This is a genomic window from Streptomyces sp. NPDC013457 (assembly GCF_043089925.1).
In the GTDB taxonomy this organism is placed as follows: domain Bacteria; phylum Actinomycetota; class Actinomycetes; order Streptomycetales; family Streptomycetaceae; genus Streptomyces.
On the sequence record NZ_JBICBL010000014.1, the window covers coordinates 56,522 to 112,196 of the forward strand.

General features: G+C 72.0%; 54 protein-coding genes and 1 tRNA gene (2 of these 55 cut by a window edge). 21 read left to right on the top strand and 34 right to left on the bottom strand.

The features are described 5' to 3' along the window. From ACF1G2_RS31045 to ACF1G2_RS31060, 4 genes are all read right to left on the bottom strand, one after another. A protein-coding gene (locus ACF1G2_RS31045; protein WP_391801487.1) for a hypothetical protein crosses the window boundary here: on the bottom strand, positions 1-784 show its 5' portion. The gene continues 218 nt to the left of window position 1, outside the view; the window shows 784 of its 1,002 coding nt (coding positions 1-784); the start codon lies at positions 782-784; its stop codon lies off the left edge, out of view. 120 nt (positions 785-904) lie between these two features. Further along, positions 905-1,882, bottom strand: a complete 978-nt coding sequence (locus ACF1G2_RS31050; RefSeq protein ID WP_391801488.1) for an ABC transporter substrate-binding protein — start codon at positions 1,880-1,882, stop codon at positions 905-907. 59 nt (positions 1,883-1,941) lie between these two features. Beyond that, entirely contained in the window at positions 1,942-2,601 is a 660-nt protein-coding gene (locus ACF1G2_RS31055; protein ID WP_391801489.1) for an ABC transporter permease, read from the bottom strand. 4 nt (positions 2,602-2,605) lie between these two features. Then, entirely contained in the window at positions 2,606-3,292 is a 687-nt protein-coding gene (locus tag ACF1G2_RS31060; protein ID WP_391801490.1) for an ABC transporter permease, read from the bottom strand. A gap of 141 nt (positions 3,293-3,433) precedes the next feature. Between ACF1G2_RS31060 and ACF1G2_RS31065 the strand changes: the two genes are divergently transcribed. Beyond that, a complete protein-coding gene (locus ACF1G2_RS31065; RefSeq protein WP_391801491.1) occupies positions 3,434-4,540 on the top strand; it encodes an ABC transporter ATP-binding protein in 1,107 nt (368 codons plus the stop codon). Here ACF1G2_RS31065 and ACF1G2_RS31070 read toward each other — a convergent pair. Next, entirely contained in the window at positions 4,527-5,639 is a 1,113-nt protein-coding gene (locus ACF1G2_RS31070; protein ID WP_391801492.1) for an alpha/beta hydrolase, read from the bottom strand. The genes ACF1G2_RS31065 and ACF1G2_RS31070 overlap by 14 nt on opposite strands. Before the next feature lie 165 nt (positions 5,640-5,804). Here ACF1G2_RS31070 and ACF1G2_RS31075 point away from each other — a divergent pair, with 165 nt between their 5' ends. From ACF1G2_RS31075 to ACF1G2_RS31100, 6 genes are all read left to right on the top strand, one after another. Beyond that, positions 5,805-7,646 carry a phosphatidylglycerol lysyltransferase domain-containing protein gene (locus tag ACF1G2_RS31075; RefSeq protein WP_391801493.1) on the top strand — a complete coding sequence of 614 codons (1,842 nt, stop codon included), beginning with the start codon at positions 5,805-5,807 and terminating at the stop codon, positions 7,644-7,646. A 152-nt stretch (positions 7,647-7,798) separates the two neighbouring features. Continuing rightward, positions 7,799-8,596, top strand: coding sequence for a dihydropteroate synthase (gene folP / locus ACF1G2_RS31080; RefSeq protein ID WP_391801617.1), 798 nt, complete (start codon positions 7,799-7,801; stop codon positions 8,594-8,596). Next, the gene (locus tag ACF1G2_RS31085) at positions 8,593-9,051 is read left to right on the top strand and encodes a nuclear transport factor 2 family protein (protein ID WP_391801494.1); all 459 of its coding nucleotides are present in this window, start codon (positions 8,593-8,595) and stop codon (positions 9,049-9,051) included. The genes folP and ACF1G2_RS31085 overlap by 4 nt, the downstream gene beginning before the upstream one ends. Positions 9,052-9,253: 202 nt before the next feature. Continuing rightward, entirely contained in the window at positions 9,254-9,613 is a 360-nt protein-coding gene (folB, locus tag ACF1G2_RS31090) for a dihydroneopterin aldolase (RefSeq protein ID WP_361855822.1), read from the top strand. Continuing rightward, positions 9,610-10,209 carry a 2-amino-4-hydroxy-6-hydroxymethyldihydropteridine diphosphokinase gene (gene folK, locus ACF1G2_RS31095; RefSeq protein WP_391801495.1) on the top strand — a complete coding sequence of 200 codons (600 nt, stop codon included), beginning with the start codon at positions 9,610-9,612 and terminating at the stop codon, positions 10,207-10,209. Before folB ends, folK begins: the two co-directional genes overlap by 4 nt. Before the next feature lie 49 nt (positions 10,210-10,258). Beyond that, entirely contained in the window at positions 10,259-10,747 is a 489-nt protein-coding gene (locus ACF1G2_RS31100) for a DUF3180 domain-containing protein (protein ID WP_391801496.1), read from the top strand. Positions 10,748-10,756: 9 nt separating this feature from the next. Here ACF1G2_RS31100 and ACF1G2_RS31105 read toward each other — a convergent pair whose 3' ends face one another. The 7 genes from ACF1G2_RS31105 to dacB form a co-directional block, all read right to left on the bottom strand. Next, entirely contained in the window at positions 10,757-11,746 is a 990-nt protein-coding gene (locus ACF1G2_RS31105) for a hypothetical protein (protein ID WP_391801497.1), read from the bottom strand. Positions 11,747-11,817: 71 nt separating this feature from the next. Continuing rightward, positions 11,818-12,423 carry a GTP cyclohydrolase I FolE gene (folE, locus tag ACF1G2_RS31110; protein WP_391801498.1) on the bottom strand — a complete coding sequence of 202 codons (606 nt, stop codon included), beginning with the start codon at positions 12,421-12,423 and terminating at the stop codon, positions 11,818-11,820. Between the two features lie 98 nt (positions 12,424-12,521). Further along, positions 12,522-14,555, bottom strand: coding sequence for an ATP-dependent zinc metalloprotease FtsH (gene ftsH, locus ACF1G2_RS31115; protein WP_352187759.1), 2,034 nt, complete (start codon positions 14,553-14,555; stop codon positions 12,522-12,524). Between the two features lie 161 nt (positions 14,556-14,716). Further along, positions 14,717-15,256 (bottom strand): hypoxanthine phosphoribosyltransferase, encoded by a 540-nt coding sequence (gene hpt, locus ACF1G2_RS31120; RefSeq protein ID WP_391801618.1) that lies wholly within the window; start codon positions 15,254-15,256, stop codon positions 14,717-14,719. Positions 15,257-15,297: 41 nt separating this feature from the next. Then, on the bottom strand, positions 15,298-16,368 hold the full coding sequence (tilS, locus tag ACF1G2_RS31125) for a tRNA lysidine(34) synthetase TilS (protein WP_391801499.1): 1,071 nt from the start codon (positions 16,366-16,368) through the stop codon (positions 15,298-15,300). Positions 16,369-16,564: 196 nt separating this feature from the next. Beyond that, positions 16,565-17,695: a zinc-dependent metalloprotease gene (locus ACF1G2_RS31130; protein WP_391801500.1), complete on the bottom strand. Its 1,131-nt coding sequence runs from the start codon at positions 17,693-17,695 to the stop codon at positions 16,565-16,567. Between the two features lie 49 nt (positions 17,696-17,744). Continuing rightward, positions 17,745-19,259 (bottom strand): D-alanyl-D-alanine carboxypeptidase/D-alanyl-D-alanine-endopeptidase, encoded by a 1,515-nt coding sequence (dacB, locus tag ACF1G2_RS31135; RefSeq protein WP_391801501.1) that lies wholly within the window; start codon positions 19,257-19,259, stop codon positions 17,745-17,747. A 102-nt stretch (positions 19,260-19,361) separates the two neighbouring features. Between dacB and ACF1G2_RS31140 the strand changes: the two genes are divergently transcribed. Continuing rightward, a complete protein-coding gene (locus tag ACF1G2_RS31140; RefSeq protein ID WP_019888410.1) occupies positions 19,362-19,856 on the top strand; it encodes an inorganic diphosphatase in 495 nt (164 codons plus the stop codon). Between the two features lie 126 nt (positions 19,857-19,982). Then, positions 19,983-21,623: a threonine/serine exporter family protein gene (locus ACF1G2_RS31145; RefSeq protein ID WP_391801619.1), complete on the top strand. Its 1,641-nt coding sequence runs from the start codon at positions 19,983-19,985 to the stop codon at positions 21,621-21,623. Positions 21,624-21,762: 139 nt separating this feature from the next. Here the strand turns inward: ACF1G2_RS31145 and ACF1G2_RS31150 are convergent, their stop codons facing one another. Beyond that, a complete protein-coding gene (locus tag ACF1G2_RS31150; protein WP_391801502.1) occupies positions 21,763-22,470 on the bottom strand; it encodes a DedA family protein in 708 nt (235 codons plus the stop codon). Positions 22,471-22,628: 158 nt separating this feature from the next. On the opposite strand from ACF1G2_RS31150, the gene ACF1G2_RS31155 reads away from it, so the two are divergent. From ACF1G2_RS31155 to ACF1G2_RS31165, 3 genes are all read left to right on the top strand, one after another. Further along, the gene (locus tag ACF1G2_RS31155; RefSeq protein WP_391801620.1) at positions 22,629-22,997 is read left to right on the top strand and encodes a YbjQ family protein; all 369 of its coding nucleotides are present in this window, start codon (positions 22,629-22,631) and stop codon (positions 22,995-22,997) included. Positions 22,998-23,060: 63 nt separating this feature from the next. Then, positions 23,061-24,353, top strand: coding sequence for an ion channel protein (locus tag ACF1G2_RS31160; RefSeq protein WP_391801503.1), 1,293 nt, complete (start codon positions 23,061-23,063; stop codon positions 24,351-24,353). A gap of 21 nt (positions 24,354-24,374) precedes the next feature. Continuing rightward, positions 24,375-25,787 (top strand): glutamate decarboxylase, encoded by a 1,413-nt coding sequence (locus tag ACF1G2_RS31165; RefSeq protein ID WP_391801504.1) that lies wholly within the window; start codon positions 24,375-24,377, stop codon positions 25,785-25,787. Between the two features lie 13 nt (positions 25,788-25,800). On the opposite strand, the gene ACF1G2_RS31170 is transcribed toward ACF1G2_RS31165, so the two are convergent. From ACF1G2_RS31170 to ACF1G2_RS31200, 7 genes are all read right to left on the bottom strand, one after another. After that, the gene (locus tag ACF1G2_RS31170) at positions 25,801-26,880 is read right to left on the bottom strand and encodes a WD40/YVTN/BNR-like repeat-containing protein (RefSeq protein WP_391801505.1); all 1,080 of its coding nucleotides are present in this window, start codon (positions 26,878-26,880) and stop codon (positions 25,801-25,803) included. 226 nt (positions 26,881-27,106) lie between these two features. Beyond that, complete coding sequence (locus ACF1G2_RS31175) at positions 27,107-27,871, bottom strand: ABC transporter permease (protein WP_391801506.1); 765 nt, start codon at positions 27,869-27,871, stop codon at positions 27,107-27,109. Then, positions 27,868-28,878: an ATP-binding cassette domain-containing protein gene (locus tag ACF1G2_RS31180; protein ID WP_391801507.1), complete on the bottom strand. Its 1,011-nt coding sequence runs from the start codon at positions 28,876-28,878 to the stop codon at positions 27,868-27,870. The genes ACF1G2_RS31175 and ACF1G2_RS31180 overlap by 4 nt, the downstream gene beginning before the upstream one ends. A 77-nt stretch (positions 28,879-28,955) precedes the next feature. Beyond that, positions 28,956-29,597: a PadR family transcriptional regulator gene (locus tag ACF1G2_RS31185; RefSeq protein WP_391801508.1), complete on the bottom strand. Its 642-nt coding sequence runs from the start codon at positions 29,595-29,597 to the stop codon at positions 28,956-28,958. Positions 29,598-29,637: 40 nt separating this feature from the next. Then, positions 29,638-30,180, bottom strand: coding sequence for a DinB family protein (locus ACF1G2_RS31190; RefSeq protein WP_391801509.1), 543 nt, complete (start codon positions 30,178-30,180; stop codon positions 29,638-29,640). A 93-nt stretch (positions 30,181-30,273) separates the two neighbouring features. Continuing rightward, positions 30,274-31,731, bottom strand: a complete 1,458-nt coding sequence (locus ACF1G2_RS31195; protein WP_391801510.1) for an aldehyde dehydrogenase family protein — start codon at positions 31,729-31,731, stop codon at positions 30,274-30,276. A gap of 82 nt (positions 31,732-31,813) precedes the next feature. Continuing rightward, entirely contained in the window at positions 31,814-32,686 is an 873-nt protein-coding gene (locus ACF1G2_RS31200) for a helix-turn-helix transcriptional regulator (protein WP_352187746.1), read from the bottom strand. A 279-nt stretch (positions 32,687-32,965) separates the two neighbouring features. Here ACF1G2_RS31200 and ACF1G2_RS31205 point away from each other — a divergent pair, with 279 nt between their 5' ends. Further along, on the top strand, positions 32,966-33,493 hold the full coding sequence (locus tag ACF1G2_RS31205; RefSeq protein ID WP_391801511.1) for an ATP-binding protein: 528 nt from the start codon (positions 32,966-32,968) through the stop codon (positions 33,491-33,493). A 68-nt stretch (positions 33,494-33,561) separates the two neighbouring features. Here ACF1G2_RS31205 and ACF1G2_RS31210 read toward each other — a convergent pair whose 3' ends face one another. Beyond that, positions 33,562-33,774, bottom strand: a complete 213-nt coding sequence (locus ACF1G2_RS31210; protein ID WP_030219358.1) for a DUF397 domain-containing protein — start codon at positions 33,772-33,774, stop codon at positions 33,562-33,564. 190 nt (positions 33,775-33,964) lie between these two features. Next, on the bottom strand, positions 33,965-34,351 hold the full coding sequence (locus ACF1G2_RS31215; protein ID WP_391801512.1) for a hypothetical protein: 387 nt from the start codon (positions 34,349-34,351) through the stop codon (positions 33,965-33,967). Between the two features lie 69 nt (positions 34,352-34,420). Between ACF1G2_RS31215 and ACF1G2_RS31220 the strand changes: the two genes are divergently transcribed. Further along, entirely contained in the window at positions 34,421-35,335 is a 915-nt protein-coding gene (locus ACF1G2_RS31220) for an NAD-dependent epimerase/dehydratase family protein (protein WP_391801513.1), read from the top strand. A gap of 97 nt (positions 35,336-35,432) precedes the next feature. On the opposite strand, the gene ACF1G2_RS31225 is transcribed toward ACF1G2_RS31220, so the two are convergent. After that, the gene (locus ACF1G2_RS31225; protein ID WP_391801514.1) at positions 35,433-36,584 is read right to left on the bottom strand and encodes a DUF2786 domain-containing protein; all 1,152 of its coding nucleotides are present in this window, start codon (positions 36,582-36,584) and stop codon (positions 35,433-35,435) included. Next, positions 36,563-36,952, bottom strand: a complete 390-nt coding sequence (locus ACF1G2_RS31230; RefSeq protein ID WP_391801515.1) for a winged helix-turn-helix transcriptional regulator — start codon at positions 36,950-36,952, stop codon at positions 36,563-36,565. Before ACF1G2_RS31230 ends, ACF1G2_RS31225 begins: the two co-directional genes overlap by 22 nt. Positions 36,953-37,031: 79 nt before the next feature. Here ACF1G2_RS31230 and ACF1G2_RS31235 point away from each other — a divergent pair, with 79 nt between their 5' ends. The 3 genes from ACF1G2_RS31235 to ACF1G2_RS31245 all read left to right on the top strand — a co-directional run bounded on the left by ACF1G2_RS31235 (position 37,032) and on the right by ACF1G2_RS31245 (position 40,894). Then, positions 37,032-37,847 (top strand): NAD(P)H-binding protein, encoded by an 816-nt coding sequence (locus ACF1G2_RS31235; RefSeq protein ID WP_391801516.1) that lies wholly within the window; start codon positions 37,032-37,034, stop codon positions 37,845-37,847. Between the two features lie 109 nt (positions 37,848-37,956). After that, entirely contained in the window at positions 37,957-38,715 is a 759-nt protein-coding gene (locus ACF1G2_RS31240; RefSeq protein WP_391801517.1) for an ABC transporter ATP-binding protein, read from the top strand. Positions 38,716-38,803: 88 nt separating this feature from the next. Continuing rightward, entirely contained in the window at positions 38,804-40,894 is a 2,091-nt protein-coding gene (locus ACF1G2_RS31245) for an FtsX-like permease family protein (protein ID WP_391801518.1), read from the top strand. A gap of 264 nt (positions 40,895-41,158) precedes the next feature. On the opposite strand, the gene ACF1G2_RS31250 is transcribed toward ACF1G2_RS31245, so the two are convergent. Continuing rightward, positions 41,159-42,076: an NADP-dependent oxidoreductase gene (locus tag ACF1G2_RS31250; RefSeq protein ID WP_391801519.1), complete on the bottom strand. Its 918-nt coding sequence runs from the start codon at positions 42,074-42,076 to the stop codon at positions 41,159-41,161. A 151-nt stretch (positions 42,077-42,227) separates the two neighbouring features. On the opposite strand from ACF1G2_RS31250, the gene ACF1G2_RS31255 reads away from it, so the two are divergent. Both ACF1G2_RS31255 and ACF1G2_RS31260 read left to right on the top strand, forming a co-directional pair. Then, entirely contained in the window at positions 42,228-43,472 is a 1,245-nt protein-coding gene (locus tag ACF1G2_RS31255) for a LuxR C-terminal-related transcriptional regulator (RefSeq protein WP_391801520.1), read from the top strand. 136 nt (positions 43,473-43,608) lie between these two features. Continuing rightward, complete coding sequence (locus tag ACF1G2_RS31260; protein WP_391801521.1) at positions 43,609-45,306, top strand: bifunctional 3'-5' exonuclease/DNA polymerase; 1,698 nt, start codon at positions 43,609-43,611, stop codon at positions 45,304-45,306. Between the two features lie 144 nt (positions 45,307-45,450). On the opposite strand, the gene ACF1G2_RS31265 is transcribed toward ACF1G2_RS31260, so the two are convergent. Continuing rightward, positions 45,451-46,800, bottom strand: coding sequence for a hypothetical protein (locus ACF1G2_RS31265; protein WP_391801522.1), 1,350 nt, complete (start codon positions 46,798-46,800; stop codon positions 45,451-45,453). 55 nt (positions 46,801-46,855) lie between these two features. After that, entirely contained in the window at positions 46,856-47,365 is a 510-nt protein-coding gene (locus ACF1G2_RS31270; RefSeq protein ID WP_391801523.1) for a SigE family RNA polymerase sigma factor, read from the bottom strand. Positions 47,366-47,508: 143 nt separating this feature from the next. Between ACF1G2_RS31270 and ACF1G2_RS31275 the strand changes: the two genes are divergently transcribed. Together ACF1G2_RS31275 and ACF1G2_RS31280 are read left to right on the top strand one after the other, a co-directional pair. Then, complete coding sequence (locus ACF1G2_RS31275) at positions 47,509-47,895, top strand: DUF6479 family protein (protein ID WP_391801524.1); 387 nt, start codon at positions 47,509-47,511, stop codon at positions 47,893-47,895. Positions 47,896-47,913: 18 nt separating this feature from the next. After that, on the top strand, positions 47,914-48,783 hold the full coding sequence (locus ACF1G2_RS31280) for a sigma factor-like helix-turn-helix DNA-binding protein (protein WP_391801525.1): 870 nt from the start codon (positions 47,914-47,916) through the stop codon (positions 48,781-48,783). Positions 48,784-48,822: 39 nt separating this feature from the next. On the opposite strand, the gene ACF1G2_RS31285 is transcribed toward ACF1G2_RS31280, so the two are convergent. From ACF1G2_RS31285 to tmk, 7 genes are all read right to left on the bottom strand, one after another. After that, positions 48,823-50,112: an MFS transporter gene (locus ACF1G2_RS31285; protein ID WP_391801526.1), complete on the bottom strand. Its 1,290-nt coding sequence runs from the start codon at positions 50,110-50,112 to the stop codon at positions 48,823-48,825. Positions 50,113-50,181: 69 nt separating this feature from the next. Then, positions 50,182-50,889, bottom strand: a complete 708-nt coding sequence (locus ACF1G2_RS31290; protein ID WP_391801527.1) for a pyridoxamine 5'-phosphate oxidase family protein — start codon at positions 50,887-50,889, stop codon at positions 50,182-50,184. A gap of 98 nt (positions 50,890-50,987) precedes the next feature. Continuing rightward, a complete protein-coding gene (locus ACF1G2_RS31295; RefSeq protein WP_391801528.1) occupies positions 50,988-51,929 on the bottom strand; it encodes a MerR family transcriptional regulator in 942 nt (313 codons plus the stop codon). A 160-nt stretch (positions 51,930-52,089) separates the two neighbouring features. After that, a tRNA-Thr gene (locus ACF1G2_RS31300) sits at positions 52,090-52,166 on the bottom strand. A 97-nt stretch (positions 52,167-52,263) separates the two neighbouring features. Next, positions 52,264-53,817: an alpha/beta hydrolase gene (locus tag ACF1G2_RS31305; RefSeq protein ID WP_391801529.1), complete on the bottom strand. Its 1,554-nt coding sequence runs from the start codon at positions 53,815-53,817 to the stop codon at positions 52,264-52,266. Positions 53,818-53,855: 38 nt separating this feature from the next. After that, positions 53,856-55,058 (bottom strand): DNA polymerase III subunit delta', encoded by a 1,203-nt coding sequence (locus ACF1G2_RS31310; RefSeq protein ID WP_391801530.1) that lies wholly within the window; start codon positions 55,056-55,058, stop codon positions 53,856-53,858. Between the two features lie 133 nt (positions 55,059-55,191). After that, positions 55,192-55,675, bottom strand: the final stretch of a protein-coding gene (gene tmk, locus ACF1G2_RS31315; protein WP_391801531.1) for a dTMP kinase. The gene runs 2,828 nt beyond the window's last position; the window shows 484 of its 3,312 coding nt (coding positions 2,829-3,312); its start codon lies beyond the right edge, outside the window — the gene reads right to left on this strand; its stop codon occupies positions 55,192-55,194.

Consider the following 55,675-nt stretch of genomic DNA (forward strand, 5'->3'; position numbering starts at 1 on the left):
CGGGGCGCGCGGCGCGCCGGCCCGCGTACGGGACGATGGCGCTGGCGACCGGGACGGCGCGGACCGCGGGCAGGGCGGAGGATGCGGGAACCACGGCGGTCGACGGTCGAGCGTGCGGCTCGCTCCCGGCGGCCGCCGCGTGCTTCCCCTGCGGCTCCTCCGTCTCCCGGGCGCGCTCGGCCAGATCGCGGCTGCGGGCGGCCTCCGTCGTCCGGCGGGCCTCCTGAGCGGCGGCGTTGCGGGCCAGGTTGCGCAGGGCGTCGGCGGCCTGGCGGTACAGGGCCGGGGTCGGCGTGGACCCGGCGGCCGGCAGCTCCCTGGCCGGGGTGGTCGCCTCCAGGGCGAGCTGCCTGCGGCCTTCGAGGGCGCTGGCCCGCTCGGTCTCGGCGTTGGCGTACCGGCGCAGCAGCGCCGCGTGCTCGCCGCGCAGACCGGCGAGTTCGACCCGCTTGGCGCGCAGCTTGGCGTCGAGCTTGGCCCGCAGCTCGCGGGACTCGTCGAGGTCGGCCTCGAGCTCGGCTATGCGCTCCTCGGTCTTCCACTGGTCCGCGGCGCGGGCCCTGGTCAGCTCGGCGACCTGGCGTCCGGCACTCCGGTCCCAACTGCGCATGATGACGCCACCGGTGACGGCGGCCGCCGCAGCGGCGGCCACGAGCAGCCGCAGCGCCACGGGATCGGCGAGCAGCCAGGCGCCCGCGGCACAGACGGCCGACGCTCCGGCCACCGCGGAGGGCGGCAGAAGCTTGTGCAGGGGAGGTGAATGGCGGTGGCGTCCACGTGGCATGGCCTGAAATTTACCGTGCGTAGGCGCCGTGTGGGGTGTCGGCCCGGCAATCTCTTGGCCACTTCTCGTCGTCGTGGCCGAGCCCCGGTATCGACCGGGCCGACTCCCCTTACCGGACCCTTACTTGCTGACCAGGCCCTTCGACTCCAGATAAGCCTTCGCCACGTCCTCGGGCTTCGCCCGCTCGGCGTCCACCTTGCGGTTCAGTTCGGCGAGATCGGCCGTGGTGAGGACCTTTGTGATCTTGTCGAGAGCGGCCGCGATCTCGGGCGATCCGGCGTCCTTGGCATTGACCACCGGCAGCACATTGTCGGCGTTCTGCAGCTTCTTGTCGTCGTCGAGGAAGACCAGCCCGAAGCTCTCGATCGTGGCGTCCGTCGTGGTGGTCAGCACCAGCTGGTCCACGCCGTCCTTGACCGCCTGCTTGGACTGCGGGGTACCGACGCCCTTGGGGTCGATCCCCGTCACGTCGATCCCGTAGGTCTTCTTCAGACCCGGAGCGCAGAACGGCCGTATCTCGCACTCGTCGCCGGCCGCGATCTTCACCTTCAGCTTGGCTGCGCCGAGATCCGAAAGCGTCTTCAGCTTGTTCTTCTCGGCGAATTCCTTCGACACCGCGAACGCGTTCTGGTCGACGGCCTCGCCGACCGCGAGGACCTTCAGTCCACGGGGCTCCGCGAGCTTCTTCAACGCCTCCACCGTCGCGGCCGCGTCACCGGAGGCGACCGGCTTCTCCTCGGGCGCCTTCGGGCCGTTCACCTTCGCGTTGAGGAATTCCGCGATCGTCGCCGCGTATTCCGGTACGACGTCGATCTCGCCCTTCTCCAGGGACGGTTCGTACAGCTCGCGGTTCTTCACCGTGGTGACCGTCGCGGAGTATCCGGCGTCGTTCAGCACCTGCGCGTACAGCTCCGCGAGCACCTTGGACTCGGTGAACGCCGCCGCGCCCACGACGAGCGAGCCCTTCTTCCCACCGGACGCGCCGCCGCTGCCGCCCGCCTTGCCCTCCTCCAGGCTGTCGCCGCCGCACGCGACGAGCGAGACGGCCAGCGCCGCCGTACCCAGTACCGCACCCGCGATACGCGAGGTCCTGCTCACGAGATCACTCCCAGTAGGTCTAGTCGTCGTTCCGTCGTCACAAGCGGTTCCGTCGGTTCTCAGGCGCGCCGTCCGAGCAGTCGGTCCGCCCCCACGAGCACCAGTTCCACCACGAGGGCGAGCAGGGCCACGAGCAGGGCGCCCGCGACGACCTGCGGGGTGTCGTACGTGTTGAACCCGGCGGTGATGATCCGGCCCAGGCCCCCCTGGCCGACCATCGCCGCGATGGTCGCCGTGGCGACCACCTGCACGGCGGCCGAACGCAACCCCGTCATGATCAGCGGCCGGGCGAGCGGGAGTTCGACCTTCCGGAAGACCTGTCCGCCCGACATCCCCATCCCCCGTGCGGCCTCGACCACCGCCCGGTCGACCTCGCGCATGCCCACGTACGCGTTGGTGAGCAGCGGCGGCACGGCGAACAGCACCAGCGCGATCACCGTGGGGACGTAGCCGGCGTTGCGCAGCGGCGACACCATGAAGAGGGCCAGGACCGCGAAGACCGGTATCGCCCGGCCCACGTTGGAGACGTTGACGGCGAGCGCGCCGCCCCGGCCGGCATGTCCGAGGCCGAGCCCCAGCGGCAGTGCGACGGCGCAGGCCAGCAGCAGCGCGACCCCGCTGACGTACACGTGCTCGCCCAGACGGTGCCACACCCCGCCGTCGCCCGCCCAGTTGGCGCCGGTGCCCAGCCAGCTCCAGGCGTCCGCCATGATCCCCATGCCTCTACCCGCCCCCCGGCGCCGTGCGTATGCGGGTCCACGGCGTGAGCAGCCGCTGCACACCGAGGAGCAGCAGATCCGCGGCCACCGCGAGCAGGACGCACAGCACCGAGGCGGCGAGCACCTGCGCCTTGAAGAACGTCGGCAGCGCGTCCTCGATGAGGTTGCCCAGACCGCCCCGCCCCACGATCGAACCGACCGTCGTGAGCGCGATCGTGGAGACCGTCGCCATCCGTATTCCGGCCATCAGCGCGGGCAGTGCGAGCGGCAGCTCGACCTCCCACAGCATCCGCGCCGAGCCGTACCCCATCCCGCGCGCGGCCTCCCGCGCCTCGGCGGGGACCGCGTCCAGACCGGCCACCGTGTTCCGTACGAGAATCGTCAGCGAATAGAGCACGAGACCCGTCACGACCAGCGCCGCGGAGAGCCCGAAGAGCGGCAGGAGCAGGGAGAACATCGCCAGCGACGGGATCGTGTAGAGCAGCGTCGTCAGTCCGAGCACCGGTCCGGCGAACCGGGGCCGCGCCCGCACGAGCAGCGCCAGCGGGAAGGCGACCACGATGCCGACGAGCACCGACACGACCGTGATCCCCACGTGCTGGAGCAGCGCGTCGGTCAACTCCTGGCTGCGGGTGCGCAGATACTCGCCGCAGATCCAGTCGTTCGTCACCAGGCAGTTCGCCGCGCTCATGTACCCTCCCCCGGTCACCAGCCGTGCCGAACACGTGTCTGGTCGACCCTAACCCCCGGCACCGACAATCGCCGAGGACCGCCACATTGCGGCAACACGCCCTTCACACGCGCCCGTCGATCAGGCGTCAGAATGAGGAACATGATCCGGTTCGAGCAGGTGACCAAGCGGTACGCGGACGGCACCACCGCCGTCGACGGCCTCTCCTTCGAAGTCGCCGAGGGTGAACTGGTCACGCTCGTCGGCCCGTCCGGCTGCGGCAAGACCACCACGATGAAGATGGTGAACCGGCTCATCGAGCCGACCGAGGGCCGGATCCTCCTCGACGGCCAGGACATATCCGGGATCGACCCCGTCCAGCTGCGCCGCCGGATCGGCTACGTCATCCAGCAGGTCGGCCTCTTCCCGCACCGCACGGTCCTCGACAACACCGCGACCGTCCCGCACCTCCTCGGCGCCCCGCGCGCCCGGGCCCGCGCCCGCGCCGCCGAACTCCTCGACCTGGTCGGCCTCGACCCGAAGGTCTACGGCGGCCGCTACCCCGAGCAGCTCTCCGGCGGCCAGCGCCAGCGCGTCGGCGTCGCCCGCGCGCTCGCCGCGGACCCGCCGGTGCTGCTGATGGACGAGCCGTTCGGCGCCGTGGACCCGGTGGTGCGCGAGCACCTCCAGAACGAGTTCCTCCGCCTCCAGTCCCAGGTCCGCAAGACCGTCCTGCTCGTCACCCACGACCTGGAGGAGGCCGTCCGGCTCGGGGACCGTATCGCCGTCTACGGACAGGGCACGATCGAGCAGTTCGACACCCCGGCGACCGTCCTCGGCGCCCCCTCGACCCCCTACGTGGCCGACTTCGTCGGCTCGGACCGCGGCCTGAAGCGGCTCTCGGTCACCGCGGTGGACGCCGCCGCCCTGGAGGAGGTGCCGGTGGTCCGCGCGGGAGAGCAGCCGTCCCCCGGAGCCCCCTGGTCCCTCGTCCTGGACGCCGAGGGCCGCGTCACGGGCTGGGTCGCCGCGGACGAGCCCGGCCGCACCCGCCCCGCCCCGGAGCCGGTCGCGCTCGGCGCCACCCTCCGGGAGGCGCTCGCCGCGCTCCTGCAGAACGACACCGGCTGGCTGCCCGTCACCGACCCCGCCGAAGGCGGCCGGTACGCGGGCGTCCTCACCCCGGACGCCGTCCACCGGGCCCTGCGCGCTGCCTCCCCGGCCCCACAGGACTCACCGGACTCACCCAAGCAGCTCAGTTCGCGCTGAGCCGGCCGCTCATCCACACGAGGCCCGGCGGGATCTCCCGGTTCCAGGTGTTGAAGTTGTGCCCGCCGCTCTCCAGCGTGATCGACGAGACCCGCGCCGGGGCCTTCACCTTCCTGATGAAGTCGCGCGTCCCGCGCAGATTCCCCTCGCCCTGCTTCGACGTCGTCACCAGGAACGACGACGCGCCCTGCGGCAGGTGGTCCAGGCTCCACAGCAGGTTCGCCCGCTTGCGCGCCCTGTCGTCACCGCGGAACAGATCACCCGTCGTGACGTCCTCGGCCGCCTTGTAGTACGCCGAGAAACCCGCGCCCGCCGCGAACCGGTCCGGGTGGTGCAGCGCGATCTTCAACGCGCAGTAGCCGCCCGTCGAGTTCCCCATGAACCCCCAGTTCCGCGCCTTCGTCCCCACCCGGTACGTCTCCGAGACCGCCTTCGGCAGGTCCTCGGCGAAGAAGGTCTCGGTCTGCGGCCCGCCCGGGACGTCCACGCACTCCGTGTCCCGCGGCGGTGCCACGGTCGGCCGCAGCATCACCAGGATCATCGGCCGCATCTTCTTCTCCTTGGCCTGCGTGAACGCCGTCTTCGGGTACTTCAGCCCCTTGAGCAGGTTCTCCGCGGTACCCGGGTAGCCGGTCAGCACCACGGCGGCCGGGAACGTGCTCGACGCGTACTCCTTCTGGAAGTACTCCGGCGGCAGATACACGTACGCCGGAGAGTCGATGCCGGACTTCCGGCCGGTGACGACGACCTTCTGGATCTGGCCCCCGACCGAGGGCCGGGACGCGCCGGGCACGTCCGGCGCCTGCTTCCCGACCACCCTGATGTCCTTCGAGCCGGCCGAGTGGTCCACGACCGCCCCCATGTCCTGCTCCTGCCCCAGGAGGTCCGCCCACGACCCGTAGAAGAGGAAGGAATTGTTCGCGGCGAGCCCCACCGAGGCGAACAGCGCCAGCTGGGTGGCGAGCAGCAGCCCGATCCTGCCGAGCACGGGCCGCACCCCGCCGCGGGCAAGGCGCGGCCACAGCCAGACCGTGGCCGCGAACAGCACCACCGCCAGCACGACGGCCAGCGCCAGAACCTTGTTGCTGGTGAGACCCATGAGACGCCCGAGCTCTCTTCCTGAGAATTTCCTGTGGCCGAATGAACCCGCTCCCCCGCCCGGCCGTCCTAGAAAGCGCAAAACCTCCGGAACGGCCCGCCCCTGACCACCGCGCGGCCGACGGAGAACGAATCTTTCGCGGAGCCACGGGAAGCACGGGAAGCGATGTCTGTCACGGTAGATGGGGACAAATCAGGATTGGTTCCGGTTCGGGTACGCCGGATTCTGCGCGGACCACGCCCCGAGAAGGTCCCCTCACTCGTCGGAACGGCCTGCACGCTCATCGGCCTGATCGACATCGCCGCGGGCGTCTTCCCGCGCTTCCGGGCCAGCCGGATGCACGCCCTCGCCGAAGTCCTGCCCGGCACCCTCGGGCCGCTCTCCGCGGCCCTCTCCCTCAGCGCCGGCGTCCTGCTCCTGCTCCTCGCCCACGGCCTCAAGCGCCACAAGCGCCGCGCCTGGCGCGCCGCCGTCGTCCTGCTGCCGCTCGGCGCCGTGGCCCAGTTCGTCTGGCGCCACTCCGTCGTCGGCGTCCTGCTCTCCCTCGCACTGCTCGCCCTGCTGCTGCGCCACCGGGGCCAGTTCGCCGCCCTCCCCGACCCCCGCAGCCGCTGGAAGGCGCTCGCCAACTTCGTCCTCATGGGCGCCGGGTCGATCCTCCTCGGGCTCGTCATCGTCAGCGCCCACCCGCGCCGCGTCATCGGCAGCCCCAGCCTCACCGACCGCCTCGAACACGTCCTCTACGGACTCTTCGGCTTCGAAGGCCCCGTCGGCTACACCGGCGGCGCCGACTGGACCGTCGGCTACTCCCTCGGCGCCCTCGGCATGCTCACCGCCCTCACCACCATCTACTTCGCCTTCCGCCCCGAGCACCCCGCCGCCCGCCTCACCGAGGACGACGAGACCCGGCTCCGCGCCCTCCTCGACAAGCACGGCGGCCGCGACTCCCTCGGCCACTTCGCCCTCCGCCGCGACAAGGGCGTCGTCTTCTCCCCCAGCGGCAAGGCGGCCGTCTGCTACCGCGTCGTCTCCGGCGTCATGCTCGCCAGCGGCGACCCCATCGGCGACGTCGAAGCCTGGCCCGGCGCCATCGACCGCTTCATGGACGAGGCCCAGGCCCACTCCTGGACCCCCGCCGTCATGGGCTGCTCCGAGACCGGCGGCGAGGTCTGGACCCGCGAGACCGGCCTCGACGCCCTCGAACTCGGCGACGAGGCGGTGGTGGACGTCGCGGATTTCTCCCTCTCCGGGCGCGCCATGCGCAACGTGCGCCAGATGGTGAAGCGGATCGAACGGGGCGGCTACACCACCAAGGTCCGCCGCGTCCGTGACCTCAGCGACGGCGAACTGACCCGCGTCCGCCGCGCCGCCGCCGACTGGCGCGGCACCGACACCGAGCGCGGCTTCTCCATGGCGCTGGGCCGCATCGGCGACCCCGGCGACGGGGACGCCGTCATAGCGACCGCCCACAAGACCGACGAGAACGGCACGGCCTCCCCCTACGGAGACCTCAAGGCGATCATCCACTTCGTGCCCTGGGGCCCGGACGGCATGTCCCTCGAACTCATGCGCCGCGACCGCTCCGCCGACCCCGGCATGAACGAGCTGCTCATCGTCGCCGCCCTCCAGGACTCCCCCCGCCTCGGCATCGAGCGCGTCTCCCTCAACTTCGCCATGTTCCGCTCCGCCCTCGCCCGCGGCGAGAAGATCGGCGCCGGCCCCGTCCTCCGCCTCTGGCGCGGACTGCTCGTCTTCCTCTCCCGCTGGTTCCAGATCGAGTCCCTGTACAAGTTCAACGCCAAGTTCCGGCCCCGCTGGGAACCCCGCTTCGTCGTCTACCGCAAGAGCCGCGACCTGCCCCGCATCGGCTTCGCCGCCATGCAGGCCGAAGGCTTCGTCGACCTCCGGCTGCCCCGCCCCTTCGCCCGCCGCATGGCCTCCGCGGAGCCCCGCCCCTGCACCCACATCGTCGCCCCGCAGCCCGACCGGGAGGTCCGCGCCGCATGACCCGGCGCGGCCCCTCCCCGGGGTCCCCGCCCGGCCATCCCGGAAGGTCCGCGGGGCCCGACCCCCGCCCCGGGCCCTACGCTGGGCATATGAGTACGTCGATCGGCCGGGGCACGGCCTTGGGCCTGCCGGAGTGGGACCGCTGCGCGGTCATGGGCGTCGTCAACGTGACACCTGACTCCTTCTCCGACGGCGGCCGCTGGTTCGACACCACGGCCGCCGTCAAGCACGGGCTCCACCTCGTCGCCGAAGGCGCCGACCTCGTCGACGTCGGCGGCGAATCCACCCGCCCCGGCGCCAGCCGCGTCGACGAGGAGGAAGAGCTCCGCCGGGTCGTCCCCGTCGTCCGCGGCCTCGCCTCCGAAGGCGTCACCGTCTCCGTCGACACCATGCGCGCCTCCGTCGCCCGGGCCGCCGTCGAAGCGGGCGCCGCACTCGTCAACGACGTCAGCGGCGGCCTCGCCGACCCCGGCATGGTCCCCGCCGTCGCCGCCGCCGAGGTCCCCTTCGTCGTCATGCACTGGCGCGGCTTCAGCCAGGACATGAACAGCCTCGCCGTCTACGACGACGTCGTCGGCGAAGTCCTCACCGAGCTGCGCCGGCGCATGGAGGCCGTCGTCGAAGGCGGCATCCCGCCCGAGCGGATCGTCATCGACCCCGGCCTCGGCTTCGCCAAGCTCGCCCCCCACGACCTCGCCCTCGTCGCCCACCTCCCCGAACTGCGCGCACTCGGCCGCCCCCTGCTCGTCGCCGCCTCGCGCAAGCGGTTCCTCGGCCACGTCCTCACCCGCGAGGGCGCCAACCCGCCGCCCGCCCGCGAACGCGACGCCGCCACCGCCGCCGTCTCCGCCATCGCCGCCCACGAAGGCGCCTGGGCCGTCCGCGTCCACGAGGTCAGAGCCACCGCGGACGCCGTCCGAGTCGCCAGAGCCGTCGAAGGAGCCAGGTGACCCACCAGACCGACACCGCAGCGGTCGAAGCCGCCAACACCGCCTTCTACGAGGCCATGGAGCGCGGCGACTTCGAGGAGATCTCCACCCTCTGGCTCGACGACGGCGGCACCCCCATCAGCTGCGTCCACCCCGGCTGGCCCGTCCTCTCCGGACGCGGCGAGGTCCTCCGCTCGTACGCGCTGATCATGGCGAACACCGAGTACATCCAGTTCTTCCTCACCGACGTCAAGGTCTCCCTCGGCGGCGACGTGGCCGTCGTCACCTGTACCGAGAACATCCTCAGCGGCGGACCCGCCGAGGACGGTGCCGAACTCGGCCCCCTCGTCGGCCAGCTCGTCGTCGCCACCAATGTGTTCCGCCGCACATTCGAGGGGTGGAAGATCTGGTCCCACCACGGCTCCCCCGTCCTCACCGAAACCGACGACGAAGAGGACGAGGAACCCAGCGCCTGACGGGATCCGGGGACCGATCGGGTGACGCCGGGGATTGGAATCCGGCCCTCTGGGTAGGGGCCGCACCCAGCCCCTATGGCCGCCGCCCCGAACCCCCATGGGCACGTGCTGTCGGTGCTCGCAGGTAGATTCGATTACGGACACCCGGCCGTCCGCACCCGGCTGCGTGGCCACAAGAACTACGACAGCAGGAGTGATTCGCGTGGATCGTGTCGCGCTGCGCGGCCTCAAGGCCCGAGGACACCACGGCGTCTTCCCCAAGGAACGCGAGGAAGGCCAGACCTTCATCGTCGACCTCGTCCTCAGCCTGGACACCCGGCCCGCGGCCGCCGACGACGACCTGACGAAGACCGTCCACTACGGCGTCGTCGCGGAAGAGGTCGTCGACGTCGTCCAGGGCGAGCCCGTGGACCTGATCGAGACCCTCGCCGAGCGGATCGCCGAGCAGTGCCTCAAGCACGCGGGCGTCCAGGAGGTCGAGGTCGTCGTCCACAAGCCGGACGCGCCGATCACGGTCCCCTTCGACGACGTGACCATCACCATCACCCGGAGCCGAGTATGAAAGCCACGCACAGCGACCCGACCGTGCAGCCCGTACCGGTCTCCGTCGTCGAGGCGGTCGACGCCGCCGACGTGACCCTCTCCAACCCCAAGTGGGCCGTCATCGCCCTCGGCGCCAACCTCGGCAACCGCCTGGAGACCCTCCAGGGCGCCGTCGACGCCCTCGAAGACACCCCCGGCCTCCGGGTCAAGGCCGTCTCCCCCGTCTACGAGACGGAGCCCTGGGGCGTCGAGCCCGGCACCCAGCCCTCGTACCTCAACGCGGTCGCCCTCGTGAAGACCACCCTGCCGCCCAGCTCCCTCCTGGAGCGGGCCCACGCCGTCGAAGAGGCCTTCCACCGGATCCGCGAGGAGCGCTGGGGCGCCCGCACCATCGACGTCGACATCGTCGCGTACGCCGACGTGGTCTCCGACGACCCCGTCCTCACCCTCCCCCACCCCCGCGCCCACCAGCGCGCCTTCGTCCTCGCCCCCTGGCACGACGTCGACCCCGACGCCCAGCTGCCCGGACACGGCACGGTCGCGGAGCTGCTCACCCTGGTCGGCCAGACCGGCGTCGTGCCGCGAGCCGACCTGGAACTCCGTCTGCCCGAGTAGTCGTTAGGCTCGTGCAAGACCGACCGCGAGACGACACGAAGGACACCCGGTGAAACAACTGCGGCTCAAGGTTCTCGCCGGACTGTTCATCGTGGCCGGAGTGCTGTCCTGGGGCGCCGCGCGCCTCTGGGACGCGGTCGGCACCCTGCCGAGCGTGCCGCTCGCGGCGCCCATCGTCCTCGCGTCGATCGCGGTCGTCCTCACGGCGACGGCCCTCTCGATCCGCTCCCGCCTCAAGGCCCAGCGCGAACGCCGCCCCGGCGCCAAGGGCGTCGAACCGCTCATGGCGGCCCGCGCCGTGGTCTTCGGCCAGGCGAGCGCCCTGGTCGCCGCCCTGGTCGCCGGCATGTACGGCGGCACGGGCGTCTTCCTCCTCGGCTCCCTGGACATCCCGGCCCGCCGCGACCAGGCGATCTACGCCGGCCTCTCGGTCCTCGCCGGCATCGGCGTGATCGCGGCGGCCCTCTTCCTGGAGCGAGTCTGCAAACTCCCGGAAGACGACGACCACAACGGCAAGGGCACGGCCCCGGTGGCCTGAGGTGCCCGGCTACCAGGGCTCGCGGACGAGGTGCCCGTTCACGAGGAAGGTGGGGTGCGGTTCGAGCCGGTAGCTGTAGAACGTGAAGGGCTTCGTACCAAGGGCCGGACGGGGCCGTACCTCGCGGATCCGGATCCAGGAGGACTCGGGCGGGTCGATGGGGTGCTGCTCGGGAGTGAAGGTGCCGCGGCTCTCCCAGCGGTCCGAGACGCACAGCTGCGAAGCACCCGTCCGCGCCGGAGTGAACCGTGCTCCGATGACGGGAGCGATCTCGGCCAGGAAAGGCACATTGGCGCTCAGGATCATGCGCCCTGACCATCCTTTGATGCGGCAACCGTCACCGTCGATGTATCCGTCCAGGAACCCGTTGAAGGTCTCGATGTCCCGTAACACCACCCGTGGGAAGCGTTGCCGCATGTGGTGAGCGTCCCCGCCCACATAGTGCCGCAGGGCGTCGGACAGATACGACGACACCACCCGCACACGGAACCCCGCGAGGTCGCGCTTCAGGTAGCCGGACGGCCGGGTCACAGGCTCCAAGCGAGCGGGCAGCCCCGTACAGGCCGTCAACGCCGCCGCGTACCGCGCCGCGAAGGCTTCCTCGTTCACGACCAGTGACACATAGTTCTTGCCGACCGTCCCGTCTGCGCACGTGGCGCCCACGAAGTAGCCGAACTCGTATCCCGGCCAGATCGTCAGGCGCTCCCGGCACAGCTTCCTCGCCGGTGTCCAGGCCACTGTCGTCCCTGCCGCGTCTCCGGCATGCGTCCAGCCGTCCGGAGTGGCCAGCAACAGATCAGGACTGCTGGTGAAGGCCATGTGGTCCGTGACCACCTCGACGGCGGTGCGGCTCTTCACCGCAGTCACTCCCACGACCGTGGTCTGCACCGTGCGGTCGCCGTCCAGTGTCCACAGCACGCTGCCAGGAGCCACGTTCTTCGCCTGAGCGCAGCCATCCACCTGGTTCACCAGCTGCTTGCTGGAAAGCCCGTACCCCATACCGATCCCCCTTGATCAGCGGTCAACTCCACTGATCGGGGACGGTATGGAGCAAGGTGGGCAGCTCGCTACTAACGGGACAGTATGAGAGACATGGCCTCGGCTCGGGTAGTAGCGTTACGCAGTTGACCACGTACCGCCGAGGTCGTCGTCTTCGCGCCCGGCTTGCGGATCCCGCGCACCGACATGCACATGTGCTCGGCCTCGATGACGACGATCGCGCCACGGGCCTCAAGGATCTCCATGAGCGAATCGGCGATCTGCGTCGTCAGACGCTCCTGGACCTGCGGGCGACGGGCGAAGACGTCGACAAGACGTGCGAGCTTGGAAAGCCCCGTGATCTTGCCGGTCTCCGCCGGGATGTATCCGACGTGAGCCACGCCGTGGAACGGCAGAAGATGATGTTCACAGAAGCTTACGAGCTCGATGTCCTTCACAAGGACCATCTCGTCGTGTCCGAGGTCGAACGTGGTCGTCAGGACGTCCTCGGGCTCCTGGCGCATACCGGCCAGGAGCTCCCTGTACGCCCGCGCCACCCGTGCCGGCGTTTCCCGGAGGCCTTCGCGGTCCGGGTCCTCGCCGACCGCGATGAGGAGCTCTCGTACGGCGTTCTCGGCGCGCTTCTCGTCGAACTCGCCGATCGTGCCCTCGCCGTCCAGTGTCACCGGGTCGGTCATCTGTGCCTCGTTCCCTCTGACTGTCGTGCGCGGAAATGAGCCGCGCCCCCACAGGCTAAAACCTGTGGGGGCGCGGCTTCCATTCCGGGGGGCCGGGGTCAGGACTCCGGGGTGTCCTCCGGGGCGACCTCGATCGCCTTGGTGGTCTCCACCGTCGCCGTCGTCGCCGACGAGCCGTTCGCGCCGTTCGTCAGTGCCAGCTCCTTGGGGGAGAGCACCGGCGGACGGGTCGAGGGCGTGCGGCGGGACGAGCCGGTCCAGGCCGGGCGGGCCGGGCGCTTGACGATCGGGGCGAAGATCTCGGCGATCTCCTCCTTGCCCAGCGTCTCCTTCTCAAGGAGCTGCAGGACCAGGTTGTCGAGGACGTCTCGGTTCTCGACGAGGATCTCCCACGCCTCGTTGTGCGCGGTCTCGATGAGCTTCTTGACCTCTTCGTCGACCAGCGCGGCGACCTCTTCCGAGTAGTCGCGCTGGTGCGCCATCTCACGGCCCAGGAACGGTTCGGTGTTGTCGCCGCCGAACTTGATCGCGCCGAGCCGCTCGGTCATGCCGTACTGCGTGACCATCGCGCGAGCGGTGGCCGTGGCCTTCTCGATGTCGTTCGCCGCGCCCGTGGTCGGGTCGTGGAAGACGAGCTCCTCGGCCGCGCGCCCGCCCAGCATGTAGGCGAGCTGGTCGAGCATCTCGTTGCGGGTGGTCGAATACTTGTCCTCGTCCGGGAGCACCATCGTGTAGCCGAGGGCCCGGCCGCGGGACAGGATCGTGATCTTGTGGACCGGGTCGGAGTTCGGCGAGGCCGCCGCGACCAGGGCGTGGCCGCCCTCGTGGTACGCGGTGATCTTCTTCTCCTTGTCCGACATGATCCGGGTCCGCTTCTGCGGGCCCGCCACCACGCGGTCGATCGCCTCGTCCAGGGAGTGGTTGTCGATCAGCTTCTTGTCCGAGCGGGCGGTGAGGAGCGCCGCCTCGTTGAGGACGTTGGAGAGATCGGCACCGGTGAAGCCCGGCGTGCGACGGGCGACCGCGCCCAGGTCGACGTCCGGGGCGACCGGCTTGCCCTTCTGGTGGACCTTGAGGATCTCCAGACGGCCCTGCATGTCCGGGCGGTCGACCGCGATCTGGCGGTCGAAGCGGCCGGGGCGGAGCAGGGCCGGGTCGAGGATGTCCGGGCGGTTCGTGGCGGCGATCAGGATGACGCCGCCCTTCACGTCGAAGCCGTCCATCTCGACGAGGAGCTGGTTGAGGGTCTGCTCGCGTTCGTCGTGGCCACCGCCGAGACCGGCACCGCGGTGACGGCCGACGGCGTCGATCTCGTCGACGAAGACGATCGCCGGGGCGTTCGCCTTGGCCTGCTCGAAGAGGTCGCGGACACGGGACGCGCCGACGCCGACGAACATCTCGACGAAGTCGGAGCCCGAGATCGAGTAGAACGGCACGCCGGCCTCGCCCGCGACGGCGCGCGCGAGGAGGGTCTTGCCGGTGCCGGGCGGGCCGTAGAGCAGCACGCCCTTGGGGATCTTGGCGCCGACGGCCTGGAACTTCGCCGGCTCCTGGAGGAACTCCTTGATCTCGTGGAGCTCCTCGACGGCCTCGTCGGAGCCCGCCACGTCGGCGAAGGTGGTCTTCGGGGTGTCCTTGGTGATGAGCTTGGCCTTGGACTTCCCGAAGTTCATCACTCGGGAGCCGCCGCCCTGCATCTGGTTCATCAGGAACAGGAAGACGACCACGATGAGGACGAAGGGGAGCAGCGAGAGCAGCACCGAAAGGAACGGGCTCTGGCGCTCGGGGGAGACGGTGTAGCCCTTGTCGAGGTCGCCGGAGGCGGACTGCTCCTGGAGCGTGGTGGTCAGGTTGGCGCCCTGGTCACCGATGTAGCTGGCCTGGATCTTGGTGCTGCCGCCGTACTTGTCCTTGTCGGCGCCCTTCTTGAGCTCGACCTTGATGACCTGCTCGTCGCCGGTCGTCAGCTTGACCTGGTCGGCCTGCTTGTCATTGATCGCCTGGACGACCCTGCTGGTGTCCACCGTCTTGTAGCCCTCGGACGAGCCGACGACCTGCATCAGCACGACCACGGCGAGGACGGCCAGCACGATCCACATGACCGGCCCACGGAAGTATCGCTTCACGTCCATCCATACGGAGCGAGAACGCCCCGTCCCTCCTGCCCGTAGGTAAATGCTGCTGTGAGAGCTGCTATGAGAAAAAGCTGTTCTTCGGACGGTACCTCAGGCTGGTGACCCGTGGCCGCCTTCCCTTGCTCCAACGGCGGGAGGGCGGTACGGGTTCCCGTGCCTCAGCCGCCGTAGACGTGCGGTGCGAGAGTGCCGACGAAGGGGAGGTTGCGGTACTTCTCGGCGAAGTCGAGGCCGTAGCCGACGACGAACTCGTTGGGGATGTCGAAGCCGATCCACTTCACGTCGATCGCGACCTTGGCGGCGTCCGGCTTGCGCAGCAGCGTGCAGACCTCGAGGGAGGCGGGCTCGCGCGAGCCGAGGTTGGACAGCAGCCAGGACAGCGTCAGGCCGGAGTCGATGATGTCCTCGACGATCAGGACGTGCTTGCCCTTGATGTCGGTGTCGAGGTCCTTGAGGATGCGGACGACGCCCGAGGACTGGGTGCCGGCGCCGTAGGAGGAGACGGCCATCCAGTCCATGGTGACGGGGGTGGACAGCGCGCGCGCCAGGTCCGCCATCACCATCACGGCGCCCTTGAGGACTCCGACGATGAGCAGGTCCTTGCCCGCGTACTCCGCGTCGATCTTCGCGGCCAGCTCGGCCAGCTTCGCGTCGATCTCTTCCTTGGTGATGAGCACCGACTTGAGGTCGGTGCCCATGTCCTTCTCGTTCACCCGGGTCACTTTCGTTGCAGCTTGCGTCAGCCTTGCCGAATGACCAGTCTGCCACCCTGCCGCCGTGCCTCGACGCGGCCGGGCAGATTGATGGCGCCCTGGCCGCGCCAGCCGGTGATCAGCCGGTCGACTTCTTCGATGTGGCGGGCGAAGAGTGAGCCGGCGGGAGCGCCTTCGGCGATCATGGCGCGGCGCAGGATGCGGCGGCGTACGGCGGGCGGGAGTCCGAAGAGCTTGGCGCATTCGAGTCGGCCGGCTTCGTCGCGTACGGCGGATTCGGCGTCGGCGGCCCAGGAGTCGAGGGCGTCGGCGTCGTCGCGGGAGAGCTGGGCCGTTCGGGCGAGGGCTTCGACGACGCCCTTGCCGAGGGCCTTCTCGAGGGCGGGGAGGCCTTCGTGGCGGAGTCGCGAGCGGGTGTACGCGGGGTCCGCGTTGTGGGGGTCGTCCCAGACGGCGAGCTCCTGGGCGACGCAGGCCTTGCGGACGGTCTGCCGGTCGAGCTCGAGGAAGGGGCGGCGGTAGCGGCCGGAGGCGCCGGAGACGGCGGCCATGCCGGACAGGGAGCGGATGCCGGAGCCGCGGGCGAGTCCGAGCAGGACGGTTTCGGCTTGGTCGTCCCGGGTGTGGCCGAGGAGGACGGCGGTGGCGCCGTGGCGTTCGGCGGCGGCGTCGAGTGCGGCGTAGCGGGCGTCGCGGGCGGCGGCTTCGGGGCCGCCTTCGCGGCCGACGGTGACGGTGACGGCTTCGACGGGGTCGAGGCCGAGTGCGGACATGCGTCCGGCGACCTCGGCGGCTCGTTGGGTGGAGCCGTCCTGGAGGCCGTGGTCGACCGTGATGCCGCCGGCCCGGACGGCGAGCTTGCGGGCCTCGAACGCGAGTGCGGAGGCGAGCGCCATGGAGTCGGCGCCGCCGGAGCAGGCCACGAGGACGAGGGGCTGCCGGTCGAGTGCGGGGGCGGTGCTGTGTTCGGCGCTCGGTTCGGTGCCGTGCCCGGTGTTCGGTTCGGTACCGAGCTCGGTGCTGTGTTCGGTGATGACGTCGTGGAGTACGCGGCGGACCGCCAGGCGTATCGCCGCGACCGCAGGATGGGGACCCATGTCCGGTGCCCTTCGTGGAGGAGTGGGGTGCCTCGGTCGGAGTCTTAACGGTCGGAAGAGGGGGTTCGGTCACTCAGAGTGCGTCGATGGTGACAGAACCTGGCCGTTACCCGAGCATTGCACGCCCCACCCCTGGTCTACGGTCCCTCGGATGGGTGATTGGCGGTGTGTTCTTCCGTCGTACGTCGCACCCGTCTCACGAGTCTGCCTTACGGTGCACCCTCGCGATCCAGTCGGCGGGTGCGGCGATCTCGGCCTTGGTGGGGAGCGTGTTGGGGGAGGTCCAGACGCGGTTGAAGCCGTCCATGCCGACCTCGTCGACCACGGCCCGTACGAAGCGTTCTCCGTCGCGGTACTGGCGCAGTTTGGCGTCGAGGCCGAGGAGCTTGCGCAGGGCGAGGTCGAGGCGGGAGGCGCCTCGGGCGCGCCGCTGCTGGAACTTCTCGCGGATGTCGGCGACCGAGGGGACGACCTCGGGGCCGACGCCGTCCATCACGTAGTCGGCGTGGCCTTCGAGGAGGGACATGACGGCGGTGAGACGGCCGAGGATCTCGCGCTGTTCGGGGGTCTGGACGAGTTCGACGAGGGAGGGGCTCGGTTCGCCCTCCTCGCCTTCGGGGCGGCTGCCGGCGAGGGCCTGGGCGGCTTCGCGCAGTCGCTCGACGACGGTGGAGGGGTCGACCTCGGTGGCGCCGAGGAATGACTGGATCTCGCCCTGCAGATGGTCACGGAGCCAGGGGACGGCGGTGAACTGGGTGCGGTGGGTCTCTTCGTGGAGGCAGACCCAGAGGCGGAAGTCGTGCGGGTCGACGTCGAGTTCGCGTTCGACGTGGACGATGTTGGGGGCGACGAGCAGGAGGCGGCCGGCGCCGTTGTCGCCCGCGGGCAGTTCGCGGGTGGCGGGGGCGAAGGTCTCGTACTGGCCGAGGATGCGGGAGGCGAGGAACGACAGCAGCATGCCGAGTTCGACGCCGGTGACCTTGCCGCCGACGGCGCCGAGCACGCTGCCGCCGGGGGTGTTGGTGCGCCGTTCCTGCATCTTGTCGAGGAGCGGGGAGAGCAGTTCGCGGAAGCCGGCGACGTTGGCCTTGATCCAGCCGGCGCGGTCCACGACGAGGACGGGGGTGTCACGTGGTTCGTGGCCCTCGGGGATCATCCGGGTGAAGGCCCTGACGTGTTCTTCGGACGCCTTGGCGTGCCTGCGGAGTTCCGCGACGACGTCGCGGGCCTCCTCCCGGCTCACCTCGGGTCCGGGTTTCACCAGTCGGGTCGCGGTCGCGACCGCGAGGTTCCAGTCGACCATCTCGGCACCACCGATGCTCGTCATGCGTCAACCGTACGTTCTCGACGCCCGTTCGGTGAGTGTTCGTTCGCCATCAGCCCTGGGGGGCGAGGGCGGCGGAGAGCCGGTCGAGGGCGGGCTGGGCGGTGTACGGGGAGGGGGTGCGGCCGGCGAGGAAGGCGAAGGCGAGGAGCCGGCCGTCGCGGGTGACCACGGTTCCGGCCAGGGTGTTGACGCCCGTGAGGGTGCCGGTCTTGGCGCGGACGAGTCCGGCGCCGGTGGTGGCGGGCCCGGTGTCGAAGCGGCCTTGGAGGGTGCCGCTGAACCCGCCGACGGGCAGGCCGGTCAGGACGGGGCGCAGGGCGGGGCGGTCGGGGTCGGCCGCTCGGGTGAGGAGGCCGGTGAGCAGGGCGGCGGAGAGCCGGTTGTCGCGGGAGAGGCCGCTGCCGTCGGCGAAGCGGGTGCCGGTGGTGGGCAGGCCGAGGGCGGTGAGTTCGGCGCGGACGGCCTTGCCGGCGCCGGTGAAGCTCGCGGGCTGCTTGCGGGCGAGGGCGGTCTGGCGGGCGAGGGCTTCGGCGAGGTCGTTGTCGCTGTGGGTGAGGGTGCGCTCGACGAGGTCGGAGAGCGGTGCGGACTCGGTACGGGCCAGCGGGGCGGCCTCGGCGCCTCGGGCGGGCGCGGCGCCCTGGGCGGGCTCGGCACCCTGGCCCGGCTCGGCGCCCTGGCCCGGCTCGGCGCCCTGGGCGGGCTCGGCGCCCTGGGCGGGCTTGGGGGCGCGTCCGGGGGCGGGGACGCCCTGGACCGTCGTACCGGCCTTGGTGAGGAGTTCGGCGAAGGCGGTGGCGGTGTCGCGGGCCGGATCGGCGGCGCGGGGCGCGGGGCCGCTGTGCGAGCCGTCGAGGCGCCCTTCGTCGAGCATGAGGGCGCTGACGGGGGCGATGTTCTCGTTGGGGCCGATGGGGTGGCGCGCCGGTCCGCGGTAGAGGCCGGCGTCGTAGGTGATCCGTACGCCGGTGGTGCCCCGATTCCCGAGGGCGCGGGCGGTGGCGGTGGCGAGGGCCTTGAGGCGGGCGCGGTCGAGGGTGGGGTCGCCGCCGCCGACGAGGGTGACGGTGCGGCGGTCGGCGGAGGCGACGACGGTGGTGGGGATGCGGTGGTCGGGGCCGAGGGCGGAGAGGGCGGCGACCGAGGTGGCGATCTTGATGGTGGAGGCGGGGGTCATCGGGGTCGTGGCGCCTTCGCCGTAGAGCTGCCTGCCGGTGGTGGCGTCGACGACCGACGCGGTGCGCAGGGGGCCGAGGCCAGGGTCGGCGAGGAGCGGTACGAGGACGGCGGCGAGGTCGGCCTTCAGGGCGGCAGGGGGCGTGTCGAGCGCGCGGAGCACTCCGGCGGCGCTGGGGGCCGGGGCGGGCCCCGGCGGCGGGCCCGCGGGGGGCCGCTTCTCCGCGTGATGTGCGCCACCTGTCGGGGTCGCGGCGGCCGCGCGGGCGCGCTCGGCCTTACGCTGACCGTTGTCCCACGGGCCGGCGGCGGTCGCCGCTCCGGCGGCCAGGGCCAGGCCGAGTACGGCGGAGCACGCCGTGAGCTGCCAGGTCCTCGGCTCCGGCATTGCTGACCAGCCCCTTTCGCGATCACACACAGGCGTGAGGGACACTTAATCACTGCGCGTTGCCGCAGGCATTCACATGTGTTGATTCAGGAGGAGCCACCCGTGGAGTTCGACGTCACCATCGAGATCCCGAAGGGGTCGCGGAACAAGTACGAGGTCGACCACGAGACGGGTCGTATCCGCCTGGACCGTCGCCTCTTCACCTCGACCAGCTACCCGGCCGACTACGGCTTCGTCGAGAACACCCTCGGCGAGGACGGCGACCCGCTGGACGCGCTGGTCATCCTGGACGAGCCGACCTTCCCGGGCTGCCTGATCAAGTGCCGCGCCATCGGCATGTTCCGCATGACGGACGAGGCCGGCGGCGACGACAAGCTGCTGTGCGTCCCCGCGTCGGACCCGCGCGTCGAGCACCTGCGCGACATCCACCACGTGTCGGAGTTCGACCGCCTGGAGATCCAGCACTTCTTCGAGGTCTACAAGGACCTGGAGCCGGGCAAGTCGGTCGAGGGCGCCAACTGGGTGGGCCGCGCCGAGGCCGAGGCCGAGATCGAGGCCTCCTACAAGCGCCTGGAGGCGCAGGGCGGCGCCCACTGAGTGGGTCCCTGCTGAAGCTGTGACGGGCGGTGCACCTCGTGCGGGTGCGCCGCCCGTCTCGCGTGCTGTCGTATGCCCGTGCCCATACTGGGCAGACAAGCGCGCATGGGAGTGAGGGCGAAGAGAGTGGTCGCGGAGGCGGACGGCCCGGAGGACCGGAAGCCGCAGTCGGACGAGGCGCGTAGCGCCTTCATCCCGCCGGCGGGGGTCGAGCAGCCGGTGGTGCCGGAGGAGGAGCATCCGACCTCCGAGTTCGCCGTTCCCGAGGGGCTGGCTCCCGAGCCGCCCGCCGAGCCGGAGGGCTCGGCGTTCGCGACGCCGTCGACGTACTCGGCGAAGAACGCGCCGCCGGCCTTCACGCCCGCCCACGGGATGCCGCTCGTGCGGCTGCCGGCGGACGCGCCGTGGCAGGACCGGATGCGGACGATGCTGCGGCTGCCGGTCGGGGAGCGGCCGGTGCCGGAGACGGCGCGCAAGGAGGACGAGGCGGGGCCCGCGGTGGGCCGTGTGCTCGACCTGACCCTGCGTATCGGCGAGCTGCTGCTGGCGGGCGGGGAGGGCGCGGAGGACGTCGAGGCGGCGATGTTCGCGATCTGCCGTGCGTACGGTCTGGACCGGTGCGAGCCGACGGTGACGTTCACGCTGCTGTCGATCACGCACCAGCCGTCGCTGGTGGACGACCCGGTCACGGCGAACCGGACGGTACGGCGGCGGGGCACGGACTACACCCGGCTGGAGGCGGTCTACCAGCTGCTCGCCGACATCAACGCGGACGAGGTCTCGCCGGAGGACGCGTACCGGCGGCTGGCGGAGATCCGGCGCAACCGGCACCCGTACCCCGGATGGGTGCTGTCGGCGGCGGCGGGTGTGCTGGCGGGCGCGGCCTCGGTGCTGCTCGGCGGCGGGTTCACGGTCTTCATGGTGGCGGCGCTGGGCGCGGTGCTCGGCGACCGGCTGGCGTGGCTGTGCGCGGGTCGCGGGCTGCCGGAGTTCTACCAGTTCCTGGTGGCGGCGATGCCGCCGGCGGCGATGGGGGTGCTGCTGACGCTGCTGCACGCCGATCTGCGGCCCTCGGCGGTCATCACGGGTGGTCTGTTCGCCCTGATCCCCGGGCGTGCCCTCGTGGCGGCCGTGCAGGACGGTCTGACCGGTTTCTACATCACGGCCTCGGCCCGGCTCCTGGAGGTCGGGTACTTCTTCGTGGCGATCGTGGTGGGGGTGCTGTCGGTGCTGTACCTGGCGGTGCAGTTCGACGCGCAGCTGAACCCGGACGGGGTGCTCAATCCGGTCGAACGGCCGGTGGTGCAGATCCTGGCGTCGATGGTGCTGTGCGCGACGTTCGCGATCCTGCTGCAGCAGTCGCGGCAGACGGTGCTCTTCGCGACGCTGAACGGCGGGGTGGCGTGGGTGATCTACGCGTCGATCGCGGTGACGGCCGGTGGGTCGGCGGTGATGGCGACGGCGGTGGCGGCGGGCCTGGTGGGTCTGTTCGGGCAGCTGGCGGCCCGGTACAACCACACGTCGTCGCTGCCGTACGTGACGGCGGCGATCGGGCCGCTGCTGCCGGGTTCCGCGACGTACTTCGGGGTGCTGGGGATCGCCCAGAACAACCTGGACCAGGGCTTCGCCTCTCTTGCGAAGGCGGCGGCCCTGGCCCTGGCGATCGCGATCGGGGTGAACCTGGGAGGCGAGCTGGCCCGCCTCTTCATGCAGGCTCCGCGCGCGGCGGCGTCCCGCCGGGCGGCGAAGCGTACGAGGGGCTTCTGACCCCGGCCGTCACCGGCGCGGGACTTCGTGCCCCGGCTCCCGGCCGGCCACGGCACGGGGCGGGAGCGCGCGACGCCCGCCCCGTGCCGTGGTCGGCGGGGGCGGGCGTCGTCGGGCGTCAGGCGTCAGGCGTGAGGCGTCAGCGGCGGGCGTGGCGTCCGCGGCCGCCCGGGTTGGGGTTGCCGGGGCCGTCGTGGCCGTTCTCGTCCTCCTGGGCCTTGGCCTTCTTGGACTGGGAGCGGGCGCGGAGGTACTCGATCACGATCGGGACCACGGAGATCGCGACGATCAGGATGAGGATCATCTCGATGTGCTCGTGCACGAAGTCGATCTTGCCGAGGGAGGCGCCGAGCAGGGTGACGCCCGCGCCCCAGAGCACACCGCCGATGATGTTGAAGGTGATGAACGAGCGGTAGTTCATCCGGCTCACACCGGCGATGATCGGCGTGAACGTGCGCACGATCGGTACGAAGCGGGCCAGGATCAGCGACTTCGGGCCGTGCTTCTCGAAGAACTCGTGCGCCTTCTCGACGTTCTCCTGCTTGAAGAGCTTGGAGTCGGGGCGCCGGAAGAGGGCCGGGCCGACCTTGCGGCCGAAGAGGTAGCCGACCTGGTCGCCGATGATGGCGGCCGCCACGATGAGCGTGCAGACGAGCCACAGCGGCGTGTCGAGCTTGCCGGTGGTGACCAGCAGGCCGGTGGTGAAGAGCAGCGAGTCGCCGGGCAGGAAGAACCCGATGAGCAGTCCGGACTCGGCGAAGACGATGACAAGGACGCCGATCAGACCGAAGGTCTGAATGAGATAGTCCGGGTCCAGCCAGCTCGGTCCGAGGGCAAGCGTATTCACGGGTTCCGGGCTCCTGCGGTCGGTGGGGGCGGGGGACGGCTGCCCCAAAGTATCAACGCATTCCCATGGCTCCGGGTTCCAAGGGCATCCCACCGGACCCCTTCGGGGTGCGGCGGTGCGCGGACGGGCCGACGCTGGTGGCCAGGAGGTGGATACGTATGGGCATGGAGGAGTACGGAGGCGGTCAGGGGCCGCAGCCGGACGTGCTGGTCGTCACCACGAACGACGTTCCCGGCTACGAGGTCCGGCAGGTGATCGGCGAGGTCTTCGGGCTGACCGTGCGCTCCCGGCATCTGGGCAGCCAGATCGGCGCCGGCCTGAAGTCGATGGTCGGCGGGGAGCTGAAGGGTCTGACGAAGACTCTGGTGGAGACCCGCAACCAGGCGATGGAGCGGCTGGTGGAGCAGGCGAAGGCGCGCGGCGCCAACGCCGTGCTGATGTTCCGCTTCGACGTGACCGAGGCGGCGGACGTGGGGACGGAGGTCTGCGCCTACGGCACGGCGGCGGTGATCGCACCTCGCGCCTGACTGAGCGGCGACACCCCCAACTCTCGGGGGGTTATGCGGCTTTTGTAGCCCTATGGTGGGGCGGTGGCCATCGATAAACCGTCGTCCGAGCCCCCGCCCCCGACCCCCCGGTCGCCCGCGCGAGCCCTGTTGCCGCAGATCGTGCCCGCCCTCCTGATCGGAGTCGCGGCAGCTCTGCTCTTCCTGGCGATCGAGTGGCTCTCCGAGGAGTTCCAGCATGTGCTCTGGGACGACCTTCCCGGCGCGCTGGGAATCGGCGACTACTCGGCACTCTGGACGATCGTCATGCTCACCGCCACCGGCGTCGCGGTCGGTCTCGTCATCTGGAAGGTGCCGGGACACACCGGCCCCGACCCGGCCGAGACCGGGCTCGGAGGCACGCCGCTGGCACCCGGGGTCGTCCCCGGGCTGCTCCTCGCCGGAACGCTCACCCTGGCCGGCGGCGTCAGCCTCGGCCCGGAGAACCCGATCATCGCGGCCAACATCGCGCTCACCTACTGGGCGGGCCGCAAACTGCTGCCCAACGTGCCGGGCGCCTTCTGGGTCGCGCTCGCCTCCTCCGCCACCATCGGCGCGCTCTTCGGCACACCGGTCGCCGCGGCACTGGTCATCTCCGAGGCCCTGACCCGCCAGCCCGACGGCAAGGGCTCCTTGTGGGACCGGCTCTTCGCCCCACTGGTCGCCGCCGGCGCGGGGGCGATGACCACGTCGCTCCTGGAGCACCCGAGCTTCGATCTGGGCCTCCCCGAGATCGACGACCCGGGGTGGAGCGATCTGCTGGCCGCCATGGTCGTCGCCACCGCGGCGGCCCTCTTCGGTCTCCTCTGCTGCTACGGCCTTCCCTACGCGCACCGCGCCTTCCACCGGCTGCGCCATCCGATGATCATGCTGCCGGTCGGTGGACTGATCCTGGGTCTGCTGGGCGTGCTGGGCGGGCGACTGACGCTGTTCAAGGGCCTGGACCAGATGAAGGAGCTGGCCGACAACCTCGGCGGCTGGTCCTCCGGCGAACTGGCCAAGATGGCCGTCGTCAAGCTCGCCGCCCTGCTGGTCGCCGCCGCGTCCGGATTCGTGGGCGGCCGGATCTTCCCCGCCGTGTTCATCGGGACCGCCTTCGGCATGCTGGCCCAGGCCCTCGTCCCCGAGATCCACCCGGCCGTCGCCGTCTCGTGCGGCGTGCTCGGTGTGCTGATGGCGACCACCCGACAGGGCTGGGTGAGCCTCTTCGTCGCCGCTGCCGTCGCCTCCTCGACCTCGCTCCTCGCCCTGCTCTGTCTGGCGACCCTGCCCGCCTGGCTGGTCGTCACCGGCCGCCCCCAGCTCGAACTGGACGAGTCGGGCGCACCCTTGCACTGAACATCCCTGGAAGGACTCCCCATGCCACTGCACAAGGGTCCCGCCGAGACCGAGACCGACCGGCACCTCGCCCTCAACCCCTTCTACGGCGAAGCCAACCCGGTCGGTGGCATGACCGAGGCACCGCCGATCCACCGGCTCCCCGACGGTCCGGTGCCGCCCATGAGCGCCTATCAGCTGGTCCACGACGAGCTGATGCTCGACGGCAACTCCCGCCTCAACCTCGCCACCTTCGTCACGACCTGGATGGAACCCCAGGCCGGCGTCCTCATGGCCGAGTGCCGTGACAAGAACATGATCGACAAGGACGAGTACCCGCGCACCGCCGAACTGGAGCGGCGCTGCGTGGCCATGCTCGCCGACCTCTGGAACGCCCCGGACCCCTCGGCCGCCGTCGGCTGCTCCACCACCGGCTCCAGCGAGGCCTGCATGCTCGCCGGCATGGCCCTCAAGCGCCGCTGGGCCAAGCGGAACGCCGACCGCTATCCGGGCAGCGCCCGGCCCAATCTCGTGATGGGCATCAACGTCCAGGTCTGCTGGAAGAAGTTCTGCAACTTCTGGGAGGTCGAGGCGCGACTCGTGCCCATGGAGGGCGACCGCTTCCACATGGACGCCGAGTCGGCCGCCGCGCTCTGCGACGAGAACACCATCGGTGTGGTCGCCGTACTCGGCTCGACCTTCGACGGCTCCTACGAACCGGTCGCAGAGATCTGTGCCGCGCTCGACGCACTCCAGGAACGGACCGGCCTCGACATCCCCGTCCACGTCGACGGCGCGTCCGGCGCGATGGTCGCCCCCTTCGTCGACGACGACCTGGTCTGGGACTTCCGGCTGCCGCGGGTCTCCTCGATCAACACCTCCGGTCACAAGTACGGCCTGGTCTATCCGGGCGTCGGCTGGGCCCTGTGGCGTTCCCCTGCCGAGCTTCCCGAGGAACTCGTCTTCCGGGTCAACTACCTCGGCGGCGACATGCCGACCTTCGCCCTCAACTTCTCCCGGCCGGGAGCTCAGGTCGTCGCGCAGTACTACACGTTCCTGCGGCTCGGCCGCGAGGGCTACCGGGTGGTCCAGCAGACCACCCGGGACGTCGCCCGGGGGCTCGCCGAACGGATCGAGGCGATGGGCGACTTCCGCCTTCTCACCTACGGTGATCAGCTGCCGGTCTTCGCCTTCACCACCGCCTCCGACGTCAGCCGCTTCGACGTCTTCGACGTCTCGCGCCGACTGCGGGAGCGCGGCTGGCTCGTCCCTGCGTACACCTTCCCGGCGAACCGGGAGGACCTGTCCGTGCTGCGCGTGGTCTGCCGCAACGGCTTCTCGGCCGACCTCGCGGATCTGTTCATCGGGGACCTGAACCGCGTAATGCCCGAACTGCGGCAGCAGTCCGCCCCGTCGATCGACAACAAGGCGGACGCCACCTCCTTCCACCACTGAGCAGGAGAGAAGCTCAGAGCGACTCGCCCTCGCACCCCACGGCGAACTCCGCCCAGCGCCCGCCGTCGACCGATATGTCGTAGAGACAGCTGGTGCTGGAGCGGAGCAGCCCGGCGGGCGTACGACGGGTGTACGCCGTGCCCTCGCCGGAGGGGCGGAAGCTGCGGCCCCCGTCGACGCTCATGTACTCCCGGTCCTCGGCTCCGATCAGCACCCGGCCACCGGGACCCGGCACCGGGATCCCCAGGAGCGTGCGGGGCTCGGCCATCGGCCCCGTCGTCCACATCCGCTCCCAGGTGCGACCGCCGTCCCGGGAACGGTGCAGCGCCCGCATGGGGTTCTTGACCGGGTCACCGCCCTTCAACTCCCCCATCTCCGCCGCGTAGACCACGTCCGGACCGACCGCGACCGCCGTGAACCAGCCGGGCTCGGCGGTCGGGCTCGGCAGTCTGCTCACCGACCAGCTGCGCCCCTGGTCCCGGGAGACTGCGACCGCCGCCCGGCCCGAGAGGGGGTCGTTACCGGAGACCCACCAGGAGCCGTCGGGCTCCGCCACCTCGGCCGGCCTCGGACGCGCCCCCAGCAACGGCCCCTGGGCCAGGGCCCGCCGCCGCCCGTCCTCGGGGGAGATCACGACCAGCCGCTCCCGGGTGCAGTCGTCCACGGAGCCGCCCACCGGCGCCGCGCAGTCCGTGGTGAGGACGGCCCCGGCCGGTATCACCGGGGCCGTACCGATCGGGCGCCCGTCGACCTCGCGCCAGGTCAGCCCGCCGTCCCGGGTGAACCAGCTCCGCCGCGCCGCCGGCTCCGCGCCACCCTCCTCGACCAGGGCCCGCCCCGGCCCCAGGACCCGCAGCTGCGACGAGACACCGTCCGTGCCCCGTGTCTCGGGCAGCGGGGACCGACGCAGCGCCCAGCTCCTCGCGCCCCGGTCGAGGACGGCCACATGCTGCCTGCAGAAGCCGTTCTCCGGCGCCCGCTGGTCGCCCACGCAGTCGGCCAGCAGAGCGAACCCACTGCCGTCGGAGGCGAACCCCAGGGAGTGCGACCACCCCGGCAGCTCCCGCCCGGACGGAATCCGCGGCGGCGGCAAGCCCGGCGCCCCCGCCCCACCCGAAGCACGGGCAGCGTCCGAAGAACCCGAGACCCCCGGGTCCCCCGCGCGCCCCTCCCCCGTGCAAGCCGTCAGCACCAGTGCCACGACGGCGCCTGCCATCCCGCACACCTTGACCCTGCGCATCCCCCGTCCCCCTGTCCCTCGCCCGGTCCGCGGTGAACCGTCTGCCTTAGGTACACCGCTCGACCGGTTCGGGTTCCCACTACGCGCTGAGCCTCCTGAACCGCCGTACCGCCAGCGGGAGGAAGACGGCGAGGAGCAGCAGCGGCCACACCACCGCCGCCGTCACATGCCCCGGCTCGCCGCCCGGGTTGCCGAACAGATCCCGTACCGCCGTCGCCGTCGCCGACATCGGGTTCCACTCCACGACCGTGCCCAGCCACCCCGGCATGGAGTCGGGCGAGGCGAAGGCGTTGGAGAGGAAGCCGACCGGCCAGACCAGGATCTGCACGGCCATCACCAGCTCGGGCCGCCCCGCGACCATCGCCAGGTAGATCCCGATCCACAGCATCGCGAAGCGCAGCAGGAGCAGCAGACCCATCGCGCCCAGAAGGGCGCCGGCCCCTCCGTGCGCGCGCCAGCCGATCGCGTAGCCCACACCGGCCATCACCAGCAGCCCGGCCGCGGACTGGAGCATGTCGGCGGCCGAACGCCCCACCAGCACCGCCCCGTCGGCCATCGGCATCGAGCGGAAGCGGTCGATCACACCCTTGTTGAGGTCCTGGGTGACGGCCGTCATCGTCGCTTCGAGGCCGAAGACCATCGTCAGCGTGAGCATGCCGGGCACGAGGTAGTCGACGTACGCACCCGCGATCCCCCGGCCACCGCCGACGAGATAGCCGAACATCAGCATCATCATGACCGGGAAGGCGAGACCCACCACCACGACGACCGGCTGCCGCGCCCAGTGGGCCAGCTCCCGCCGCGTCATGGTCCAGCAGTCGCTCATCACGTACGCCGCGCTCATGCCGCCACCTCCGCGTCCTCGCCCTTCGCGTTCTCGCCCTCTGCTGCCCGCCCGTCCTCTGCTGCCCGCCCGTCCTTCGCGTCGCCCGTCAGCCGGAGGAAGACCTCGTCGAGGGTCGGCCGCCGCAGTGCGATGTCCTCCGCCTCGATCCCGGCCGCCTCCAGGGCACGTACGGTCTCCGCCAGTGCAGCCATCCGGTCGGTGACGGGCACGCTGATCCGCCGCCGGTCGGTGTCCACCGTCGCCTCGGACCGGCCGGCGGGCATCAGGCGCACCGCCTCGTCGAGCCGCCGGGCGTCACGCAGGACGACGTCGACGCGGTCCCCGCCGACCTTCGCCTTCAGCTCGTCGGCCGTTCCGTCGGCCACGACCCGGCCGTGGTCGACGACCGAGATCCGGTCGGCGAGCTGGTCGGCCTCCTCCAGGTACTGCGTGGTGAGCAGGACGGTCGTCCCGCCGCCCACCAGCGAGCGCACCGACTCCCACACCTCGCCACGGCCTCGCGGGTCGAGCCCCGTCGTCGGCTCGTCCAGGAAGAGCACCTCCGGCTCGGTGATCAGCGAGGCCGCGAGGTCCAGGCGCCGGCGCATGCCGCCGCTGTACTGCTTGACCGGCTTGCGTCCGGTGTCCGCGAGACCGAACCGCTCCAGAAGTTCGTCGGCCCGTGCGCCCGCCCGCCGGGCCCCCAGGTGGTACAGCCGCCCGAACATCTCCAGGTTCTGCCGGCCGCCCAGCTCCTCGTCGACGGCCGCGTGCTGCCCGAGGAGGCCGATCCTGCGCCGCACCTCGGACGCCTGGGCCCGGACATCGAAACCCGCCACCCGCACCAGCCCCTCGTCGTGCCGCAGCAGCGTGGCCAGGATCCGCACCGTCGTGGTCTTGCCCGCGCCGTTGGGGCCGAGCAGCCCGTGCACCGTGCCGCGCCCCACCCGCAGATCCAGGCCGTCGAGCGCCCGCTTGTCGCCGTACCGTTTCCGCGCGCCTTCGACGACGATCGCGTCAGTCATTCCAGCCCTCCAAGCCAGTAGTCAAACTTGACCACTCGATCGAAGGTATGCCACCCAAACCGATTGGTCAAACTTGATTAGTCGAATTCCGGGTCGGGTCCGCCCGTCGAGTACGGGTTCTCCTCACCGTCCGCGAGCACCCCGAGGAAGGGCTCCCCGCCCTCCCCCTCGAAGGAGTACGCACCCGCCTCGATCCGCTCGATCAGCCCGAGCGTCCACTCCTTGCCCGCGTCGGCCGAGTGGACCCAGAGGTGCATGATCTCGCCGATGTGCCCGAGCTGCTCCGGGCCGCCCTCCGGCGTGTAGTACTCGGTGACGGCCGCGCGCCACTCGTCGAGCGCCCGCACCCGCTGTCGCAGCAGCTCCACGACCTCCGCCCGTGGAAGGTCGACGATGAACCCGATCCCCGCGGACAGGACGTCCATCTTCTGGTCGTACGTGGTCAGTGCCTCGCGCAGCAGCGCGAAGTACTCCGCCCGGCCCTTCTCCGTCACCTCGTACTCGGTGCGCGGCGGTCCGCCCGCCGTGCTCGGCGCGATCTCGTACGCGTGCAGCAGGTCCTGCTTGGCCATCTGCTTGAGCGCGTGGTAGATCGAGCCGGGCTTGGCGTTGGACCACTCGTGCGCGCCCCAGAACTCCAGGTCGTTGCGGATCTGGTAGCCGTGGGCGCGCCCATGCCGGCGCACCGCGCCGAGGACAAGAAGCCGGATCGCTGACACCCTCGTACCTCCTAGTCAATTTTGACTAGGGTACGCGCCCTTACTCGCGTCCCTCTTCCTCCGCGATCAACGAGAAGGAGTCCCGGCCGTCCAGCGACTCCCTGATGATGTCCGCGTGCCCGGCGTGCCGCCCCATCTCCTGGACCAGGTGGAGCAGCATCCAGCGGACCGAGACCCGGCCGTCCTTCGGGAACCAGGGCGCGGGCGGCAGCGGGAAGGTCTCGTCCAGACTGGGCACCGACCGGACGAACTCCTCGGTCTCCTTGGCCACGTTCTCCCAGAAGGCCAGCGTCGCCGGGACGCTCTCGCCCTCCACGAGCCGGAAGCCGTCGCCCCAGGTCTCCTGGGTGCGCTGCCGCTCGTTGCGCATCTGCTGGGCCAGCCGCAGCCAGTTGAGCTCGACCTCCGCGACATGCTTGATCAGCCCGGAGAGGCTGAGCGCGCTGGCGCTGGGGCTGCTCGCCGCCTGCTCCTCGGAGAGGCCGAGGGCGGCGCGGCGGAGCGCGGCCCGCTGGGCCTCGATGAAGTTGAGGAACGCTCCGCGCTCGTCACCCTGGGCCTCCGCGGGAACAAGAGCAACCATGATGTCCGCCTTCCAGACGACTCGGTGGGTGCCGGGGAGCGCTTCTCCCCCCGACACCCACCACGCTACGAATCCTTGCGGACAGCTACGGTCCTAGAAGGGGAACCGGCTCCGTCCGTGCTGGATCGAGATCCACTTCTGGGTGGTGAAGGCCTCGATCATCGCGTCGCCGTTCAGCCGGCCCACGCCCGAGTGCTTCTCGCCGCCGAACGGCACGATCGGCTCGTCGGCCACGGTGCCGTCGTTGATGTGGATCATGCCGGTGTGGATGCGCCTGGCGACCCGTACACCCCGCTCGATGTCACCCGTGTGCACGGCGCCGCTCAGCCCGTACGGCGTGTCGTTGGCGATCCGTACCGCCTCGTCCTCGCCGTCGAAGGGGATGACGAGGGCGACCGGGCCGAAGATCTCCTGGCTCAGGACGGGCGCGTCCGCCGGAAGGCCGGACAGGATCGACGGGGAGACGAGGTTGCCGTCCGCCGAGCCGTGCAGCAGGGCCGTCGCGCCGGCCTCCACGGCCTGCTCGACGACGGCCGAGACCGACTCCGCCTGCTGGGAGTTGATGAGCGGGCCGATGTGGGTGGCGGGGTCCGCCGGGTCGCCGACGCACAGGGTCTTCACCTTCGCGACGAACTTCTCGGTGAACTCCTCCTCCAGCGTGCGGTCCACCAGGATCCGGTTGGCGGCCATGCAGACCTGGCCCTGGTGCACGAAGCGACTGAAGACGGCCGCGTCCACGGCGTAGTCGACGTCCGCGTCCTCGAGGACGATCAGGGCGCTGTTGCCGCCGAGTTCGAGGACGGCGTGCTTGAAGTTCTGCGCGCAGACGGTGGCGACGTGACGGCCCACCTTGTCGGAGCCGGTGAAGGAGATGACCTTGGGGACCGGATGGGTCAGCAGCGCGTCGCCGATCTCGGCGATGTCGGTGACGACGACGTTCAGCAGACCGGTCGGCAGACCGGCGTCCTCCAGCACCTTGGCGACGAGCGTGCCGCCGCAGATCGGCGTGTTCTGGTGCGGCTTGAGCACGACCGCGTTGCCGAGCGCCAGCGCGGGCGCGACCGACTTGAGGGAGAGGAGGAAGGGGAAGTTGAAGGGGGAGATGACACCGACGACACCGACGGGGAGTCGGTAGACGCGGTTCTCCTTGCCGTCGACCGGGGAGGGCAGGATCCGGCCCTCGGGCCGCAGCGCGAGCTGGATCGCCTCGCGCAGGAACTCCTTGGCGAGGTGCAGCTCGAAGGCCGCCTTCAGGCGCGTGCCGCCCAGCTCGGCGACGATCGTGTCGCCGATCTCCTGCTCGCGCTCCTCGACGATCCGCAGCGCGCGCTCGAAGACGAGCCGGCGGGTGTACGGGTTCGTCTCGGCCCATTCACGCTGCGCGCGCTCGGCGGCGCGGTAGGCGCGGTCGACCTCGTCGGCGGTGGCGACGGTGATCGAGGCGAGCTTCTCCCCGGTGTACGGGTTGAAGTCGATGATGTCCCACGAGCCGCTGCCGGGCTTCCACTCGCCGTCGATGTACTGGTGGGCCAGGTCGGTGAAGTAGGACATGTGGCGAGACCCCTTAACCCGCGGTGGCGGACGTGGCGACTGTGACAGCAGAACCCTGATGTCACGTCATCGTACTTACGTCCTACGTGAGTTGAAGGAGTCCTCGGAGAAGATCCCGGCTTTCGGCCGGATCGGGGCTGTCCTCGGCCAGCCGCTCCATCACGCGCGCGTACTGGGCGACCTCCTCGCGCTTGTCGAGGTACAGCGCGCTGGTCAGCTGCTCCAGATAGACGACGTCGGAGAGGTCGGACTCGGGGAAGCTCAGCATCGTGAACGAGCCGCTCTCGCCGGCGTGCCCTCCGTAACTGAAGGGCATGACCTGGAGCGTCACATGGGGGTGCTCGGAGATCTCGATGAGGTGCCTCAACTGGCCCTGCATCACGGCCCGGTCGCCGTACGGGCGGCGCAGAGACGCCTCGTCGAGGACGGCGTGGAAGTGCGGGGCGCGCTCGGAGACGAGGACCTTCTGGCGCTCCAGACGCAGGGCGACGCGGCGCTCGATCTCGGCGCGCGGGGCGCCCGGCATGCCCCGGGTGACGACGGCGTGTGCGTACGCCTCGGTCTGCAACAGGCCGTGGACGAACTGGACTTCGTAGACGCGGATGAGGGAGGCGGCGCCCTCCAGGCCGATGTACGTCTGGAACCAGCCCGGCAGGACGTCGCCGAAACTGTGCCACCAGCCGGCCACGTTGGCCTCGCGCGCGAGTCCGAGGAGCGAGCCGCGCTCCGCCTCGTCGCTGACGCCGTAGAGCGTGAGCAGGTCCTCGACGTCCCTGGCCTTGAAACTCACCCTGCCCAACTCCATACGGCTGATCTTGGATTCGGACGCGCGGATCGAGTAGCCGGCCGCCTCGCGGGTGATGCCGCGCGACTCGCGCAGCCTCCTCAGCTGCGAACCCAGCAGGATGCGCCGCACGACACTCCCGCTCGCTCCGCTCGATTCGACTGCGGTCACGGCTCCAGCCTCTCCTTCGCGGTCTCGGGCCCCCGGATTGTGCCACTAAACGCTTCAGCCCGTACACATTCGATTACGGAAAGACGGCAACTTCAGGGCGACTTCATGATCAAGGGGAAAGTAGTGCCCAGAAGATATGCACAGAATCGGCACGCGGACGGACAGGTCCGGCGCGTGCACGTGCATCTGCCCTTGCATCCAGTGGTCCCATTCGGAACCATGGAGCCCGCGCAACCGCACCACATCCGCGATTCGCCGCGATTCCCGGGAGTGCCTCGCATGGGGACGAATGGATCGACCATGCTCGAGCCGTTACGGCAGGGGCTTCCGCCGATCGATCCCGCCGCCGTCTCCAGCTCGGCCTCCTGCGCACTGCCACCCGCGTACGAAGCGGTGCGCGGCGCACGGAAGTTCACCCGGACCACGCTCGCGCAATGGGATCTCACCGAGCGCTTCGACGACGTGGCCCTGGTCGTCTCCGAACTCGTCACCAACGCCCTGAGGCACGCGCTGCCGTCCGAGGCGGCGCACGATGCGAGGGACCCCCGGGATCTTCACGAAGAAGGCCGGAACGGGCCCCCCGTGCGTCTGCATCTGATGCGATGGACGAGCCGCCTCGTCTGCGCGGTCCGCGATCCCAGCCACCGGAGCCCGGAGACGCGCGAGGGCGGCGAGGACTTCGCGGCGGAGTCGGGGCGCGGACTGTTCCTGGTCGACTCCTTCAGCGACACCTGGGGCTGGCACCCGCTCGCCGGGACGCTTCAGGGCAAGGTCGTCTGGGCGCTCTTCCGGCTCGGACCGGAGTGACGCGCGTAGCCGCGCACAGCATTGCGGAAAGGGCCCCGGCGGGACGCCGGGGCCCTTTTCCCGTGTGCTCACACCAGATGGTCGAACTCCCCGTCCTTGACGCCCAGCAGCAGCGCCTCTATCTCGGCGGGCGTGTAGACGAGCGCGGGGCCGTCCGGGTGGCGCGAGTTGCGTACGGCAACGTTTCCACCGGGCAACTTGGCGAACTCCACGCAGGATCCCTGCGAGTTGCTGTGCCGGCTCTTCTGCCACACGACACCCCGGAGCTCCGTGGCCGCCATGCCGTTGTACGCGTGATGCGCATGATGCACTGGTAGCTCCCCGAGAGACTTGATGCAGGTGTCAACTTCCTCGGATCATAGCTGTGTTCATATGCCAATGCATGAGCAGATGCACGTGCACGCGGGGTGGCGTAGCGACTACGCGACTGAGCGTGCTACCGGTGGGTACGCCATGCCCTCTCGCCTCACCCTACGGCGTGCCCCGCGCGGAACCGTCCTCGGCGAGCGCTTCGGCCATGTCGTCCAGTGCGTCGAGGAGCAGCGCCGAGCCCCTGCTCAGCAGGAGGTCGTCGTCAGGACCCCAGGCCGCCACCGCCTCGCGGACCTCCCCCCAGTCCAGTGCCCGGCGCTCCCGTACCGCCTTCGCGCCCCGCCCGCTCCACCGCCTCCTGCCAGTCGATCCGGGCCCCCGCGTGTCGAGCAGCGCCTCGCGCACGTCGGGGCAGGCGGTACCGGCCGGCTGGGCGCAGTGGGCGACGACGGAGGCGGCGTAACGGCCGCCCGCCACCAGCCAGTCGGCGAGCCGGCCGCGCAGCCGGGGCGTCTCCCAGGCCGGATGGACGGCGTACGCGAGCATCGCGCACTGTCCGCCCTGTGGCCCGGGTCATTTCCAGGGATGTCACGTTTCGCGGCGCATGCTCGTCCCATGAGCATGACTGACACCGGGAACGTACTGCTGGCAGGGGCGAGCGGGGTCTTCGGACGCCACGTCGCCGAGGAACTCACCGCGGCCGGACACACCGTGCTCGGCCTCGGACGCGGGGCGGAGAACGAGGTCGTCGCCGACCTCATGGACCGCGACGGGCTGCTCCGGGCGGTGGAGGGGCTGGAGATCGACACCGTCGTGCACGCGGCGACCGCCCTGCGCGAGCCGCCGATGAGGCACCGGGACATGGACGCGACCGACGCTCTGCGGATCGCCGGGACCTCCCATCTGGTCGAGGCGGCGCGGGCGGTGGGAGCGCGGCGGATGATCGCCGAGACCATGGTGTTCGGCTACGGGTACGGCGACTTCGGGAACCGCGTGGTCACGGAGGAGGACACCTACGGGCCGACCGGCCTCGACGCGGCGTCGCAGCGCCATGTGGACGCCATGCGGACCAAGGAGGAGCTGATGCTCGGGGCCGAGGGGATCGAGGGCGTCGCGCTGCGGTTCGGCCTCTTCTACGGCCCCGGCGGCACCGAGGCCATCGTGGACCTGCTGCGTAAGCGGAAGCTGCCGGCGGTCGCCGACCGGGGCAGGGTGCTGCCCTGGATCCACCTCCAGGACGCGGCCCGCGCGGTCGTGCTGGCGGTCGGGGGCGGACGGCCGGGCGAGGCGTACAACATCGTGGACGACGGCCCGATGGGCTTCGGCGCCCATGTGCGGGCGGTGGCCAAGGTGTTCGGCACGCCGAAGCCCGCGACGGTGCCGGCCTGGCTGACCCGGCCGATGTCGTACGCCCACCAGGTGTGCACCACCAACCTGACCGTCTCCAATGCCAAGGCCGCCAGGGAACTCGGCTGGACCCCCCGCTACCACGACTGCGCCTCGGGCCTCGCGGCACTGACGGAGTGGTGAGGGGGGGCTTCGGCGGTCTTCGGGGGGCTTCGGGGGGGCTTCGGGGGACGAAGGCGGGTGCGTGCGGGGTGTCGGCCGGTGCGGTCGGCCGACACCGTCAGGGGCGCCCGTCCCGGATCTCCCCGTGGCCGCGCCCCAGACCCGCGGCGTTCGCGGCCGTCGTGCCGTGGGTCCAGCCCGCCTCGTCCCACATCGCGCGGACGCGGGTCGTGCGCGTCTCCGGGAACATCTCGTCCGCGCGGCTCGTCACCGCGACCTCCCGGGAGGCGAGTACCGGAAGCAGCGTCGGGGCCTCGGAGGCGACGCGGCGTGACGTGGTCGCGAGCCGGGCGCCCAGCCGGTTCGCGTACGCGAGCAGGAACGACTGCCGGAAGGACTTCGTACGCTTCCGGCCGCCCGCCCGCTGCTCCGCCTCCGCACGCGTCATCGCCGCCGTCCCCTGGACCAGGAGCGAGGTGTACAACAGCTCCACCGGATCGAGGTCCGCCTCGAAGCCGACCACCGTCGAGAAGCCGTACGGCTCGTTCCACACCGCCCGGCAGTGGTTCGCCGTCGCCACCGCGTCCAGCAGGATCGCCTTGGCCTGCTCGTACGGCGGCTCCACACCGATCCGGATCGCCCCCGGCACGTCCCCCGACGGCGTACGGGACGCCAGCGCGGCCTCGTCCAGGCTGTGGCGCGCCATCAGCTCCTGGGCCTTTGCGGTCAGCGCCTCCGCCTCCTCCGGGTAGCCGGTCGCCTCCGCCTTCGCGAGCAGGGCCCGTACCCGCGTCAGCATCCGCGGCTCCCCCGCCACGGCGGCCGGGAGCGCGTCGCCCGGCACCGGGCCCACCGGTTCCAGGGACGGCAGCCGGACGAGCAGGCGGTACAGCTCCAGGCTCGTCGTCGCCGAGGAGAAACGGTCCGCGCGGGCGGGTGCGGTCTCCAGATCGGCCAGCTGCGCGGCCCACCGGTGCGGCAGCCGCTCGTAACGCCCCGTCTCCGCCGCGATCAGGGCGCCCGCGAGCCGCACGTGCTCCTCCGCGAGCTCCCGCCGCACCAGCCGTACGAGATCTGCGGGCTGCCAGCCCCGCTCCCACGCCCGCCGTACGAACTCCTCGCCGCGGCGCGTCAGTTCCCCGTCGGCCGCCCGGTCCGCGGCGAGCAGGGACGCCGCGGAGTCCAGCGCCGTGTCGTCGTCCGTGTACAGGGCCTCGAAGGCCCGCTCGACGGTGGTCTTCGTCGTACTCACGCCTGCTTCGCGTCCCATTCCTCGCGCGCCCGCCCGATCACCGCACGGTGGTCGAGCGACCAGTCGATCAGCTGCTTGATCAGGTGCGTCATGCTGTGCCCCGTCTCCGTCAGCGCGTACTCCACCTGCGGCGGCGTCGTCGGATACACCGTCCGCGTCACCAGGCCGTCCCGTTGCAGGCGGCGGAGCGTGAGCGTCAGCATCCGCTGCGAGATGCCGTCGACCAGGCGCTGAAGCTCCCTGAACCGGCGAGGTCCCGGGGCCAGTTCGACCACGACGTGCACGGTCCACCTGTCGCCGAGCCGGTCCTGGACGTCCCGGACACCGCACTCCTCCGCACAACTCACCACAGGCTCGGTGGTTACCTCGGTGTGCCCCGCTGACATCGATGTGCCTCCTTACGCGATCCCGCCGCCCTCACCAGAATGATCCTCACCGCACACGAAAACGAATTCAGGGGGAATCATGCTGCTCGTCACCGGTGTCTCCGGCGGCCTCGGCTCGCTCGTCGCTGAGCGCCTGGCCGGCCGGGACGACGTCGTCCTCGGCACGCGCGCCGGGCTGTCCGGCACCCGCCCGGTCGACTTCGACGAGCCCGCCGGCCTGCCGGGCGCCTTCGCCGGGGTCGACACCCTGCTGCTGATCTCGGCGGGGTACGGCGAGGACGACACCGTGATCGCCCGGCACGAGGCCGCCGTCTCCGCCGCCGAGGCGGCCGGGGTGGGCCACATCGTGTACACGAGCCTCTCGGGCGACGGCGACCACCTCACGTACTCCCTCGCGCACCGCTGGACCGAGCGGCGGCTCCGGCGGTCGAGCCTGGCGTGGACGGTGCTGCGCAACGGGCTGTACGCCGAGTTCCTCACCTGGATCGCGGCCCCGGACGCCGACAACCGCATCACGGGCCCCCTCGGCGAGGGCCGGCTCGCCGCCGTCGCCCGCGAGGACCTCGCCGAGATCGCGGTCACCGTCGCCACCGCCCCGGCCGCGCACGCCGGGCGCACCTACGAGCTGGTCGGCGAACGCCCGCTGGGCGGGGCCGACCTGGCGCGGGCGCTGGGCGCCGAGTACGCCCCCGGTACGCTCGCCGAGGCGCGGGCCGCCCTCGCCGCCTCGGGAGCCGAGCCCTTCCAGGTCCCGATGCTGACGGGGACGTACTCGGCGATCGCGCACGGCTTCATGGACGGTACGGGTGTCGGGCACAGCAGCCTGCGGGAGCTGCTGGGGCGGGAGCCGCTGGACGCGCTCGACGTGTTCGTGAAGGCCGTACGCAGGGGGTAGGGCCAGTCAGGGCGGGCCAGGCCGGGCCAGGAAGGGTAGGGCCAGGCATACCCCCGAGACGCCCCCCAGCGGTCGTGATCGGCGGCCACGAGAACGGTTCGCTTGAGCCATGACATCGACGACCGGCTCCGACACCGCCGTCCGGCTCACCGCCCTGCGCCGCCTCCACCGCGACGTCCGCGCCCTGGACGGCGTCGACCTCGACTTCCGTACCGGCACCTTCACCGCCGTCATGGGCCCCTCGGGCTCCGGCAAGTCCACGCTGCTCCAGTGCGCTGCCGGCCTGGACCGGCCCACGAGCGGGACGGTCCAGGTGGGCGGGGTCGCCCTGGAGGGGCTGAGCGAGCGGCGGCTGACGCTGCTGCGGAGGGACCGGATCGGGTTCGTCTTCCAGTCCTTCAACCTGCTGCCCTCGCTGACGGCGGCTCAGAACGTCTCGCTGCCGCTGCGGCTGGCCGGCCGACGGGTGTCCCGGGGCGAGGTGCGCGCGGCGCTGGAGCGCGTCGGGCTCGGCGGACGGGAGAGACACCGGCCCGGGGAGCTGTCGGGTGGGCAGCAGCAACGGGTCGCGATCGCACGGGCGTTGATCACCCGGCCCGCAGTGCTCTTCGCGGACGAGCCGACCGGCGCGCTGGACTCCGGCACGAGCCGCGAGGTGCTGACGATGCTGCGGGAACTGGTGGACCGGGACGGCCAGACGATCGTCATGGTCACGCACGATCCGGTGGCGGCGGCGCGGGCGGACCGCGTGGTGTTCCTGGTCGACGGGCGGGTGGCGGGCGAGCTCCACGCCCCGACGGCCGAGCGGGTCGCGGCCCGCATGGCCGCCCTGGAGACCGCGCCCGGGACGGAGGCGGTCGCATGCTGACCGTCGTCGCCACGAACCGCACGCCCACCCCGCCGGCCACGAACCGGACGCCCGCCCTGTCGGCCGCGCCCGGGACGGAGCCCGTCGCATGCTGACCGTCGTCCTCTCCGGCCTCCGTGCCCGCTGGGCCGCCTTCCTCGGCAGCTTCGTCGCCCTCGCCCTCGGCGTCGGGCTCCTCGCCACCATGGGCCTCGGTCTCGCCTCGACCTTCGACGCACCGGAGCGCGAACCGCGGCGGTTCGCGTCCGCGCCGGTGGTCGTACAGGGGCGGGACGCGGTCACCGTCGAGGTCCGGCGAGGACCGGCCACGGCCTCCGTCTCACAGCGACTCGACCGTCCACAGCCTGTGGATATCGAACTCCTTGCCGAGCTGAAGGCGCACTGGACGGTCACCACCGCGGGCGGCCCCGACGCCGTCGGTGTCCACGGCCCCGCCGCCGAGGTCCGTACCCTCGTCGGCGACCGGGCCCATGTGCTCACCGGGAAGGACCGGCTGCGCGCCGACCCCGAGCCCGAGCGGGACGCCGAGGCGCTCGTCGCCCTCAACTCCCTCCTCGGGACGGCCGGCGGCGTCACCGCCTTCGTCTCGGTCTTCGTCGTCGCCTCCACCTTCGCCTTCGCCGTCGCGCTGCGGCGCCGCGAGTTCGGGCTGCTGCGGACGGCGGGCGCGACGCCCGGCCAGGTGCGGCGGATGCTCCTCGCGGAGGCCGCGGGCGTCGGGGTCCTCGCCGCGGCCGCCGGGTGTGCGCTGGGCGCGTGGGGTGCGCCGCTGCTGGCGCGAGTGCTCGTGGACGGCCGTCTGGCCCCCGATTGGTTCGGCATCGGCGACGCGGCCTGGCCGCTGCACACCGCCTTCTGGACAGGGGTGGCCGTCGCCCTCGCCGGGGCGGTGGCCGCCTCGCGGCGGGCCGGAAAGGTCGGCCCGACGGCGGCGCTGCGCGAGGCGGACGTCGACACGGACGTCCTGCCGCCCGGCCGCGCGCTGCTCGGGACGGGGCTGCTCCTGGCGGGCGCCGGGCTGCTCGTGTGGACCGTGGTCACGGAGCCGTCCGAACTGCTCAAGCGCAAGACCTACACGACCGTGCCGATGCTCCTGATCACCGGCGTCGCCCTGCTGGCCCCGGTGCTGGTCCGCCCGGTGGCGCGGGCGCTGCGGCTGCCGGGCGCGACGGGGATGCTCGTACGGGAGAACAGCGCGGCGGCCGTCCGCCGTACCGCCGCCGTCGCCGCCCCGGTCCTGGTGACGGTCGCGCTGGCGGGCTCGCTCCTCGGTTCGGCGGCCTCGGTCAGAAGCGCGAAGGCCGCGGAGGCGCGGGAGCAGACCCGCGCGGGGCGGGTGGTGACGGGCGAGGACCTGCGGACGGTGCCCGGTGCCTCGGCGACCGCGACGACGTCCGTCTTCGTACGGGACGGGGCCGAGGCGCTGGTCAAGTACGGGGCGCGGGCGGTCTCCGACCCGGCGGCCTTCGCGAAGCTCGCACGGCTGCCGGTGGTGGCGGGGGACGTGGCCGACCTCGACGACGGGTCGATCGTCGTCAACGAGGAGTGGGAGCGTCGGACGGTCGGCGACCGGGTCGAGGTGTGGCGCGCGGACGGCAGCGGACCGGTGACGCTGCGGGTGGTGGCGGTCCTCGCCCTCGGTACGGGCGACAACGGCCCGTACGTGACGCGGGCGAACGCGCCGGGGGCCGCGGTGGACCGGATCGAGGCGGCGGCCGGCGTGGCGCCGGAGGCCCTCGCGGCGGCGGGCGGGACGGTACGCACGGTGGAGGAGTGGGCCGCCGCCACGCACCCGTCGACCAGCCCGCAGACCCGGCTCGGGCTGCTCCTGGTCCTCGGCATCGCGCTCGTCTACACGGTGATCGCGCTCGCCAACACGCTGCTGATGGCGACCTCCGTACGGGGCGCGGAGCTGGCCTCGCTCCGGCTGGCGGGCGCCACCCGGGCCCAGGTCCTGCGGGTCGTGACCGGCGAGGCGGCGCTCGCCGTGGCGGTCGGGACAGCCCTCGGCCTCGCCGTGACGGCGGTGAACCTGGGCACGCTGGGGGCAGGGCTGGCGGCCCTGACCGCGCCGGTGGCCCTGACCGTGCCGTGGGGCGCCGTGGCCGCGGCGGCCGGGGCGTGCGGCGTGGTCGCGGTCGCCTGCGCGGCGCTCCCCGCGTGGCGCCTGACGCGCTGAGCGGCGAAGGTGGGTGGACGGGGCGGTGTCCAGGGTCGGAGCCGGGCCACCGCCCCGCCCTGACCGGCGGCCCCGTGCAGCGGGCCACGAAGGTCTGCGGTCCCCGCCCGCTCGTCGAGGCGCTGCTCGCGGACGTCGAGATCGAAGCCGTGCGCCTGCCGTGCGCCTGCCGGGCGACGACCGGGAACGTCCGCCAGGCCGGACCCACCGTGGGACCCGGCGCGCGGCCCCGGCGCACCCTTCCGGTCACAGCGCCCGTCGCGGCTACGGCAGGAGCACCAGCTTGCCGCGCACGTGCCCCGACTCGCTCAGCTCCTGGGCCCTCGCCGCCTCCTTCAGCGGGAAGGTCCCGGCGATGTCGAGGCGCAGCCGGCCCATCGTCGCCAGCCCGGCGTGGGTGGTCAGCCAGGTGCGGGCGAGGGGCGGGTCGACCGTGACACCGCTGAAGACGATGCCGTGCTCCGCCGCGTCGACCGCCGCGATCGTCACGATCCGCTCCTTCGCGCCGCCCGTCAGCTCGATCGAGACCGGCAGCGTGTCGTGGCCCGCCGCGTCGAAGACCGCGTCGACGCCCTGGGGCGCGGCCGCCCGGACGCGGTCCGCCAGGCCCTCCCCGTACGTCACGGGGATCGCGCCGATGCCGCGCAGGAAGTCGTGGTTGCGCGCCGAGGCGGTGCCGACGACCGTCACGCCGGCGGCCACCGCGAGCTGGACGGCCAGCGCGCCGACCGCGCCCGCGGCGCCGTGCAGGAGGAGCGTCTCGCCCTCCTTGAGAGCGAGCAGGTCCAGGACCCGCTGCGCCGTCTCCCCCGCGACCGGGATGCTCGCCGCCTGCTCCCAGCTCAGGCCGGCCGGCTTGGGGACGAAGACCTCGGCCAGGGCGTACTCGGCGTACGCCCCGGTCGTCGTCCAGCCGAACACCTCGTCACCGGCCTCGACCCCCGTCACACCCTCCCCGAGCGCGTCCACCGTGCCGGCGAACTCCAGGCCGGGCACGGCCGGGAAGGTGGTCGGGTAGAACGCCTCGACCCAGCCGTAACGCCGCTTGTGGTCCACGGGGTTGACGCCGATCGCCGCCACCTTCACCCGTACCTGACCGGCGCCGGGCTCGGGCACCGTCACCCCCGCCTCGTGGCGCAGGACCTCCGGGCCGCCGAACTCCTCGTACGTGATCGCTTCCATCTCGGCCTCCGTGGACCCTCGTTGAGCACTCGCTGCTTCGACGGATCAAGCGTGCGCCCGACGACCCCGCCACCCCGCCCTCCCGACGGCCAGTCCCACCTGGCCGAAAGGACAGCCACCCGCCCCGGCCCCCTCATTACGCTGAGCCCCCATGGACGCGACCACACTGACCACCGCGTACGAGATCATCCGGCAGCCTCTCGGCGAGATCCTGCCCCGCCTCTCGGCCGCCCTCGCGCCCCTGATCCCGCACCGGGGAGCGGCCGAACTCTCCACGCACTGCGCCCACTCGCCGTTCAAGACCGCCGGCGAGACGGAGCTGCTCATCGCGGCCGAACTCACCACGATGCTGACCTCCGGCGTCCCCGGAAGCCCCTGGCAGGGGCGGGCCACGATCGGCGGCACGGAGCGCGAGGTCGTCGCCGTCACCAGCGACGCGACCGCGCGCCGTTCCGTCCTCGTCCTCGTACGCGACGAGGGATCCGCGCCCGTCGACGAGGACGGGCTCGCCGTGGCGCAGGCCCTCTGGGACCTGGTGACCAGCCACTTCGACCGGTTCGCGGTCGAGGCGATGCCGGGGGCGCTGGCCCGGTCGCGCGCGGCGGCCGACACCCGGGCCCGGGTGATCTCGGAGCTGTCGACCGCCCACGCGGCCGCCGTCTCCGGGGTGCTCGGGGTGCTCCGCAGCCGGGCCCTGGACGACGCCACGGCCCGGGCGACGGCCATCGACCTCACGGCCTCCGCGCTGATCGAGATGCGTGCCGCGACGAAGCGGGACCGGGCGATCGCCGAGGAACCGGCCCAGCAGGCCTTCGCCCGGCTCGCCGACGATCTGAGCCCGATGCTCCGGCACACCCCGGTACGGCTCGAACTCGGCCCGCCGGAGTCCGACCGCTCGCTCGCGGCGGACGTGGCGCACAGCGCGCGGGCCATCGTGCGGGCACTGCTCCTGGTGATCCTGGAGCAGGACTCGGTGCGGCGGGTCCACGTCGGCTGGCAGCTGACCGAGCACGAGCTGCGGGCGACGGTGCGGGACGACGGCTCGGGCACGCTCGAACGCTGCGACCTGGGGGCGGGCAGCATCACCGACCGTCTGGAGGTGCTGGGCGGCCGCCTGGACATGGAAGCGGTCCAGGGCTGGGGCACGACCCTCACGGCCGTGATACCGCTGGCCACCTCGGACGCCCCCGACGGTACGGCGAACCCGCTGGCCGACCTCGGCGGCCGTGAGCTGGAGGTCCTCACCCGTCTGGCGCTCGGCCACCGCAACCGGCAGATCGCGCGGGAGCTGCACATCAGCGAGTCCACCGTGAAGTTCCACGTCGCCAACATCCTCGCGAAGCTGGGGGTCGGTTCGCGAGGAGAGGCCGCCGCGCTCTTCCACAAGGCGGCGTGACGGCAGGGGGCCGGGGCTTCACGCGGCGCGTGACCGGGCTGGGCAGGGCCGCACGCCGAGCGTGACCGGACTCGGCGAAGCCGCACGCGGCGCGTGATCGGGGTCGCTGTCAGTGGCGGGTGCCAGACTCGCACCCGTGAGCGAGAGGTGGGCGGTGGAAGCCGAGGCGGACGGGGACGGGGCACGGCTCGTCCCCCTCGGCCCCGACGCGCTGCCCGCAGGACCCGTCCTCCACGAACCGGATCTCGTCGAGGCCGTCCGCTCGCGGCCCGGTGTCGCCCGCTGGGTGTGGCGGTCCACCACCGCCGTCCACCCCCGGCTCCTCGCCGCCGGGGTTCGCGTCGAGCGCTGTTACGACATCGAGGTCGCCGAGGGCCTCCTCCTCGGCCATGAGGGACGGCTCGGGGAGCCCCGGTCCGCGGCCGCCGCCCTCGCGCGGCTGCGGAACGCTCCCGTACCGCCCGATCCGCCCCAGCGCGCCGCCGAACCCGGCTCGCAGGACTCCCTCTTCGAGGCCAGACCCAGCGCCGCCGCCGTCCCTTTCGAGGACCTCCTCGCGGTCTACGCGGAGCAGCAGCGCCGCCACGAGCTGGCCGAGCACCCGGGCCGGATGCGGCTGCTCACCGCCGCCGAGTCCGCGGGCATGCTCGTGGCCGTCGAGATGAACCGGGCCGGGCTGCCCTGGCGCGCCGACGTGCACCGCGATCTGCTGCACGAGCTGCTCGGCGAGCGGTACGCGGGCGGAGGGGAGCCCCGGCGCCTCGCCGAACTCGCCGACGAGGTGTCCGCCGCGTTCGGCCGGCGCGTCCGTCCCGATCTGCCCGCCGACGTCGTCAAGGCCTTCGCCCGGGCCGGGATCCGGGTGCGGTCCACGCGCCGCTGGGAGCTGGAGGAGATCGACCACCCGGCGGTGGCCCCGCTCGTCGCGTACAAGAAGCTGTACCGGATCTGGACCGCCCACGGCTGGTCCTGGCTCCAGGACTGGGTCCGCGACGGCCGCTTCCGCCCCGAGTACCTCCCCGGGGGCACGGTCAGCGGCCGCTGGACGACCAACGGCGGCGGCGCCCTGCAGATCCCCAAGGTCATCCGGCGGGCCGTCGTGGCGGACGAGGGCTGGCGGCTCGTCGTGGCGGACGCCGACCAGATGGAGCCCCGGGTCCTGGCGGCCATCTCCCGCGATCCCGGGCTGATGGAGGTCGCCGGACACCCCGACGACCTGTACACCCGGCTCTCGGACCGCGCGTTCTCCGGCGACCGCGACCACGCGAAGATCGCCCTGCTCGGCGCGATCTACGGGCAGACCAGCGGCGACGGCCTGAAGAACCTGGCCGCGCTGCGCCGCCGCTTCCCCCGCGCCGTGGCCTATGTGGACGACGCGGCGAAGGCCGGCGAGGAGGGCCGACTCGTACGGACCTGGCTCGGCCGGACCAGCCCGCGTGCGGTCGGCGCCGGCGAGGCCGAGGAGGCGGGCATCCCCCAGGAGGCCGCGGACGAACCGGCCGCGAGGGAAGGGGAGTTCACACCCGGATACGCCTCCGGCAACGCGCGGGCGCGCGGCCGGTTCACCCGTAACTTCGTCGTCCAGGGCAGCGCCGCCGACTGGGCGCTGCTGATGCTGGCCGCCCTGCGCCGCGCGCTCTCGGGGATGCGGGCCGAGCTGGTCTTCTTCCAGCACGACGAGGTGATCGTGCACTGCCCGGCGGAGGAGGCGGAGGCCGTCACGGCGGCGATCCGCGCGGCCGGGGACGAGGCGGGGCGGATCGCCTTCGGCGCGACGCCGGTGCGTTTTCCGTTCACGACGGCCACGGTGGAGCGGTACGCGGACGCCAAGTGACGTCCGCCTCTGCTCGTACGTACGGGCACGCACGCGGAAAACGGGTGTACGGGAAACGCGGGTGGGCCGGGCCCCCGCCGGGGCCCGGCCCACCCGCTCCTGAGGCCGCCCCGCGACGCGCATGACGCACCGCGAGGCGTCACCTCAGGAGAACTTCAGCCACCGGTCATCGAGGACGATCGCCTTGAGCTGGTCCGTCGTCAGCGCGGGCTCGGAGCGCGTGGCGGCCTGGTGCTGCGCGCCGGTGTTGAACGCGGAGGCGACCACCCGGAAGCCCGACGGCAGCATCATGTCGGCCGTCCACTCGACGACACCCGCTCCGCCCTTCTCGCCGGCCTCCTTCGTCACCTTCACCAGCCGCCCGTCGGGCAGCTTCGTGGCGCCGGCGAAGAGCTGGTCCGCGACATCGTCCATGCCGTTCTGCACGTTGACCTGGACGAGGCTCTTGCCCTTGCCGTCGTCCACGACCACGTACGCGAACTCGCCGTCGCCGCCCTGGGAGGTCACCTTCAGCCCCTTGGGGAGCAGCGCACGCAGGGTCTCCCGCACGGCCCGGCCGTCCGCCTCCGGCGGCGCGGTGTCCCCGCCCGGCGTGGTACCCCCGCCCTGCTTGGTGTCCCGGCCTGACTCGGCGCCCCCGCCCGGCTTGGTGCCCTGGCCCGGCACGGTGGGCTTCGTCGTCACGGCCAGCCGCTTGAACAGCGGCCGCCATCCCTCGGCCGTGACCAGGGTCTTCAGCTGGGCGGGACTGAAGGGCGGGTTCGCGCGGGTGACGGCGGAGCCCTTCTCCGCGGGGGCGTTGTACTCGCTCGCGTCGACGAGGAATCCGTCCCTGGTGAGCAGGACCGCCCGCCAGTTCTTGGTGTCCTCCCGCCTGTCCGGGTACTCGTACCCCTGGATCACCATCAGCCGGTCGCCGTTCGGCAGCCTCTCGCTGGTGCACCCGTCGTGCGGGACGAAGGTCTCGTCGGGGCACTCCACCTGCTCCGCACCCCCCTCCCCGGTGCCGCCGGCCCGGTAGAGGCCTACGGAGACGGCCGACTCGCCCTTGCCGTCCTGGTAGACGCCCGAGACGTGTTCGCCCTTGGAGCCCTCGTCGGCGATGGTCCAGGTTCCGGCGGGGGTGTTCGCCTTCAGGACGGCCGCCAGGTCCCTGACCTGGAGCGCGGGCGCGGGCCCCGGCCGCTTGGTGGCCGGCAGGGCGGTCCGGCTCGCCGTGGTGACCGAGGAGTCCCCGGCCCCCACGGCTCCCTGGGTCCGCGGTCCCGCGCCGAGCAGGTCTCCGCCGTAGATCCCGCCGACGCCCACCACGGCGAAGGCCAGCACGCCACCGGTCACCGCGGCCGCGCGGCGGCGCATCAGCCGGCGTCGGCCGCGGGCCAGACCGCCGGCGACCAGCTCGCGGCCGTCCTCCGTGGCGAACCCGTCACCCGTGCGGCGCAGGGCCTGGCCGAGTTCCTCCGCGAAACCGTCGTGTCCCTCGTTCAGAGGCATGCCGAATCACCGTCTCCGGTCCATGAGTGAAAGAAAGAATGGGAAGCGTGCGGGGTCAGCGGGAGGCGAACTCGACGATGCTGCCGCCGAGTCGCTCCCGGAGCTTGGCGAGCGCCCTCGTCGAACGGGTGCGGACCGCCGCGGAGCTCACATGGAGCACCTCGGCGGTCTCCTCGACGCTGCGGTCCTCCCAGTACCGCAGCACGACCACGGCCCGGTCCTTGGGCGCGAGGGCCGCGAGCGCGTCGAGCAGTGCGATCCGGAGGGCCGGGTCGTCGCCGTTCTCGGAAGCCCGGTCCGGCAGCTCGCCCAGGGGGCGCTCGGTCGCGGAGCGTCGGCGCCGGTGGCTGAGGAACGCGCGGACCAGGACGGTCTGCGCGTACCCCGCCGGGTTGCCGATCCGCTGGACGCGCCCCCACAGGCTGTACATCCGGCCCAGGGTCTCCTGGACGAGGTCCTCGGCGAGATGGGTGTCGCCGCTGGTCAGCAGGCATGCCGACCGGAAGAGATGGCCGGTCCTGGCGGTGGCGAACTCCAGAAAGCCGTCCGCGCGGGACTGTCTCATGCCCCTCCCCTCCGTCGCGGCGTCCTTACACCCCATTGACGCGACGGGCCCGGGGAAATGTTTCACACGAGGTTCGACGAGCTTCGACGAGTTCGCTGGAAGTCGGATGTCCCAGATCACCCAGAATTGGGTAATTGTGGAGTATGAACGGTTTTCTCGTGGGTTCCACTGAGGTCACGACGGCGGCCGGTGTCTGGCAGTCCGGGATGGCCCAGGTTCTCGGCGGCCTGGTCGTGGTCGCCGTACTGATCGGCGCCTTCTGGCTGGGGATGAGGGTGAGGGACAAGGAGTCCCCCACGCCGAAGCCGGATGAGCAGCCGCACCGGCCGGAGGGCGGGCTTCCCGGCGAGACGTCCGAGTACCGCAAGCCGTCGGAGATGCCCCAGACCGACGGCGAGCACCGGCTCATGCCGTACGAGCTCAAGAGCGGCTCGGAGGAGTCACCCGACCCGCCGAGCGAGGAGAAGCGCAAGTGGGGCGGGATCTCCAGCGGCGGCTTCGGCAGCGGCGGCACGGGGCACGGCGACTGAGCGGTGTCCGGTCAAGCGGTGAGTGCCGTGAGCCACGAGCGGGCGGTGGCGTACCGGCTGCTGGGCTCGCCCGACGAGGCGGACCACGCGGTGCGGGAGGCGCGGAGCGCGCCGGACGCGCGGCGGCCAGGTGACCCGGCCGCCGAGGCAGCCGCCGCGCCCGGCAGCACCGTGCCCGACGCCACCATGACCGGCAGCACCGTGCCCGACGCCGACGCCACCACGCCCGGCCTCACCGCGGCCGTCGCGCGCGTCTGCCTGGCGAGGCTGCGGTCGCGCGCGGCGCGGCAGGAGGCCCCATGGGATCCGTGGTCGGCCACCGAGTCCGGCCGGACGACGGACCGGTCCGAGGAGGCGGCCCTGGAGACGCTGACGCCCGCCGAACGGGTGGCGTTCGTGCTGCACGACATGTTCGCGGTGCCCGTGGACGAGATCGCCCCGGTCCTGGAGCGCACTCCCTCGGCCACCCGGCAGCTGGTGAGCCGGGCGCGCACGCGCGTGCGGGGTACGGAGGAGATGCCGGAGCCGGACCTGGCGCGCCAGCGGGAGGTGGTGGCCGCGGTGCTCGCCGCCGCACGCGACGGCGAGCTGCTCGCGCTGCGTGAGCTGCTCGATCCGGAGGTGCTGCTGCGGGCGGACACGGAGGCGGTACGGTCCGGCGCGGCGACCGCCCACGGCCCGGCGGCTGTCGCGGCCCGCCTCGCCGCGCGGGCCGGGTCGGCCCGCATGGCCCTGGTGGACGGCGCGGCGGGCCTGGTGGCGGCCCCGGAAGGCGGTCCGGGCGCGGTGATCGCCTTCACGGTCATCGAGGGCCGCGTCACGGCGGCCGACATCCTGATGGACCCGGACCACCTCGACCGCCTGGCCGTGGAGCCCCTCCCGGACTGAGGCGCGCGGCCGGCCGCCGCCCGGCGGGATCGGGTGGGCTCACCCCTCCCGTACGCGCGGAAGCGGCGCCGGACGGACACTCTCCGGCTCCTGCGCCTCCGCGGGAAGCGCCCGTCGGGTGCGGACGGGCGAGAGGAAGACCGGGAGGAAGGCGCACGCGAGCAGAGAGCCGCCCACCCACAGGGTGGCGTGGAGGCCGACGAGTTCCCCCAGGAGGCCCGAGACGGCGGCGCCGATCGCGATGGCGCCGGTGAGCAGGAAACGGAAGGTCGCGTTCATGCGGCCGAGCAGCGCGTCGGGGGTCATCCTCTGACGCAGGCTCACGCCGAGGACGTTGTCCATCCCGGTCTTGAACATCGCGCACAGCCACCCCGCGCCCGCGACCCAGAGCCAGGGGCCGTGCCCGACGAGCGGGACGAGGAGGCCCGCGGGGGCGAGGACGAGCCCGGCGAGACCGAGCGTACGGCCGAACCCGAGGCGGGCCGCCACGGCGCGGGCGCAGCGGGCTCCGAGCAGCAGACCGACGCCGCCGGCCGCCCAGTAGAGGCCGAGGACACCTGCGGAGAGCCCGAGTTCGCGGACGAAGAGGACCGGCATCATCGTGTTGAGGATCTGCGAGCCGAGGTTGGTGAGCGAGGCTGACAGGGCGAGCGCGCGCAGCTCCCTGTTCCCGAGGACGTGCCGTACGCCCGTGGCGATCTGAGCCCGCAGCGGCTCCCGCGTCCGGTGGGGCGAGGGCGAGGGCGCGGCCGTCTCCTTGAGCCACAGGAGCCGTACGGCGGAGGCCAGATGACTGACCGCGGTGACCGCCACCGCGAGCGGCGCGGTGAGCAGCTGGACCAGGCCGCCGCCCGCCCCGCGTCCGGCCACGTTGGTGGCTGCCATCAGGCTGACCATGGCGGCGTTGGCGGGGACCAGTCCGTCGCGGCCGACGAAGCGGGGGAGGATGCTCTGGCCCGTGACGTCGTAGAAGACGGTGGCGCAGCCGCTGAGCAGCGCGACGGCGTACAACTGCGCGAGGGTCAGGGCGTCGCACCACCAGGCGACGGGCACGGAGGCCATGAGCAGCCCGCGGGCCGCGTCCGCCACGATGAGCATCCGGCGCTGCGGCAGCCGGTCCACCCACGCCCCCGCGGGAAGCCCGATGAGGAGGAAGGCGAGGGTGGAGAGGGTCGCGAGCGCCCCGACCTCGCCGGGGCCGGCGTCGAGCGCCTCGACGGCGATCAGCGGAACGGCCACGTATCCGATGTTGGTGCCGAGTTGGCTGAGGACCGCCGCGGAGAAGAGCATACGGAAGTCGGGGACACGCCAGGGTGAGTCGGGTCGCATGGACTCGAACCTGCCGCACCCCGACGCATCAGCACAATCAAATTGTTCTACGGGAACGCTTAAGCGCTCCTACCCTTTGGCGGGCCCGACCGCCGGACGGCCCGCACGGGCGGCGATGTGCGCGGGCGGTTCGACACCGGCCGGCAGGACCGGGTCGGCGACCGGCGCGCCGAAGGCGGTGACGACGGGAAGGACCCCGGCCCAGAGCCCCAGTTCGGCGTCGGGACCGTCGCCGTCGTCCGGCGGGCCGGAAGCGATCTTGACCGATGCCTCGGTGAGGTCGAGGGCGAGCAGCGAGGTCGCCGCCAGCTCCTTGCGGCTGGGCTGCCGGGCGTACTCCCACTGCCCCGGCGCGCACTGCTCGGTGAGCGCCCGCAGCCCGAGCAGCTTCTCCTCGGGATCGGTCACCTCGCGCGGAACGCCGTAGACCATGGCGGACCGGTAGTTGACGCCGTGCTCGAACACGGAGCGGGCGAGCACGAGTCCGTCGACGTGCGTCACGGTGACACAGACGGCGGCACCGGGCGCCTGCACGAGACTGCGGCTCGCGACGGAACCATGAACGTAGAGCCGGTCGCCCTCGGTGCCGTAGGCGGTGGGCACGACCATGGGCGTGCCGTCGACGACGACCCCGAGATGACAGAGAAACCCGGCGGCGAGCACGGCGTCCAAGTCCTCCCGCCGATGACTCCCCTTGTGCCGCATCCGCCGCAACCGCGTGCGCTCACTTGGCCCGAACTCGTCCGGCGCGGGTAGGGGTTCGACGACGGTGCTCATGGATGTCCTCTTCGCAGGGCGCGTACAGGCGGATGCCTCGAAGGAGTTCTACGTCCCCGAGCCCTCCCACCGCCACCCTCGAAATCAGCAGGTACATGTCACGTGGCGCGTCCTTCTGCCGCTGCCCCTGTGAACCAGGAGTGAACGGGCGCGAGCGTGGATGACGGGGGCCATCCGTTGACCGTCGCCAGGAGCCGCCAGTAGCGCTCCACGAGCGGGTCGACGCCGGTTCGCAGGCGGGCGAGGAGCCAGCGGCGCAGATCGCTCTCCTCGGCACTCTCGAACGCGCGGGCGTAGAGCTCTCCCAGCGAGCCGGTCGGGGAGGCGTCCTCGGCGGAGGCCGGAAGCAGCCCGGCGGACACGGCCTCGGCGATCCGTTCACGCATCGCCAGATCGATGGCCTCTTGCAGCACCGTGGCATCCCCGAGGGGGAGCTCTCTCGTCTGCTCCTCCGCCGTCCGCCGGATCGCGGCACCGAAGTCGGCGGTCTGGCAGAGGCCTGCGAGTTCCACCCACGCGTCGATCTGTTCAGGACTGGGCTCGTCGGGCAGCTCCGGCAGAGCGGATCGCATGAGGCCGACGTACTCGGGGTTGGTGTGGAGGCCCGTGAAGGCGTCGTCGATGAAGTCGGCCACGAATCGTTGGCGCTCGGTCCGGGAAAGCGTGGCGAGTCGGTGCACGAGGTCCATCTCCAGAGGGGTGGGGCGGTCGCGTCCGGCGACCACTCGAAGCAGGGCGCGGCGCAGACGCAGGGCGCGGATCTGCACGTCCAAGGCGTCGGCATGCGCTTGGGTGACCTCCGACAGGGACGCCTCCCGGTCCAGTACCCTGCGCACCGTCGCCAGGTCGAGCCCCAGTTCGCGCAGTGTGCGGGCAAGGTCGAGGCGGGCGAGTGCGTCGGGGCCGTAGAGCCGGTAGCCCGCCGGGCTCCGGTCGGTCGGCGGGACGATGCCCCGGTCGGAGTAGAACCGGATCGTCTTCACCGTCAGCCCGGTCCGGCGGGACAACTCCCCGATGGAATAGAGCGTGTAGCTGTCCATGCGCCCCAGCCTCCCGTCTCCCCCTACGGGAGAGTCAACCGAGGCAGGCGCAGCAGGTCCGGTCAAGACTTCAAGATCCCCGAACCGCTCCCGCCCGACGGCGGCGCGACCGACGAACCACAAAACCCCAGGTCGGATGAGATCCGACCTGGGGTTTTCGTGGAGCCGCCTTCGGGATTCGAACCCGAGACCTACGCATTACGAGTGCGTTGCTCTGGCCAACTGAGCTAAGGCGGCATGCCCTGCGTTCCCATGGTGGGTGCAGCAGCGACGCCAAGTCTACACAGTTTCCCGGGGTGCTCCTGACCACCCTTCGCGTGGTCCACGACACCCCTCACGTGCAGCGCTTGCCGTCCTTCGGGACCGTGCCCTCCAGGAGGTAGGTGTTGATCGCCGAGTCGATGCAGTCGCTGCCGCGGCCGTACGCCGTGTGGCCGTCGCCCTCGTACGTCAGGAGCGAGCCGGAGGCGAGCTGGGCCGCGAGGGACCGGGCCCACTTGTAGGGGGTCGCCGGGTCTCGGGTGGTGCCGACGACGACGATCGGGGCGGCTCCGTCGGCGGTGATGCGGTGCGGGCGGCCGGTCGGGGGGACGGGCCAGTAGGCGCAGTTCAGGGCGGCCCAGGCGAGGCCCTTGCCGAAGACGGGGGACGCCTTCTCGAAGGACGGGACCGCCTTCTCGACGTCCGCGGGGCCGGTGAACGCCGCCGGGAGGTCGAGGCAGTTCACGGCCGCGTTGGCGTACATCAGGTTCGCGTACGTGCCGTCCGGCTCGCGCTCGTAGTAGCTGTCGGCCAGGGCGAGCAGGCTCGCGCCCTCGCCGCCCATCGCGCTCGTCAGCGCCTCGCGCAGCTGCGGCCAGGCCCCTTCGTCGTACATCGCCGCGATGACCCCGGTCGTCGCCAGGGATTCGCCGAGCCGGCGGCTCTCGCCGGTCGGCACGGGGTTGGCGTCCAGGGCGCGGAAGAAGCCCTTCAGCGCGTCCGAGGCCGCGTCGACGGAGCCCGTGCCGAGCGGGCAGTCCGGCTTCTCGACGCAGTCGGCCGCGAAGGCCCGGAAGGCGGTCTCGAAGCCTGCGGTCTGGTCGCGGTTGAGGTCGATCGCGGGCAGCGAGGGGTCCATCGCTCCGTCGAGGACCAGGCGGCCCACCCGGCCGGGGAACAGTTCGGCGTAGGTGGCACCGAGGAAGGTGCCGTACGAGGCGCCGACGTAGCTCAGCTTCGCGTCGCCGAGAACGGCCCGCAGGATGTCCATGTCCCGTGCCGTCTCGACCGTGGAGACATGGGGCAGGACCGCGCCGGAGAGCTTCTCGCAGCCCGTCGCGAAGCCCCGGAACGAGGCGGTCAGGGCCGTGGTCTCGGCCGCCTCGTCCGGCGTCTGGTCGATCTGGGTGTACGTGTCCATCTGGGGTCCCGTCAGACACTCGACGGGCTCGCTGCGGGCCACGCCGCGGGGGTCGACGGCGACCATGTCGTACCTCGCCCGGACCGGGGCGGGGTAGCCGATGCCGGCGTAACCCTGGAGGTAGCCGACGGCGGAGCCGCCGGGTCCGCCGGGGTTGACCAGGAGGGAGCCGAGCCGCTTGCCCGGGCCGCTCGCCGCGACACGCGAGACGGCCAGCTTCACCTCACCGGCCGTCGGCTTCGCGTAGTCGAGCGGGGCGCGGAGCGTCGCGCACTGGAACTTCGGCACACCGCAGTCGCGCCAGGCGAGCTTCTGCCCGTAGAAGCTCGCCAGGGCCGGGTCCGGCGTGGTGGGCGCGGCGGGCGGCGCGGCCGCCGACGGGCCTGAAGGCGCGGCGGCGTCGCTGCCGCCCGTGCAGCCGGAGAGGATCAGCCCGGCGGCCGCGAGGGCCGTGGCGGACGTACGGAGCAAACGCCTGGAGTCCATGCCCGGAGGGTATCCGTACGGGTACGGAACGTGTCCAATCAGTCGCGCAGGGCCATGGTCATCGCCTCCACCGCCAGCAGCGGGGCCACGTTCCGGTCCAGCGCCTCGCGGCAGGCGAGCACGGCCTCGATCCGGCGCAGGGTCCGCTCCGGCGCGGTGTCCTGGGCGATCCGCTCCACCGCGTCCCGTACGTCCTCGTTGGCGATCGGGATCCGCGTGCGCAGCTGCAGGGTGAGCACGTCGCGGTAGAAGCCGGTCAGGTCGGTGAGCGCCAGGTCCAGGCTGTCGCGCTGCGTACGGGTCTTGCGCCGCTTCTGCCGCTCCTCCAGCTCCTTCATCGCACCGGCGGTGCCGCGGGGCATCCGCGAGCCCTGGCCGCCGCCGAGCGCGGCCTTCAGCTCCTCGGTCTCCTTGACGTCGATCTCCTCGGCGACCTGCTTGGCGTCCTCGCCCGCCGCGTCCACCAGCTCCTGGGCCGCCTTGAGACAGCCGCCGATGTCCCCGACGCGCTGCGGCAGCTTGAGGACGACGGCCCGGCGGGCCCGGGCGCGCTCGTCGGTGGCCAGGCGGCGGGCGCGGTCGATGTGGCCCTGGGTGGCGCGGGCGGCGGCCGCCGCGATCTGGGGGTCGATGCCGTCGCGGCGTACGAGCACGTCGGCGACCGCGTCGACGGCGGGCGTACGCAGGGTCAGGTGGCGGCAGCGGGAGCGGATCGTCGGCAGCACGTCCTCCAGGGAGGGCGCGCAGAGCAGCCACACCGTGCGCGGCGCGGGCTCCTCGACTGCCTTCAGGAGCACATTGCCCGCGCCCTCGGTGAGCCGGTCGGCGTCCTCCAGGACGATCACCTGCCAGCGGCCGTTGGCCGGCGAGAGCTGGGCGCGCCGGACGAGGTCGCGGGTCTCCTTCACACCGATGGAGAGCAGGTCCGTGCGGACGACCTCCACGTCGGCGTGCGTCCCGATGAGCGCGGTGTGGCAGCCGTCGCAGAACCCGCACCCCGGCGCCCCGCCCAGCGCCCGGTCCGGGCTCACGCACTGCAGCGCGGCGGCGAAGGCGCGCGCCGCGGTCGCCCGCCCCGAGCCCGGAGGGCCGGTGAAGAGCCAGGCGTGGGTCATCTTGGACGCCTCGGGCTCGGGCTCCCCGGCGGCATGGGCGGTCACGAGGGCGTCGGCGTCCCGCGCAGCGGCGGCCAGCTGCTCCTCGACCCGCGCCTGCCCGACCAGGTCGTCCCATACGGCCATGTGCCCTCCTCAGGTACGCCCTCCATTGTGGGGCACCCCGCTGACACCACCGGCCGGGCTGAGCGAGGAAAGCGGAGGGGCGGGGCGCGCAGCGCCCCGCCCCTCAGATCCCCGTCTCAGGTCCCGCCCCGCGTCAGCGGCGTCGGCGGCGGCCGTCGTCCTCGTCGTCGTGCGGGCCGAGCAGCTCGTCCGCCAGGGTCGGGAGGTCGTCGAGCGGGGTCTCCTCCGCCCAGTCGGAACGGCGGCGCGGACGGCCCTGGTCGTCGACCTGGGGCAGCTCGCGCGTCTGCTCGTTGGATTCGGCGGTCTGCTCGTCGCGGAAGATGCCCGGCGGAACCCGGTCGACCGGGTCCGTGGACCGTACGGGACGCAGCACGGCCGTCTCGTCGGCGGCCCGCACCGGCGGCAGCACCGCCGTCTCGTCCGCCTCGCGCACCTGCGGCATGACGGAGGTCTCCGCCTCGGGTCGGACGGTCTTCGCCTCGGGCCGAACCTTCTTCGCCTCGGGCCGGACCGTCTTCGCCCCCTCGGGCCTGACCGCCTCCGGGTCCACGATCGGGGTCGGGACGGTGATCTCGTTCGGCGAGACGCGGGGCACCGCCTGCGTCACGTCGTTC

Coding starts and splice junctions, on each gene's coding strand:
- dacB (WP_391801501.1), bottom strand. CDS start 19,259: ATGCCGGAGCCGAGGACCTGGCAGCTCACGGCGTGCTCCGCCGTACTC.
- ACF1G2_RS31215 (WP_391801512.1), bottom strand. CDS start 34,351: ATGCTCGCGTACGCCGTCCATCCGGCCTGGGAGACGCCCCGGCTGCGC.
- ACF1G2_RS31065 (WP_391801491.1), top strand. CDS start 3,434: ATGATCCGGTTCGAGCAGGTGACCAAGCGGTACGCGGACGGCACCACC.
- ACF1G2_RS31310 (WP_391801530.1), bottom strand. CDS start 55,058: ATGGCCGTATGGGACGACCTGGTCGGGCAGGCGCGGGTCGAGGAGCAG.
- ACF1G2_RS31245 (WP_391801518.1), top strand. CDS start 38,804: ATGCTGACCGTCGTCCTCTCCGGCCTCCGTGCCCGCTGGGCCGCCTTC.
- ACF1G2_RS31290 (WP_391801527.1), bottom strand. CDS start 50,889: ATGAGCACCGTCGTCGAACCCCTACCCGCGCCGGACGAGTTCGGGCCA.
- ACF1G2_RS31250 (WP_391801519.1), bottom strand. CDS start 42,076: ATGGAAGCGATCACGTACGAGGAGTTCGGCGGCCCGGAGGTCCTGCGC.
- ACF1G2_RS31155 (WP_391801620.1), top strand. CDS start 22,629: ATGGGCATGGAGGAGTACGGAGGCGGTCAGGGGCCGCAGCCGGACGTG.
- ACF1G2_RS31240 (WP_391801517.1), top strand. CDS start 37,957: ATGACATCGACGACCGGCTCCGACACCGCCGTCCGGCTCACCGCCCTG.
- ACF1G2_RS31230 (WP_391801515.1), bottom strand. CDS start 36,952: ATGTCAGCGGGGCACACCGAGGTAACCACCGAGCCTGTGGTGAGTTGT.
- ACF1G2_RS31265 (WP_391801522.1), bottom strand. CDS start 46,800: ATGCCTCTGAACGAGGGACACGACGGTTTCGCGGAGGAACTCGGCCAG.
- ACF1G2_RS31165 (WP_391801504.1), top strand. CDS start 24,375: ATGCCACTGCACAAGGGTCCCGCCGAGACCGAGACCGACCGGCACCTC.
- ACF1G2_RS31255 (WP_391801520.1), top strand. CDS start 42,228: ATGGACGCGACCACACTGACCACCGCGTACGAGATCATCCGGCAGCCT.
- ACF1G2_RS31220 (WP_391801513.1), top strand. CDS start 34,421: ATGAGCATGACTGACACCGGGAACGTACTGCTGGCAGGGGCGAGCGGG.
- ACF1G2_RS31190 (WP_391801509.1), bottom strand. CDS start 30,180: ATGGTTGCTCTTGTTCCCGCGGAGGCCCAGGGTGACGAGCGCGGAGCG.
- ACF1G2_RS31175 (WP_391801506.1), bottom strand. CDS start 27,871: ATGAGCGCGGCGTACGTGATGAGCGACTGCTGGACCATGACGCGGCGG.
- ACF1G2_RS31075 (WP_391801493.1), top strand. CDS start 5,805: ATGTCTGTCACGGTAGATGGGGACAAATCAGGATTGGTTCCGGTTCGG.
- ftsH (WP_352187759.1), bottom strand. CDS start 14,555: ATGGACGTGAAGCGATACTTCCGTGGGCCGGTCATGTGGATCGTGCTG.
- ACF1G2_RS31285 (WP_391801526.1), bottom strand. CDS start 50,112: ATGCGACCCGACTCACCCTGGCGTGTCCCCGACTTCCGTATGCTCTTC.
- tilS (WP_391801499.1), bottom strand. CDS start 16,368: ATGGGTCCCCATCCTGCGGTCGCGGCGATACGCCTGGCGGTCCGCCGC.
- ACF1G2_RS31235 (WP_391801516.1), top strand. CDS start 37,032: ATGCTGCTCGTCACCGGTGTCTCCGGCGGCCTCGGCTCGCTCGTCGCT.
- ACF1G2_RS31105 (WP_391801497.1), bottom strand. CDS start 11,746: ATGGGGTACGGGCTTTCCAGCAAGCAGCTGGTGAACCAGGTGGATGGC.
- ACF1G2_RS31180 (WP_391801507.1), bottom strand. CDS start 28,878: ATGACTGACGCGATCGTCGTCGAAGGCGCGCGGAAACGGTACGGCGAC.
- ACF1G2_RS31270 (WP_391801523.1), bottom strand. CDS start 47,365: ATGAGACAGTCCCGCGCGGACGGCTTTCTGGAGTTCGCCACCGCCAGG.
- ACF1G2_RS31225 (WP_391801514.1), bottom strand. CDS start 36,584: ATGGGACGCGAAGCAGGCGTGAGTACGACGAAGACCACCGTCGAGCGG.
- folE (WP_391801498.1), bottom strand. CDS start 12,423: ATGACCGACCCGGTGACACTGGACGGCGAGGGCACGATCGGCGAGTTC.
- ACF1G2_RS31195 (WP_391801510.1), bottom strand. CDS start 31,731: ATGTCCTACTTCACCGACCTGGCCCACCAGTACATCGACGGCGAGTGG.
- ACF1G2_RS31295 (WP_391801528.1), bottom strand. CDS start 51,929: ATGGACAGCTACACGCTCTATTCCATCGGGGAGTTGTCCCGCCGGACC.
- hpt (WP_391801618.1), bottom strand. CDS start 15,256: ATGGGCACCGACCTCAAGTCGGTGCTCATCACCAAGGAAGAGATCGAC.
- ACF1G2_RS31275 (WP_391801524.1), top strand. CDS start 47,509: ATGAACGGTTTTCTCGTGGGTTCCACTGAGGTCACGACGGCGGCCGGT.
- folK (WP_391801495.1), top strand. CDS start 9,610: ATGAAAGCCACGCACAGCGACCCGACCGTGCAGCCCGTACCGGTCTCC.
- folP (WP_391801617.1), top strand. CDS start 7,799: ATGGGCGTCGTCAACGTGACACCTGACTCCTTCTCCGACGGCGGCCGC.
- ACF1G2_RS31055 (WP_391801489.1), bottom strand. CDS start 2,601: ATGGGGATCATGGCGGACGCCTGGAGCTGGCTGGGCACCGGCGCCAAC.
- ACF1G2_RS31060 (WP_391801490.1), bottom strand. CDS start 3,292: ATGAGCGCGGCGAACTGCCTGGTGACGAACGACTGGATCTGCGGCGAG.
- ACF1G2_RS31130 (WP_391801500.1), bottom strand. CDS start 17,695: ATGACGAGCATCGGTGGTGCCGAGATGGTCGACTGGAACCTCGCGGTC.
- ACF1G2_RS31205 (WP_391801511.1), top strand. CDS start 32,966: ATGGGGACGAATGGATCGACCATGCTCGAGCCGTTACGGCAGGGGCTT.
- ACF1G2_RS31070 (WP_391801492.1), bottom strand. CDS start 5,639: ATGGGTCTCACCAGCAACAAGGTTCTGGCGCTGGCCGTCGTGCTGGCG.
- ACF1G2_RS31210 (WP_030219358.1), bottom strand. CDS start 33,774: ATGGCGGCCACGGAGCTCCGGGGTGTCGTGTGGCAGAAGAGCCGGCAC.
- ACF1G2_RS31305 (WP_391801529.1), bottom strand. CDS start 53,817: ATGGACTCCAGGCGTTTGCTCCGTACGTCCGCCACGGCCCTCGCGGCC.